The sequence below is a fragment of the Virgibacillus sp. LDC1 genome, assembly GCF_025792345.1.
GTDB lineage: Bacteria > Bacillota > Bacilli > Paenibacillales > Paenibacillaceae > Paenibacillus_AQ > Paenibacillus_AQ lautus.
In genome coordinates this window covers 2,479,871-2,537,541 of sequence record NZ_JAOXLZ010000001.1, presented here as the reverse complement: position 1 = coordinate 2,537,541, position 57,671 = coordinate 2,479,871, and the positions used below count along the sequence as shown (strand labels likewise).

The 57,671-nt window shown below is 48.0% G+C and carries 61 protein-coding genes, 1 pseudogene and 1 riboswitch (2 of these 63 running past the window's edge); of the genes and pseudogenes, 54 read left to right on the top strand and 8 right to left on the bottom strand.

The genetic code is table 11. The features are described from left to right. The 29 genes and pseudogenes from OHJ21_RS11305 to OHJ21_RS11165 all read left to right on the top strand — a co-directional run. Positions 1 to 843, top strand: the 3' portion of a protein-coding gene (locus OHJ21_RS11305; RefSeq protein WP_486020068.1) for a LytS/YhcK type 5TM receptor domain-containing protein. It extends 909 nt beyond the left edge of the window; only the last 843 of its 1,752 coding nucleotides appear in the window; its start codon lies beyond the left edge, outside the window; its stop codon occupies positions 841 to 843. A 19-nt stretch (positions 844 to 862) separates the two neighbouring features. Next, on the top strand, positions 863 to 1,600 hold the full coding sequence (locus tag OHJ21_RS11300; protein ID WP_100537727.1) for a LytR/AlgR family response regulator transcription factor: 738 nt from the start codon (positions 863 to 865) through the stop codon (positions 1,598 to 1,600). A gap of 182 nt (positions 1,601 to 1,782) precedes the next feature. After that, positions 1,783 to 3,234, top strand: coding sequence for a carbon starvation CstA family protein (locus OHJ21_RS11295; protein WP_100537726.1), 1,452 nt, complete (start codon positions 1,783 to 1,785; stop codon positions 3,232 to 3,234). A gap of 210 nt (positions 3,235 to 3,444) precedes the next feature. Then, on the top strand, positions 3,445 to 4,080 hold the full coding sequence (locus OHJ21_RS11290; protein WP_486021033.1) for a hypothetical protein: 636 nt from the start codon (positions 3,445 to 3,447) through the stop codon (positions 4,078 to 4,080). A gap of 22 nt (positions 4,081 to 4,102) precedes the next feature. Continuing rightward, positions 4,103 to 4,630, top strand: a complete 528-nt coding sequence (locus tag OHJ21_RS11285; RefSeq protein ID WP_100537724.1) for a MauE/DoxX family redox-associated membrane protein — start codon at positions 4,103 to 4,105, stop codon at positions 4,628 to 4,630. A gap of 10 nt (positions 4,631 to 4,640) precedes the next feature. After that, on the top strand, positions 4,641 to 5,180 hold the full coding sequence (locus OHJ21_RS11280) for a thioredoxin domain-containing protein (protein ID WP_326113235.1): 540 nt from the start codon (positions 4,641 to 4,643) through the stop codon (positions 5,178 to 5,180). 14 nt (positions 5,181 to 5,194) lie between these two features. Next, positions 5,195 to 5,665: a hypothetical protein gene (locus OHJ21_RS11275; RefSeq protein WP_100537722.1), complete on the top strand. Its 471-nt coding sequence runs from the start codon at positions 5,195 to 5,197 to the stop codon at positions 5,663 to 5,665. Positions 5,666 to 5,802: 137 nt separating this feature from the next. Continuing rightward, positions 5,803 to 6,207 carry a NusG domain II-containing protein gene (locus OHJ21_RS11270; RefSeq protein WP_486020067.1) on the top strand — a complete coding sequence of 135 codons (405 nt, stop codon included), beginning with the start codon at positions 5,803 to 5,805 and terminating at the stop codon, positions 6,205 to 6,207. 403 nt (positions 6,208 to 6,610) lie between these two features. Beyond that, entirely contained in the window at positions 6,611 to 7,240 is a 630-nt protein-coding gene (locus OHJ21_RS11265) for a hypothetical protein (protein WP_486020066.1), read from the top strand. Positions 7,241 to 7,257: 17 nt separating this feature from the next. After that, positions 7,258 to 7,599, top strand: a complete 342-nt coding sequence (locus tag OHJ21_RS11260; protein ID WP_486020065.1) for a DUF3139 domain-containing protein — start codon at positions 7,258 to 7,260, stop codon at positions 7,597 to 7,599. Positions 7,600 to 7,646: 47 nt separating this feature from the next. Beyond that, a complete protein-coding gene (locus OHJ21_RS11255; RefSeq protein ID WP_326113239.1) occupies positions 7,647 to 8,192 on the top strand; it encodes a GNAT family N-acetyltransferase in 546 nt (181 codons plus the stop codon). 128 nt (positions 8,193 to 8,320) lie between these two features. Continuing rightward, positions 8,321 to 8,965, top strand: a complete 645-nt coding sequence (locus OHJ21_RS11250) for a hypothetical protein (protein WP_486020064.1) — start codon at positions 8,321 to 8,323, stop codon at positions 8,963 to 8,965. 1 nt (position 8,966) lies between these two features. Beyond that, on the top strand, positions 8,967 to 9,503 hold the full coding sequence (locus OHJ21_RS11245) for a ribonuclease FAU-1 family protein (protein ID WP_486020062.1): 537 nt from the start codon (positions 8,967 to 8,969) through the stop codon (positions 9,501 to 9,503). 35 nt (positions 9,504 to 9,538) lie between these two features. Further along, a pseudogene (locus OHJ21_RS11240) lies at positions 9,539 to 10,096 on the top strand (GNAT family N-acetyltransferase). An 11-nt stretch (positions 10,097 to 10,107) separates the two neighbouring features. After that, the gene (locus OHJ21_RS11235; RefSeq protein ID WP_486020060.1) at positions 10,108 to 10,854 is read left to right on the top strand and encodes a GNAT family N-acetyltransferase; all 747 of its coding nucleotides are present in this window, start codon (positions 10,108 to 10,110) and stop codon (positions 10,852 to 10,854) included. Between the two features lie 302 nt (positions 10,855 to 11,156). Continuing rightward, complete coding sequence (locus tag OHJ21_RS11230) at positions 11,157 to 11,774, top strand: class I SAM-dependent DNA methyltransferase (protein ID WP_486021032.1); 618 nt, start codon at positions 11,157 to 11,159, stop codon at positions 11,772 to 11,774. 15 nt (positions 11,775 to 11,789) lie between these two features. Then, on the top strand, positions 11,790 to 12,269 hold the full coding sequence (locus tag OHJ21_RS11225; protein ID WP_394055168.1) for a GNAT family N-acetyltransferase: 480 nt from the start codon (positions 11,790 to 11,792) through the stop codon (positions 12,267 to 12,269). Between the two features lie 52 nt (positions 12,270 to 12,321). After that, positions 12,322 to 12,978, top strand: a complete 657-nt coding sequence (locus OHJ21_RS11220) for an HAD family hydrolase (protein WP_486020058.1) — start codon at positions 12,322 to 12,324, stop codon at positions 12,976 to 12,978. 23 nt (positions 12,979 to 13,001) lie between these two features. Beyond that, positions 13,002 to 13,586, top strand: coding sequence for a GNAT family N-acetyltransferase (locus tag OHJ21_RS11215; protein ID WP_486020057.1), 585 nt, complete (start codon positions 13,002 to 13,004; stop codon positions 13,584 to 13,586). 9 nt (positions 13,587 to 13,595) lie between these two features. Next, positions 13,596 to 13,829: a hypothetical protein gene (locus OHJ21_RS11210; RefSeq protein ID WP_486020056.1), complete on the top strand. Its 234-nt coding sequence runs from the start codon at positions 13,596 to 13,598 to the stop codon at positions 13,827 to 13,829. Between the two features lie 27 nt (positions 13,830 to 13,856). After that, positions 13,857 to 14,555: a YjjG family noncanonical pyrimidine nucleotidase gene (locus OHJ21_RS11205; RefSeq protein ID WP_486020055.1), complete on the top strand. Its 699-nt coding sequence runs from the start codon at positions 13,857 to 13,859 to the stop codon at positions 14,553 to 14,555. A gap of 191 nt (positions 14,556 to 14,746) precedes the next feature. Next, positions 14,747 to 15,067, top strand: a complete 321-nt coding sequence (locus OHJ21_RS11200; protein ID WP_486021031.1) for a zinc ribbon domain-containing protein — start codon at positions 14,747 to 14,749, stop codon at positions 15,065 to 15,067. Between the two features lie 30 nt (positions 15,068 to 15,097). After that, on the top strand, positions 15,098 to 15,745 hold the full coding sequence (locus tag OHJ21_RS11195; RefSeq protein ID WP_100537709.1) for an HAD family hydrolase: 648 nt from the start codon (positions 15,098 to 15,100) through the stop codon (positions 15,743 to 15,745). Between the two features lie 331 nt (positions 15,746 to 16,076). Further along, entirely contained in the window at positions 16,077 to 16,694 is a 618-nt protein-coding gene (locus OHJ21_RS11190; RefSeq protein WP_100537708.1) for a YqaA family protein, read from the top strand. Next, on the top strand, positions 16,695 to 17,231 hold the full coding sequence (locus OHJ21_RS11185) for a phosphatase PAP2 family protein (RefSeq protein ID WP_100537707.1): 537 nt from the start codon (positions 16,695 to 16,697) through the stop codon (positions 17,229 to 17,231). It begins immediately after the preceding gene. Positions 17,232 to 17,253: 22 nt separating this feature from the next. After that, positions 17,254 to 18,495, top strand: a complete 1,242-nt coding sequence (locus tag OHJ21_RS11180; RefSeq protein WP_100537706.1) for an MGDG synthase family glycosyltransferase — start codon at positions 17,254 to 17,256, stop codon at positions 18,493 to 18,495. 18 nt (positions 18,496 to 18,513) lie between these two features. Beyond that, positions 18,514 to 19,149, top strand: coding sequence for a DedA family protein (locus tag OHJ21_RS11175; protein ID WP_100537705.1), 636 nt, complete (start codon positions 18,514 to 18,516; stop codon positions 19,147 to 19,149). A 171-nt stretch (positions 19,150 to 19,320) separates the two neighbouring features. Then, positions 19,321 to 19,686, top strand: a complete 366-nt coding sequence (locus OHJ21_RS11170) for a glyoxalase superfamily protein (protein ID WP_326113250.1) — start codon at positions 19,321 to 19,323, stop codon at positions 19,684 to 19,686. Next, positions 19,683 to 20,591, top strand: coding sequence for a hypothetical protein (locus OHJ21_RS11165; protein WP_100537703.1), 909 nt, complete (start codon positions 19,683 to 19,685; stop codon positions 20,589 to 20,591). The genes OHJ21_RS11170 and OHJ21_RS11165 overlap by 4 nt, the downstream gene beginning before the upstream one ends. A gap of 111 nt (positions 20,592 to 20,702) precedes the next feature. Here OHJ21_RS11165 and pdxR read toward each other — a convergent pair whose 3' ends face one another. Then, complete coding sequence (gene pdxR, locus OHJ21_RS11160; protein ID WP_100537702.1) at positions 20,703 to 22,130, bottom strand: MocR-like pyridoxine biosynthesis transcription factor PdxR; 1,428 nt, start codon at positions 22,128 to 22,130, stop codon at positions 20,703 to 20,705. 114 nt (positions 22,131 to 22,244) lie between these two features. Here pdxR and OHJ21_RS11155 point away from each other — a divergent pair, with 114 nt between their 5' ends. The 9 genes from OHJ21_RS11155 to bshB2 all read left to right on the top strand — a co-directional run bounded on the left by OHJ21_RS11155 (position 22,245) and on the right by bshB2 (position 29,829). Continuing rightward, complete coding sequence (locus OHJ21_RS11155; protein WP_100537701.1) at positions 22,245 to 23,225, top strand: aldo/keto reductase; 981 nt, start codon at positions 22,245 to 22,247, stop codon at positions 23,223 to 23,225. Between the two features lie 59 nt (positions 23,226 to 23,284). Continuing rightward, positions 23,285 to 23,809 carry a YfiT family bacillithiol transferase gene (locus OHJ21_RS11150; RefSeq protein ID WP_100537700.1) on the top strand — a complete coding sequence of 175 codons (525 nt, stop codon included), beginning with the start codon at positions 23,285 to 23,287 and terminating at the stop codon, positions 23,807 to 23,809. 158 nt (positions 23,810 to 23,967) lie between these two features. Then, positions 23,968 to 24,969, top strand: coding sequence for a Gfo/Idh/MocA family protein (locus OHJ21_RS11145; protein ID WP_486020054.1), 1,002 nt, complete (start codon positions 23,968 to 23,970; stop codon positions 24,967 to 24,969). A 22-nt stretch (positions 24,970 to 24,991) separates the two neighbouring features. Next, positions 24,992 to 25,939: an AraC family transcriptional regulator gene (locus OHJ21_RS11140; RefSeq protein WP_486020053.1), complete on the top strand. Its 948-nt coding sequence runs from the start codon at positions 24,992 to 24,994 to the stop codon at positions 25,937 to 25,939. Between the two features lie 14 nt (positions 25,940 to 25,953). After that, positions 25,954 to 27,042, top strand: coding sequence for a Gfo/Idh/MocA family protein (locus OHJ21_RS11135; protein WP_326113254.1), 1,089 nt, complete (start codon positions 25,954 to 25,956; stop codon positions 27,040 to 27,042). Between the two features lie 189 nt (positions 27,043 to 27,231). Beyond that, positions 27,232 to 28,026, top strand: coding sequence for a helix-turn-helix transcriptional regulator (locus tag OHJ21_RS11130; protein WP_100539430.1), 795 nt, complete (start codon positions 27,232 to 27,234; stop codon positions 28,024 to 28,026). 186 nt (positions 28,027 to 28,212) lie between these two features. Further along, entirely contained in the window at positions 28,213 to 28,704 is a 492-nt protein-coding gene (locus OHJ21_RS11125; RefSeq protein WP_100539429.1) for a 2-thiouracil desulfurase family protein, read from the top strand. 101 nt (positions 28,705 to 28,805) lie between these two features. Beyond that, positions 28,806 to 29,150 carry a YojF family protein gene (locus OHJ21_RS11120; protein ID WP_100537696.1) on the top strand — a complete coding sequence of 115 codons (345 nt, stop codon included), beginning with the start codon at positions 28,806 to 28,808 and terminating at the stop codon, positions 29,148 to 29,150. Positions 29,151 to 29,172: 22 nt separating this feature from the next. Beyond that, positions 29,173 to 29,829: a bacillithiol biosynthesis deacetylase BshB2 gene (bshB2, locus tag OHJ21_RS11115; RefSeq protein ID WP_100537695.1), complete on the top strand. Its 657-nt coding sequence runs from the start codon at positions 29,173 to 29,175 to the stop codon at positions 29,827 to 29,829. A gap of 78 nt (positions 29,830 to 29,907) precedes the next feature. Here bshB2 and OHJ21_RS11110 read toward each other — a convergent pair whose 3' ends face one another. After that, positions 29,908 to 30,510, bottom strand: a complete 603-nt coding sequence (locus OHJ21_RS11110; RefSeq protein WP_486020052.1) for a dihydrofolate reductase family protein — start codon at positions 30,508 to 30,510, stop codon at positions 29,908 to 29,910. Between the two features lie 105 nt (positions 30,511 to 30,615). Next, positions 30,616 to 31,233: a sporulation-specific diadenylate cyclase CdaS gene (cdaS, locus tag OHJ21_RS11105; protein WP_127593551.1), complete on the bottom strand. Its 618-nt coding sequence runs from the start codon at positions 31,231 to 31,233 to the stop codon at positions 30,616 to 30,618. Between the two features lie 244 nt (positions 31,234 to 31,477). Between cdaS and OHJ21_RS11100 the strand changes: the two genes are divergently transcribed. Continuing rightward, entirely contained in the window at positions 31,478 to 33,316 is a 1,839-nt protein-coding gene (locus OHJ21_RS11100) for an assimilatory sulfite reductase (NADPH) flavoprotein subunit (protein ID WP_100537692.1), read from the top strand. 36 nt (positions 33,317 to 33,352) lie between these two features. Next, complete coding sequence (gene cysI / locus OHJ21_RS11095) at positions 33,353 to 35,077, top strand: assimilatory sulfite reductase (NADPH) hemoprotein subunit (protein WP_100537691.1); 1,725 nt, start codon at positions 33,353 to 33,355, stop codon at positions 35,075 to 35,077. Positions 35,078 to 35,253: 176 nt separating this feature from the next. Here cysI and OHJ21_RS11090 read toward each other — a convergent pair whose 3' ends face one another. Next, positions 35,254 to 36,462 (bottom strand): MFS transporter, encoded by a 1,209-nt coding sequence (locus OHJ21_RS11090; protein ID WP_100539428.1) that lies wholly within the window; start codon positions 36,460 to 36,462, stop codon positions 35,254 to 35,256. 169 nt (positions 36,463 to 36,631) lie between these two features. Between OHJ21_RS11090 and OHJ21_RS11085 the strand changes: the two genes are divergently transcribed. Next, positions 36,632 to 36,766, top strand: coding sequence for a zinc-binding dehydrogenase (locus tag OHJ21_RS11085; protein ID WP_279300446.1), 135 nt, complete (start codon positions 36,632 to 36,634; stop codon positions 36,764 to 36,766). A gap of 141 nt (positions 36,767 to 36,907) precedes the next feature. Then, on the top strand, positions 36,908 to 37,627 hold the full coding sequence (locus tag OHJ21_RS11080; RefSeq protein WP_100539426.1) for a YebC/PmpR family DNA-binding transcriptional regulator: 720 nt from the start codon (positions 36,908 to 36,910) through the stop codon (positions 37,625 to 37,627). A 118-nt stretch (positions 37,628 to 37,745) separates the two neighbouring features. Here OHJ21_RS11080 and OHJ21_RS11075 read toward each other — a convergent pair whose 3' ends face one another. Beyond that, positions 37,746 to 38,954, bottom strand: coding sequence for a peptidase (locus OHJ21_RS11075; RefSeq protein ID WP_486020051.1), 1,209 nt, complete (start codon positions 38,952 to 38,954; stop codon positions 37,746 to 37,748). 334 nt (positions 38,955 to 39,288) lie between these two features. Here OHJ21_RS11075 and OHJ21_RS11070 point away from each other — a divergent pair, with 334 nt between their 5' ends. The 5 genes from OHJ21_RS11070 to OHJ21_RS11050 all read left to right on the top strand — a co-directional run bounded on the left by OHJ21_RS11070 (position 39,289) and on the right by OHJ21_RS11050 (position 44,957). Beyond that, a complete protein-coding gene (locus OHJ21_RS11070) occupies positions 39,289 to 40,203 on the top strand; it encodes a LysR family transcriptional regulator (protein WP_100537689.1) in 915 nt (304 codons plus the stop codon). 129 nt (positions 40,204 to 40,332) lie between these two features. After that, positions 40,333 to 40,818 (top strand): DinB family protein, encoded by a 486-nt coding sequence (locus OHJ21_RS11065; protein WP_100537688.1) that lies wholly within the window; start codon positions 40,333 to 40,335, stop codon positions 40,816 to 40,818. A gap of 169 nt (positions 40,819 to 40,987) precedes the next feature. Then, complete coding sequence (locus tag OHJ21_RS11060) at positions 40,988 to 41,509, top strand: GNAT family N-acetyltransferase (RefSeq protein ID WP_100537687.1); 522 nt, start codon at positions 40,988 to 40,990, stop codon at positions 41,507 to 41,509. Positions 41,510 to 41,612: 103 nt separating this feature from the next. Beyond that, positions 41,613 to 44,159: a diguanylate cyclase domain-containing protein gene (locus tag OHJ21_RS11055; protein WP_100537686.1), complete on the top strand. Its 2,547-nt coding sequence runs from the start codon at positions 41,613 to 41,615 to the stop codon at positions 44,157 to 44,159. Positions 44,160 to 44,324: 165 nt separating this feature from the next. Continuing rightward, entirely contained in the window at positions 44,325 to 44,957 is a 633-nt protein-coding gene (locus OHJ21_RS11050) for a YdcF family protein (protein ID WP_486020050.1), read from the top strand. Positions 44,958 to 44,987: 30 nt separating this feature from the next. On the opposite strand, the gene OHJ21_RS11045 is transcribed toward OHJ21_RS11050, so the two are convergent. The 3 genes from OHJ21_RS11045 to dapA form a co-directional block, all read right to left on the bottom strand. Further along, complete coding sequence (locus OHJ21_RS11045) at positions 44,988 to 45,440, bottom strand: hypothetical protein (RefSeq protein ID WP_326113264.1); 453 nt, start codon at positions 45,438 to 45,440, stop codon at positions 44,988 to 44,990. Positions 45,441 to 45,467: 27 nt separating this feature from the next. Further along, complete coding sequence (locus OHJ21_RS11040) at positions 45,468 to 46,910, bottom strand: PAS domain-containing sensor histidine kinase (protein ID WP_100537683.1); 1,443 nt, start codon at positions 46,908 to 46,910, stop codon at positions 45,468 to 45,470. Between the two features lie 243 nt (positions 46,911 to 47,153). Next, entirely contained in the window at positions 47,154 to 48,053 is a 900-nt protein-coding gene (dapA, locus tag OHJ21_RS11035) for a 4-hydroxy-tetrahydrodipicolinate synthase (RefSeq protein WP_326113265.1), read from the bottom strand. Positions 48,054 to 48,164: 111 nt separating this feature from the next. Here dapA and OHJ21_RS11030 point away from each other — a divergent pair, with 111 nt between their 5' ends. The 7 genes from OHJ21_RS11030 to OHJ21_RS11000 all read left to right on the top strand — a co-directional run. Beyond that, positions 48,165 to 49,040, top strand: coding sequence for a LysR family transcriptional regulator (locus tag OHJ21_RS11030; RefSeq protein ID WP_326113266.1), 876 nt, complete (start codon positions 48,165 to 48,167; stop codon positions 49,038 to 49,040). A 62-nt stretch (positions 49,041 to 49,102) separates the two neighbouring features. Beyond that, a riboswitch (ZMP/ZTP riboswitch) is annotated at positions 49,103 to 49,183 on the top strand. A gap of 80 nt (positions 49,184 to 49,263) precedes the next feature. Then, a complete protein-coding gene (gene purT, locus OHJ21_RS11025) occupies positions 49,264 to 50,424 on the top strand; it encodes a phosphoribosylglycinamide formyltransferase 2 (RefSeq protein WP_486020049.1) in 1,161 nt (386 codons plus the stop codon). 321 nt (positions 50,425 to 50,745) lie between these two features. After that, positions 50,746 to 52,104: an MATE family efflux transporter gene (locus OHJ21_RS11020; protein ID WP_100537680.1), complete on the top strand. Its 1,359-nt coding sequence runs from the start codon at positions 50,746 to 50,748 to the stop codon at positions 52,102 to 52,104. 198 nt (positions 52,105 to 52,302) lie between these two features. Continuing rightward, complete coding sequence (locus tag OHJ21_RS11015) at positions 52,303 to 53,943, top strand: response regulator (protein ID WP_100537679.1); 1,641 nt, start codon at positions 52,303 to 52,305, stop codon at positions 53,941 to 53,943. 5 nt (positions 53,944 to 53,948) lie between these two features. Further along, positions 53,949 to 55,778 carry a cache domain-containing sensor histidine kinase gene (locus OHJ21_RS11010; RefSeq protein ID WP_100537678.1) on the top strand — a complete coding sequence of 610 codons (1,830 nt, stop codon included), beginning with the start codon at positions 53,949 to 53,951 and terminating at the stop codon, positions 55,776 to 55,778. Further along, positions 55,771 to 56,772, top strand: coding sequence for a substrate-binding domain-containing protein (locus OHJ21_RS11005; protein WP_100537677.1), 1,002 nt, complete (start codon positions 55,771 to 55,773; stop codon positions 56,770 to 56,772). The genes OHJ21_RS11010 and OHJ21_RS11005 overlap by 8 nt, the downstream gene beginning before the upstream one ends. A gap of 199 nt (positions 56,773 to 56,971) precedes the next feature. Then, positions 56,972 to 57,671 carry the 5' portion of a galactose ABC transporter substrate-binding protein gene (locus OHJ21_RS11000; protein ID WP_394057367.1) on the top strand. The gene runs 326 nt beyond the window's last position, so only the first 700 of its 1,026 coding nucleotides appear in the window; its start codon is at positions 56,972 to 56,974; its stop codon lies beyond the right edge, outside the window.

Here is a 57,671-nt window from a genome sequence, read left to right as displayed (position 1 = left end):
CAGTGCCAGAAGCCGGATTGTCCGCTGGGAGCGGCTGTCATCGGACCATTGAAACAGGGAGGAGTGACCGTGGGCACCCTAAAGTTCTATTTTCGAAGTCCGAAGGACATTACCCACGTTACGACAGAATTAATGTCAGGTCTTACGATGCTGTTAAGCTACCAGCTGGAGGCCGCTCAATTGGAGGAAACCAAGGAACTTGCCAGGGAAGCTGAGATCAAGACGCTTCAAGCACAAATTCATCCGCACTTTTTGTTTAATGCATTAAACACCATCCTCTCCTTAACACGGATTGATGCGGAGAAAGCAAGAAAGCTGCTGCGAAGTCTATCGGACTATATCCGCCAGAATTTGACCGCCGCAACCGCCGAGAAGGCCACGCTGCAGGATGAACTGCAGCATATAAGATCCTATATGAGCATTGAACAAACCAGATTCGAGGATAAGTTGCAAATCCAATATGAGGTAGAGGATTCTGCGCTGCAGGCGCTTGTCCCGCCGCTGACCTTGCAGCCATTAATAGAGAACAGCATACGCCACGGTTTCAGAAACAAAACAGACCATTGTGTCATACTTATCCGAATTCAGGGTGATCCGGCTGCTGGTGTAATCGTTACAATCAAGGACAACGGAACGGGGATTACGCCGGAACGGCTTCAGTTATTGGGTCGCCAAATGCTCGATTCTTCATCGGGAACAGGAATGGCTGTGTATAATGTGAACAGAAGATTGGCCTTGATGTATGGGCCCCATGCGTCATTAAACATCCAAAGTGATGAAGCGGTTGGGACAGAAATTCAATTTCAGATTCCCGCAGCCGTTAACCTAAAACTCCATTCTTGAAGGCAGGGATTTCTTACACATGATCGAACGCATTCGAACACTCATCGTGGATGATGAACGGTACAGCCGGGAAGAACTGATTTATTTATTGAAGCAGCATCCTACATTGGAGATCGTTGGGGAAGCGGATTCCGGGGAACAGGCGGTGTTAAAGACCATGCAGTTGAAGCCGGAAGCCGTATTTCTGGATATTGAAATGCCCTTAATGAACGGGCTTGAAACGGCTAAAGCCATGAACGAGCTGAAGCTTCCTCCGAAAATCGTATTTGCCACGGCATACCCTCAATTCGGTGTAGAGGCCTTCCGGTTTGAAGCGCTGGACTATCTGTTAAAGCCCATTGATGAAGATCGACTGGCGGAAACGGTGAGGCGCCTTGAGCAATCATTACGGAGGGAAGAGCTTGCAGAACGCGGGCATGTAAAATCTTCGGGCAAGCTGTCGCTGGATGTGGAGGGGGAAATCAAGTTCATAGACCCAAATGATATTATTTATATCTCACGCGAGGATGCATACTCCAAAATTGTCACAGTCGATAAGCAATATCATGTCAAAACACCGTTGAAGGAGCTGGAAACGAAGCTTCGGCAGTATCCGTTCTTCCGGATTCATAAAAGCTATGTGGTACATCTTAATTATGTCAAAAGCCTGGTTCCTTGGTTTAACGGCGCATTCCAGCTGGAGCTGAAAGGCTGCAGCGACAAACTAGCCGTAAGCCGTAATTATGCCAAGGCATTTCGAGAAGCTTTAGAGCTTTAGTAAACGTGGATACGATAAGGATGGGATGCTCATGATGCGGATGGAGCCCTTTGATATGCATAATAACCTTCAATTTGAACATCTTAATGCGTCTTGACGACATGTTAGTTCAAAATCGCCCTTGGACTGCGATAATTTCTTATAATCAATGTAAGCGATTTCAAGAAAAAGGGGGCGAAGGCATGTATACCTTCATCATATCGATCATTCTGCTGGTTATTGGATATTTCACTTATGGAAAATACATTGAAAAAATGTTCGGAGTTAAAGAAGAACGGGCCACACCTGCTTATGTCAATCAGGACGGCGTCGATTATCTGCCCATGAGCTCAAACAAAAACTCGCTGATTCAGCTCCTCAATATAGCCGGTGTGGGCCCCATCTTCGGACCCATTATGGGCGCGCTCTATGGACCGGTTGCTTTTATCTGGATTGTGCTGGGGTGTATTTTTGCCGGAGCTGTGCATGATTACCTGACGGGCATGATCTCCATCCGCAACCGTGGCGCGCATCTGCCGGAGCTTGCTGGCAAGTTTCTGGGTAAAGTGATGAAGCATGTTGTGAACGCTTTCGCGATTCTGCTGCTGGTCTTGGTAGGTACCGTCTTTGTGACCTCACCAGCCAGCCTGCTTCACAATCTGATGAACGGCAAAGTCAGTTTGTGGATCATCACCCTGTTTATTTTCGGCTATTATATTCTGGCAACGCTGCTGCCCATTGATAAAATCATTGGCCGCTTCTATCCGATATTCGGCGCGCTGTTACTCATAGCGTCTCTTGGTGTCGGCGGGATGCTGATTATACAGCAGGTACCGATACCTGAATTGACATTAGCCAATTTACATCCGGATCATATGCCGATTTTCCCGCTGCTGTTTCTGACGATTACGTGCGGCGCTTTATCCGGATTCCATGCTACCCAGACGCCGATTATTTCCCGGACAACACAAACCGAGAAGCAGGGACGTAAGATCTTTTATGGAATGATGATTGCCGAGGGGATCATTGCCATGGTATGGGCCGCGGCCGCGATGAGTTTGTTCCAGGGGCCCCATGGCTTGAACGAGCTTCTTGCTACCGGCGGAACAGGTCTTGTCGTAAGCGAGGTCGCGAAGGTAACATTAGGTGCTGTTGTAGGCACGCTGGCTGTACTGGGAGTGATCGTGCTGCCGATTACCTCGGGGGATACCGCATTTCGAAGCGCGCGCATGATCATTGCCGATTATATCAAGCTGCCACAATTCAGCATGAAGCGGCGCCTTATCATTGCCATTCCTTTGTTTGTCATCTCCATTGCCTTAACGCAGATTGACTTTAATATTCTCTGGAGATATTTCTCCTGGGCGAACCAGGCCACCGCGGTCATTGCTTTGTTTGTCAGTGCGATGTACCTGTTCATAGCCCGTAAAAATTACTGGGTAGCGCTGATTCCCGGTGCATTTATGCTTTACACAACAACGGTATACATTCTGAACGCGCAGATCGGATTCAGGCAGTCCATGAATGTATCTTACATCGTGGGTGCTGTCATCAGTGTCATATTGGTTTTCGTATTCTTTAAAGCGGCTCAAAAAGCGCGCGCTGCCGAAATGCCGCTTGAGGTGGATATCTCGGATTATCATAAGGTCGCATAACGAGATCCTTGAGCATGCATGCCTAAATCTAAACCGTCTATGGACATTGTCCATGGACGGTTTCTTTTTTGCTCTATAAGATAGCCATGCAGCAGGCATACAAAGCGCATAGGATATTTGTGTAAATAATCGACAGGCTGTCACTCATAAGATGAGGAAGTGAAGGGTTCATTTCTAGGAATGGTGCGGAGGTGGCATGACTTGTTATCGATGTTGCTTTTTATATTTGCCGTTGGTGCCGCGCTGGCCAGCGTGGACACCACCTGTGGGCTGAATGTGTTAGGCAGTCTGGAGAGCACGAAGGTCAGTAAATCCAAATATGCGCTGGTATATATCGTGTCCTGTACCTTGGGCGGCGCTATGACGGGACTGGTGATCGGGTTCATCAATTTTTTGCTGAAATTAACCCCGGTTGGTTTATATCAAAACTATATTATTGTCGTGCTGTTTGCCATACTCCTGGGATTGGAGTTCATTCATAAAACGGGGATTCTTCCATCCGGCAATTTCATCGTTCCCTCGGAATGGATCAAGCATGCAGGGTACCGCTCCGCAGTATTATGGGGCCAAATTCTGGGCCTGGGTTTCATCACATTGCAGGTTGGCGTCCTCTTTCACGCCTATATCCTGGTTTCCTTATTCGCCGCTCCTTGGTGGTTGAGTCTGCTGGCAGGGGTAACGTTTGGGTTTGTTCGCGGTACCTTGTTCAGCCTCCCGCTGATCCGATCCATCGTGTACCGCATGCTTGAAAAGAGGGTACGCAACCTCACGCTGCTTACAGCCGTGCGGCAAACGGTCTCCAAGCTGCTGATCATCGGTTCCATCATCTGGATCATCAGCTACTGAAGAGAAAGGAGCTTACGGACCCATGTATGACTTGCTTGCGATATCCGTTACTCTGCCGATGCTGTTGTCGGTGGTGAGTTTTGGCTGGAGCCGTGTATTCGGTGACCCGGATCGTTTCCCCGGAAGTGCCCGTCTGCATGTTCTGCTCACCCTGCTGCAAGTCCTGTCAGTAACCTTGGTATATTGTTTTCCATCGCGGATCAGCTTCTTGAGCATCTCATTACTCTATTTCGTTCAGGGCTTGGGCGTCGCTTATTTCATCCGGAAAAAAGGAAGGGTGGACTGCGGCTGCCTTGGGCCTCAGATCAGCTCCAAGCTTGGTTTTCCATTGATCGGGTTCAATCTGGCGATGGGTCTCATGGGGTTGGCTTACAGCCATCCTGTCTGGTTTCCCCACAGTCACTCTTTCGCTGTTACCGGCCTGCTTATGGAGGGGATGATGCTGCTGTTATCGCTCTTTATCATCATAGGGGTTCCGGATGCGCTGCATGCGATCCGAATATACCGCGAGATTGCCGCACCTTATGTTTCCAAAATAAAAAGGTTGTAAGGAGGCCGCGATGAACACGTTCTTCTGGATCTCATATACGATGCTGTGGATTCTGGTCGTACCGTTGGTCATTCTGAATCTGGTTCTGTTTCGGCAGTTGGGGATTATGGTGATGGGTACCGCGAGAGGCGTGAATCAGTCCGGCATTCCGGTCGGCAACAAAATACCCGGGGCCTCAACAACGACCCTGCAGGGAGCCGAGTGGTCCACGAGCGAGCTGATTGGCACGCCATCCCTCATGCTGTTTGGATCGCCGACGTGTAAGGAATGCGCCGATATTTTGCCGGATTTTAGGCGGATCGCCAGAATGAATAACGTGAAACCCATTCTTTTGCTATTCTCGTCCGTGGATTTAGCATCGGATTATGTCCGGAAAATAGCTTATGACGGTGAGGTGCTGATCGTAAGTTCGGAGTTTGCGAATCATCTGGATGTGCAGGTCACCCCCTACGCCTATGCGGTGGATATGAACGGCGTTATCCGGCATAAGGGTTTGGTCAACAGCCGGGAACAGCTTGAAGCGTACGCGAAAGCATCAAGGGCTTCTTAAGATGAGGTGAGAGTATGTGGCGGAAGCCGGAGAATAAGGACGAAGAGACGCAGGTGTTGATCAGCCGGGTTACCCGGAAGATGAATCGGAAGTCGCTACTGAATACATTTGCGCAAAAAACGGCCGAGACGCTCGCCAAAGTATTGGTCCGGCCCGATGATGACGATCTCGTCAAAATCTCGTTTGCTGCGGGGCCCTGCCGGCCTCCGCATGGACAATATTGCTCGGGCTGCGGCGCAGATGCTTCCTGTCCGTCCGATTATATCATTTGCACCCCCAAGACGGTGATTGACGATTGCAAAGGTTTATGTCCTTATCCATCCGGGTGGTGGTATACGAGTGATCCAGCGGGACAACGGGCCAAGTGTCAGGATTGCATCTCGCGCTATGTACATCCGTATGTCGGAAGGAATTGGTGTTATCAGGGAGCACGGGTCTATGGGCGGTATGTAATCTGTGCATGCAGGTCAACGGAGCTGTATTGATAGAAAGAAAAAAGGTATGGTTTATGCAATTCATGTGGGCATCAACATAGTTGGTGAATGTGACAAAATTCATTTCGATGGCTTTGAACATTGTTCATACTTGGGTCGAAAGACTGTTCATATAAGGAGGGAGCATGTTGTCCAGAATAAGACGCGGAGATAAGATCCTGTTTGCCTTGATCCTGATCCTTGGATCCTTCACGGGTCTGCAATGGTGGAAACATAGCCATGTAGTAGATTATCAGCAAGGACAACTGCAGGCCTTGATTACGGTGAATGGCAAAGAATACGAAACCGTCCCGCTGACCGGGGACGAACGTATCATTGATATTAAGACGAAGTTTGGACACAACACGCTGAAAGTATATGACTACGGGATCCAGATGATCTACTCGGATGCCCCGAAGAGAATTGCACTGGATATGGGATTTATCTCGGAACCCTATCAGCAGATCATCTGCGTACCGACCAGAGTCGTGGTCGAGGTGTTAGTTCCCGAGCATGAACAGCGTGAGACGGAGCTGGATGCCGTGGTTGGCTAAGTCCTGGTTAAGAAAGGGATGACTTTCATAGATTTTATAAAGAACCGGGGATTTATGCCGGTTCTTTTTGTTATTTAGGACAATTGGCGTGAATGTAAGGCTAGCGTAACTTTTTAGCTGAAAGGATAGTTATAATTAGAGAGGAAATGAAGTCAGGTAACAATCACAGATACGCTGCGGATACGAAAAAGCGCTAAAGGTAAGAGAGAATACATATAGAAGAGTTATGGTCGATTGAAGGTCTGCAGTCATAGCAGTAAAGGTGGGGAGAAGATGGATATGATCGCGCTGATATTGATTGTAGGCTTTTTATTCGTTGTGGTATATTTGAGGGCAATCTGGAACGTATTGCTGGACATTCGAAACGAGTTAAGAAACGATAGTGATAGAGGGGCATGATTAAATGATGAACGAGAAAAAAGACTACTCGCACGTATACTGGATTGGAGGCTCCCCCTGTTCAGGCAAATCCACGATTGCCGATATGATCGCGAAAGAGTACGGCTATACCTACTATCAATGTGATTTGTTTAACGAGCAGCATGTGAACGCATCCCATCCGTCTGAGCATCCAACCATGTTCCGATTGAAGGATATGACCTGGAATGCGTTGTGGTCTCGACCTGTAGAGCAGCAGGTCCATGAAGAGCTGGAGTTTTATCGCGAGGAATTCCGGATGATTGTGGATGATGTATCGGCCATGCCGGACACGAGCCCCATCATTGTGGAGGGCGCAGCTCTTTTGCCGGAAAAAGTAGCACAGCTGGTATCCAGCCCTCATCAGGCGATATGGATCGTGCCGGTACCGGATTTCCAGAAGGAGCATTATGCGAAACGGGAATGGATCCACGATATTCTGAATCAATGCGATGATCCCGATACCGCGTTTCAGAATTGGATGGGACGAGATATCGGTTTTGCGGCATATGTGGCCAAGGACGCCATGGAACGGGAATTCAAGGTCATATTCGTGGACGGAAGCAGAAGCATTCAGGAGAACTACGAAGAGGTTAAACGGCATTTTAATCTATGAAAATAGCAGGGAATATAGTGAAAAAAATCAAACTTGCCTTATTGGTTTTGTTCGTTCTTGTGCTTCTGTCTCCCTTTGTGTACGTGCAGGCGAACAAAATGATCTACGCTAAGAAGGTGAATGCCTACCTGCTGGAAGAAGAACGTTACAGCAAGGATGAGATACAGTCGGTACAAGGCGTCTGGGGGGTTAAGCTGCCTCCCTTTTATGATGTCGTGGTGTTTAAGGACGAGCCTGACGTCGAATATATTTATTTTGCCCATGACACGATTATGCAGTTCGAATACCGGTTGACTCCTGAGAGGAAAGCCCGTGGAATTACCCGATCAAAGCTAAAGCATTATATCCCAAGGGAATGATATGGTATTATCTGATTTTAATTTAAGTTGTTCAAGGGGGGCATAGCATGTCCATTATGCTACAAACATCACGTCTGCAGTTGAAGACCATGGATCGGGACCGGGCAGCGGATGTGGTGGATTTTATAATCAGGAACGATGAGCATTGGAAGGTATGGGAGCCCGCTAGAGAAGCTGAGTTCTATACCATGGATAAGCAGGCGGAGATTCTGGCTGCGGAGAGTCGAAGCATAGCTGACGGATCACTGTTCAAAGTGTGGCTGCATAAAGATGATGAAATCATCGGTTCGATTGCGATCAGCAATATCGTTCGAGGCGTTTTTCAATCGGCACATGTGGGGTACAAGCTGGCTCAGGCACATACGGGAAAAGGGTATATGACCGAAGCGCTACGGGCCGTGGTCACCTATTGTTTTGATACGCTGGAGCTGCACCGGTTGGAAGCTAACATCATGCCAAGGAACAAAGCTTCATTGAATGTAGTGAGACGACTAGGCTTCTACGAAGAAGGATTGGCCATCAAATACCTGAAGATTAACGGCGTCTGGGAAGACCACCTCCATATGGTTATCCGCAATGAACGCTTGGAGTAAACGCATCGAAAGGTACATACTTCAATAGTGTCCAAGACAAACCGATCATCAAGACTCATACCTGAGATGGGAGCATTTGGGGTGCTGGGTCTTTCTCACAATTACGATAATTTCAGGAGGTTATCGCTATGCCGTGGCCTATGGTCCATTTCGGGGTTGCCCAGAAGCTGGGCGGACCGGAGCCGTCCTCGCATTTGCTGATAGGGAGCATCGCTCCGGATGCCATTCATGTTAGAGGCAAGATCACGAGAGAACAGAAAGGGATTACGCATCTGGTACGTGACGGAAGGCTGCCTGATGCAAACCTCATCAAGGAGAACTATTTGCATTATCTAAATCTGAAGCCGGAGAAGGCATGGAAAGAATATATATACGGTTATTTTGCGCATATTTACACGGATTTGCGGTGGGTTCAGACGTTGTACGCTGCTTTTAAGAAAGAAAACATAGATGACAAAGAAAACGTAGGATATACATATAACCAAGAGGTCAGTCAGCTCGAATTCGAATTGAAACGATCACAGCCTTGGACAGACTCCATTTTGAATAAACTTAAGGATTCGGAAGGGCATGCCATACCTCTTTTTGTTGAGAAGTCGGAGGTAGAGCAGTATCGTACGATCAAATTAGAGTGGCTGTGGGATGAACGAAATGAGCCGAAGATTGAGCTGATTTATTTTACCTTAGATAAAGTGGAAATGTTCATACAGGATATAGCTGGCGAGTTGAACACATTATTCATCCCTTCGGGGATTCATGCACATGGAGGTTAAATTGAAAAGAAAATATGCTGACCGGATCGATTGGCGAAGAGTCGTAAGCAGAAATTTCAAGTGTATATTCATTGAGGAGCAGGATTTCAAGGGATATGTTACTTTACTTACCCTTCATCAAGTAGAGAAAAAGTTATTCGTTCAATATCAGGGCGAAGAATTGTGCATCGCAGCTGACGGGTACTTTTGGCTTCAGCAGTTTCCTGTGAATTCCAACTTCTGTGTGACCACGATGTTGAACCAAAGCCATGAAGTGCTGCAACGGTATATCGATATTTCTAGGTCGAATGGAGTTAGTGACGAAGGAATCCCCTATTGGGATGATCTTTATCTGGATGTTATTGTGCTTCCAGACGGAAACTTTTTCATCCAAGATGAGGATGAGCTTGAGGATGCCTTACGCCAAGGGCATATTAAGTTTCAAGATTATAAGCTGGCTAAAGAAAAGGCGGCAAAGATCATATTGGAAATCCGGTCTGGAGAAAACCACGTAATCAACAGTAGTATCAGGCACTTTCAACAATTGATCAACCTCTGAGTCTATTGTAATTGAAGATACAAGGAGGACTTTTCATGCTTCAAGTAGAAGTTAGGCGACCCAATCGCGGCGATATAGAGGCGATGGAGCATTTTTTCAGGCTCATGATTACCGACACTTTTGCCAAAGAAGGCTTGGCAGATTTACTGGAGGACATTGAGTTGGAGATTGAGAGCAAAAGAAGGTGCTTGAACGCAGATCTGGATACGAACGGAGAGCAGAGATACTTTCTCATCGGACTACTAGAGAACCACATTGTGAGCTGCATCGAGTTTGGACCATCCAATGCATTGATCCGGGAAGCTACTCATGGCGAATTGCGTGATGTGGTTGAAATCGGAACGGTATTTGTTCATCCGGATTGCCAACAGCAAGGGATCGGAAATCTAATGTTAAATGTCATGTATCTTACGCTTCACAATAAGGGACTGACGGAATTTTGTTTGGATAGCTGATACTCTCGTGCACAGAAGATTTGGAAGAAGAAGCTGGGTGAACCCGATTATATCCTTCAGGACCATTGGGGGAGTGGAGCTGACCATTTGATATGGAAAAGAAAGCTCTCGGATGTTCCTGTTATATTCAGATTGTAGGAGTGGTATACGTGCATAAGAGAATCGAAGAGCTTACCTTAAACGCTTGGCCGGCGCTCCAAACCTTGACACAGCATGGATGGCTGTTACGATTTGCAGACGGATATACAAAGAGATCCAACTCCATTCACGCTCTCTATACGGAGCCTTCCATAGACCTTTATGGCCAGATCGAACAATGTGAGCGTTTATATGTTAAAGCTGGGCTTGACGTGGTATTTAAAATCACACCATTCAATCCGCAGGAACTCGATCCTATTTTAGAATCCAGAGGATATACCATACTGGATCCTACCAGCCTCAGAGTGTTGGATCACCTGGATGATATTGAGCCTCCATCTCATGAGGAAGTTAAGATCGAAGAAAAGCTGACCGATGAATGGCTGGATGTGCTTGCGGACATAACCGGAATTTCCGACAGGAACAAGGCTGTGAAAAGAAAACTGTTTAACTATTCCGTGATACAGTATGGATTCTTCATCCTATATGATCAAGCTGAACCTGTAGCATGCGGGATCGGAGCTCTGGAGCAGGGCTTTGTAGGAATATATGATTTGGCTACCGCTCCGGCATATCGAAATCGCGGGTTCGGCAAACAGTTACTATTACATATTCTGCATTGGGCTAAGAAGAATGGAGCCACGCGCAGCTATTTGCAGGTGGTACAGCATAATCTTGCTGCAAGCCGGTTGTATGATCGTCTTCAGTACAAAGAGATTTATTCCTATTGGTACAGACATAAGCGTATCGAAGGGTAAGGACATATAACCCCATCCATGGATGTTGTAGATCTGCCGCTTGCATGACAAGGGGTTACTCAATCTGATGAACAGTTGTATAATCATGGAAGAAGCCTGGCATGGATGACCTGACTTAAGAAGGTGCTATCTAAGTGGGTTCTTTTTAGTCAACGAACGATGATTTGGCTTCAGATACGACGTGAAGGTTGCTTACGTTGCGGAAGGTTGGTGAACCCATGTTTGATTTATCGTCGAAATATTATGACGTGATCTACAGCTTCAAGGATTATGAGTAGGAGGCTCAGCAGGTCCGGGAATATATTGAAAAACAGGGTAGGGATTTCCGGACCCTGCTTGACGTTGCCTGTGGAACCGCGGAACATGCTTTTTTCTTAAAGCAGTACTATTCGATCGACGGTATCGATCTAAATCCCGAATTCGTCTCGATAGCGAAGTCAAAAAATCCTGAGGGTGATTATTCGGTTGCCGACATGACCCGATTTCGCTTGGAACGGAAATATGATGTCATCCTGTGTCTGTTCAGCTCCATCGGGTATGTGAAAACGCTGGATCTGTTGGTGCAAACCCTTAAGCAGTTTAAGGAGCATCTGAACGAGGAGGGTGTCATTCTGGTTGAGCCGTGGTTTACACCGGATGTCTGGACATCCGGAAGAGTGGACACGATGATGACCGAGCATCGTGGGATCCATATGAGCAGGATGTCTCATTCGGACCGCGAAGGCCCTATTTCGATCATGAAATTCGAGTATTTGTTTGGAAGCGAGCATGGAATCGAGCATTATACGGAGGAGCATCGTATGGGACTCTTTACCGTGGACGAGATGATCAAGGCTTTCCAGGAAGCGGGACTGGACGTAGAGCACGATCCCCAAGGCTTGATTGGAAGAGGCATGTATATTGCACGAAAAACGAAGTAAGGAGGAGCTTGTGATATGTACATCCATAGGCCGCTGGCGAACGAGGATTTGTCAGCGATATGCAGCTTTCCTCAAACGCCGGAAGAACTGTTTTACATGAGTCCCAAATCGGAGTTTCCTTTGACACCTGAGCAAATCCTGGGATTGCTGGAAAACCGATATGATCCCACGGTTATTGTTGAAGAATCTTCAGGGCAGGTTGTCGCTTACGCCAATTTTTATGAGGATATGGATCAATCTCTGTGGCTTGGCAATGTTATCGTTTCTCCGTCGCATAGGGGAATGGGAGCTGCGCAGAAGCTGTTACAGACCATGATGGATATAGCCAAAGAGAAATATGGAATGACTTGCTTTTATCTTAGCTGCCATAATACCAATTCCAGAGGTCTTGTGTTTTATCATAAGCTTGGATTTGAGCCCTTCGATGTCCGTATTACGACGTTAGATGATGATCGGAAAATGATTACCATTCAGATGAGGATGAATTTAGTCTGAGTGGGATGGTGTATAGTCGTTCTTGAAGCAAAGGATGAAAGGGGAGCGAGGTATGTCCACCATTCAGGCAGTGCTGTTTGATTTTGATGGTACATTAGCAGATACGTTGCCGCTTTCGTTTAAAGCGTTCCGGGCGGTTTTCTTGAAATATGAAGGCAAAACGTTGACGGATGCGGAAATCGTGGAGACCTTTGGTCCAACGGAGGAAGAGATTATAACTAAATATCTCTCGAATCCAGCCCATGTTGACGAAGCCGTAGAATATTATTACGAAGTGTTTGAGAAGGATTTTCAGAAGCATGTACAGGTGTCGGAATCGATCCAGAATCTAATCTCGAAGTTGTGGGATTTACAAATACCCATGGTCATTATTACGGGCAAGAGCAGAAGGTGCCTGGATATCTGTCTTAGAAATCTGGAGCTGGACGTTTTTTTTGCTGCTACCATCACGGGTGATGAGGTTGAACGTTCCAAGCCGGACCCGGAAGGGATATTCAAAGCCGTTCAATTGTTGAGCCTGAGCACATCGGACGTGGTTTTTGTCGGCGACAGCGATGCCGATATAGCGGCAGGTAAATCAGCCCAGGTGTTCACCATTGGAGCGCATTGGTTTGATACCGTGCAGAACGCACAATTTGGCGTTGAGCCCGATGATATTTATACACGGCCCGATCAGCTGATAGCCCTCGTTATTGGCAAGGGGAATTGAGCAATGAATGCAGGAGGACTATATTGAACAATAAGACAAATATCGATTCTCAAGGAATGCCCTTCACCATTGAATGTGAGGACATCCTGCTCAGGGAGTATAAGATGGAAGACCTTGATGCGATCTTTAAGATCACGCACGAACCGGAGATCAGACAGTTCCTCCCCGGTTGGGATGTATCGAGGGAACAACGACTTGAATGGTTAACTCACTATGAGATTGTGGAGAATCGGCAGTTCTTGCAGGCCGTTCATGACGGCGGGGATGTGGGGCAGCTGCGTCTGCGGCTAGCCATAGTCTTGAAAGAAACAGGCGAATGTATCGGCTGGTGCAATACAGGTCCTAAGGAAGAACTGCCCCCGCCTAATAGAGAGATCATGTACGGAATTTCCAATCGGTATTACAATAACGGATACACAACGCAAGCTGTACGGGCATTAATTCAGTTCTTGTTCCGTAACACAAATGAGCTCGAGCTAAGTGCTGTAGCCGTCGTTCATAATCATGCCTCCAATAAAGTGATCCAAAAATGCGGGTTTACATATATGGGCGAAATCGAGCTTGAGCAGGAGCGGCATCATCTCTATAAACTCCGCAGAGAGAGTTAAGGAGGCATTATGAAACAACTTGTCCTTGGAGCGGGAATCTTCATTTTGATTGAATTGCTTCTAACCATGCTCTTTGCAGTAAATGAATGGATCATGATGATATTAGCAGCAGGGGCAATCATTACGTTGTTGTTGTTCATACTCGTTCGTCTAACGGAGCTGGTAAAGAGTAACAGGGATCATCTAGAGAACCAAAGAAGGCAAAAGATTAGGGAATTGAATCAACAATCCAGTTTGCAATGAGTTAAGCAGCATGTAAGGAGGGCAGCCGTGCGTTACAACGTTATTTTATTTGATGCAGATGAAACATTATACGACTACGCCAAGTCGGAGGCTTTTGCGTTATCCGGTGTTTTTGGCGAGATTGATCAGGAGTGCACGGATGCCATCGTAGACAGCTACAGACGCATTAATCAGCAGTTGTGGAGTGATTTCGAGCAGGGGAAGGTTACACAGCGTGAATTGCGTACGGCCAGGTTTGACCGGCTGTTGGCAGAACACGGCATTAAGTGCGCCTTGGACGCCGATGCCTTTAGCGATGTTTACATAAAATATTTAGGGCAAGGCTCCTTTCTGATGGAAGGGGCAGAAGAGCTGTGCAGTCAACTGGCCGAACGCGGCCAACGAATGGCTATCATCACGAACGGAATTAAGGAAGTGCAGTTTAACCGAATCAGCCGGTCGCCGTTATGCAACACCTTTGAATGCATCATTGTTTCGGAGGATGCCGGGTCCCAAAAGCCTCACAAAGGGATATTCGATTATACCTTCGATAAGTTGAATCACCCCGACAAGAAGGAGGTTCTCATTGTCGGCGATTCGTTAACTTCCGATATACAAGGAGGCATTCATTACGGGATTGATACCTGCTGGTATAATCCGCTGCGCAAGGCAAACCCGACATCCATTCAACCTAAGTATGAGATTCATTCGCTTATGGAACTGTACGATATTATTTCATTTGAGTGATCGCTTTGTATCGGTGGATGAAGTATGAAGGCAGGGAGACATGATCCATTTTTGACTTCGATTATTATGCTAAGGTATTTCCCGTGGGTTCCACTTAAACAGAGAGGAAGGTGCTGGGGTTGGTTCAATGTCCATGGTGCGCACACGAGGTAACGATAATTGATAATATGTGTCCGGAATGCAAGCATGAGGTGTTGCCTGAGCATCTGATCTCAGAGACCAATGAGCAAACGACCGAACATTTTGATTCAACAGCGGAAATGGACTACCTAAGTATTGAGGAATTAATGGTTAGCAAATTCAATTGCCGCCGCTGTGGAAATCTTGAATGCATCTCGCAGGAAGTCAGCATGAGCGGCACAGGTGTGAGCAAAATTTTCGATATCGATTATCATCATTATCTTTTCGTATCCTGCACCCGATGCGGCTTCGTCGAAGTATTCAATCCCGATGTGCTCAGAGGCCATAAATCCGGAGTGCTGGGAACGGTACTCGATATAATCTGGCGTTAACAAAAAACATTTCAACAAAGGAGTATGAACATGATACAGGCATTTATCTTTGACATGGATGGAGTCATTATTGACAGCGAACCGCTTCACTTTGAAGTCGATATTCAGGTGATGAACGACTACGGATCGGCGATAACTCATGAACAGCTGGAGAAGTATGTAGGCATGACCAATCCGGAGATGTGGGCAGCCATTAAAGATGAACATCAGCTTACCCAATCCGTTTCGGAAATCATTGAATACCAATTGTCCAATAAAATTGAAATACTCACCTCACGGGAAATGGAGCCTATTGATGGGATACGAGAGCTCCTTGCGGAGCTTAAAGCACGTAACATACCGGCGGCTATTGCATCATCATCGCCACCTGTATTCATTTCGGCCGTCTTGCGTAAGTTCGATCTCTTGGAACATTTTGAATGCGTAGTGAGCGGTGAAGAAGTGGAGAAGGGAAAACCGGCGCCGGATGTATATCTTAAGGCGGCTGAATTGCTCGGTGTAGATCCAGAGCATTGCATGGTGCTTGAGGATGCCCGGCATGGCGTGGCCGCAGCGAAGGCGGCTGGCATGACATGTATCGGCTTCGTGAACCCGAATTCGGGGAATCAGGACTTATCGCAGGCCGATCATGTGGTGAACTCGATCCGAGAGGTCGCGCAAATTTGTGAATTTGAATAGTTCATGGTCTTATAGCTTGGCAGCTTGGCCGCACATTGCGGCTAAGCTGTTTTTTTGTTTTTGATCCAAATGGTTATAAACTCAACTAATTGATCATAAAACTCGTTTATACTATATCTACTATATTATATCTACTATTAGTATCTAGACCTAAGTCTAGGTTAATTATCGTCTGAAGACGGAAGGCATCCTTCTCCGATCATGATATTCTTGCATTAACATGATGTGGGAGAGGAATGTGAACGGATGATTTCGAAATTGGATTTGACCAACGATATCGCACAATATACGAGCTGCCAAGTGTGTAGCCTAGCAGAGGAGACAAGGCCTGATGGATTTTTTACGTAATTTGGGCGATATCGGATTATTTATTCATGCTATGATCGATGCGATTATTTTTCCGATTCCGGCGCTTTTCTCGCAATTGTCTTTAAGTGCATTGAGTCCGGACCGTGCGATTTGGCTCGCCACGATCGGATTTGTCGGCTGCCTGATCGGGACGCCGATCGGTTATGGAATCGGCAAGGTTTCCGGAAATTTGGTCTTAACCAAGATCATGAAGAAAAAATGGTACGATTCCGCCACGGCGTTGTTTACCAAGCATGGCGAAGCCGCTATCCTTGTCGGTGCGTTTACGCCGATACCCTTCAAAATTTTCACCATTCTATCCGGCTGCATGAGTTATCCCTTATGGAAACTTCTCAGCTACGCAGCGATCGGACGCGCTGTGAAGTTCTATACCGTAGGTGTGCTGTTCTACGTATATGGGCGTGCTGCAGAGAATATGGTGGACAGCGTGCTTACAATTATTTTGTTGTCCGTAGGTGCCCTGATTGGAGGAGTCTGGCTGACGGTTCGCTTTATCAAGAACCGCAGGAAGAAACGTTCGGAGGTCCCTGTCGTGCAGGGTTCAAAAGATTCAATTGATGTTACGGCAGGTGAAGAATGAATGATAGAGCGATTACGAAGATTTGATCACCGGGTATTCGTCTGGTGCAACCAGACGATCAGCAACAGAGCCTTTGATCGCTTGTTCGCCGGAATCACCCATCTCGGTGGAGCCACCTTTACGATTCTGAGCGCACTGCTCATCGCCTGGGCTGCATTTGAAGCATGGGATATCACGGCATATCAGAGTGCCATTGCATTAACCGTTAGCCATCTGATTGTTGTCCTCATTAAGAAGATCGTCAGAAGAGATCGTCCGTTCCGGGTTCTGGAGCAGGTGAAGATCGGAAATTTCCCATTGAAGGACTACTCCTTCCCGTCAGGACATACCACGGCGATCTTTGCCGTCATTACACCGCTGTTGTTTCTCGTATCTCCGCTGCCGACGATACTGCTGCTTATCCTGGCTGTGCTGGTCGGTTTATCCCGTATATATTGGGGATATCATTACCCAACCGATTGCCTGGCAGGCAGTCTGATTGGATTCGGTTCCGGATGGCTGGTCGTATACCTGATGCATGTCATTGGAATCACATAACGTTAGATAAGGAGTCCTATTCATGAGATCCATATATGAGCAAAAAATCATCATATTAACCGGAAGTCTGGGAGAGGGTCACAACCAGGCATCAAAGGCCATTGTGGAATCAGCTAAAAGAAACTACCCTCATCTGCGCGTTAAAGTCGTCGATTACATGGAGTTAACCCATCCACGGCTGCATGTGGCCGGTCAGTTTTTCTTTGTGCAATGGATGAAGCATTTTCCATCCGTTTACGGCTATTTATTCCAAAAAACGCGCGAGGAAAACACGCTCATCCAGATGCTGAAACGCTTCAGCACCTTCAGTCTTCACAAGCTCAGCACGATGCTGGAAACGGAAAATCCGGCTATCGTGGTCAGTACGTTTCCGCCGGCAGCAGCGGGCATGTCTCTGCTGAAAGCGATGGGCTACACAAATGTGCCGACGGCAACCGTCATGACGGACCACACGGATCACAGTTACTGGATACACTCTCATACGGATTATTACATGGTTGGTTCCGATGTGGTACAGGTTGCTTTGGAGCGTAAAGGCGTGCCAAGCGAAAAGATCTCCGTCACCGGCATACCCGTCAATCCAATGTATAGTCAACCGGTCGATTCGGAACGGCTCCGAGATTATTATGGCTTGCGTCCATCCGAACAGGTCGTGCTGATCATGGGCGGTGGAGAAGGGATGATCGATAAAGAAATTATCGAGCTCTTAAAATCAAGGGCATATCCGCAGGGTGTTCGGTTTATGGTCGTGTGCGGCCGTAACGTGAAGTTATATCAAGTGCTGCTCGAAGAATTTTTAGATCATCCGCAGATCACTGTCATGGGTTATGTGGATCGTATGCATGAATTGATGGCGATAGCGGACCTAATGGTAACAAAGCCGGGAGGACTCACGATTTCCGAGGCATTAACGATGGAGCGCCCGATGCTGCTAGTGAAACCCCTGCCAGGCCAAGAGCAGGATAATGCGGACTACCTGGTTGGAATAGGCGTGGCACGTCAAGCCATGGCCGGTGAATTGAAACACCAGCTGCTGACATTAATTACGAGCCCGTCCTTGCTGCAAGAGATGAAACGGCGGGCGGCCATAAACACGCATAAAGATTCGGCTTTGCTGGTCCTGACAAGATTGATGGATATTCAACAGAATCAGCGCCTTTCTCGTGAATGGTCTGAAGATATGAATCTGGTGCCCTACGAAGTGCTGAACAGAGAAGTTTATGTAAATGATGCTCTACAACACTACTATGACAGTTATCGGTAAGATGAAGGAGTTTTCCCCATGAATTTGTTTGAATTGGTTGAGCAGTTGTTTGAACAATACGGTTACCTGGTGTTATTGATTGGGCTCCCCCTTGATTTTATTGCTCTTCCAATTCCTCCTGGAAACAGTACCTTAACCTATACCGGGTTCTTAACCTATAAAGGAATCATCGATATGGTTCCGGCAGTTGGATCTGCTTTTATGGGAGCGGCCATGGGGTTGACCATTACCTATATCCTGGGATACAAGCTGGGTATGCCGCTTATAGAGCGCTATGGAAAATGGCTGTTTATCAAGCCGTCCCTTGTAGAGAAGACGCAGGCTTATTACAACAAGTATGGAAATAAGCTGCTCATTATTTGTTTTTTCATCCCCGGGGTCAGGCAATTTATCGGGTATTTTATCGGCATGATTCGGGTTCCCTATCGAACGGTGTGGCTGTATGGATACACAGGCGTGGCTTCATGGGTGCTGGTCTTTTTCAGCATAGGTTTCATATTCGGAGAACAATGGCAGTACATTCTGAATGTGGTTGAACATTATTTGAAGGTGATTTTTATTTGTCTGGCTAGCTCTTTTCTCGTTTTGCTGGTGTGGAGTCGTGTTAAACGCGAGAAAGCCAAGAAGCTGTCCAAAGTGACCCGGAATGAATAGTTATAAATGAAATGAATATTTGTCAAAGAGGGCCCGGCAGCGTGTTTATGGTATCTGTGCTGGGTTTTTATGATTTGGACAATCCTTGCAGAATTTATGATATATTCTTAATAAGTCAGCAGCACATACATAATGAGTTTGAAAAATACAGGATGTAGTAGGGGGCAGATGATGAGCAAAATCATACCATTATTCAGGGTATTCGATGAAACGAAGGCAAGGGAGTTCTATATTCAATATCTTGGTTTTACCTTGGATTGGGAACATCGGTTTGACGATTCGGCACCACTCTACATGCAAATAACAAAGGATTCGTTAACGATTCATTTGACTGAGCATTACGGTGACTGTTCCCCAGGAGCAGCCATTCGCGTGGAGATGGAAGGGATTGAAGATTTTCACAAACAGCTGTTAAGCCAGAACTATCCGTATTCCAGGCCTGGAATCGAGATCGCCCCCTGGAACAGCAAAGAGGTATGTGTTACGGATCCATTCGGCAACCGAATCACTTTCTACGAGGAGTTGGAATCCAAGTGAAGAAGCTAAACCAGATGCGATTTGAACAAGCCAGGCAATATATGCTGCACCAGGCCAGGGACCTTGAACGGGCATTGTTCCGGTACGAATTCGAGGACGGGGTATTTACGGACGTGTTAACTGAGCTTGCCAGCTATCAGAACGAGGACGGTGGATTTGGACATGGACTTGAGCCCGATCTTCGCTGCAAAGAGTCATCTGCTCTGGCAACAACCAGAGCGCTTGAGATTCTTCGGTTGAATCCAGATCACCCGGAGCGGAACGAACAGGTTATATCCGCGTTAAAGTATCTTGAGCATTCTTATATGCCAGAACGGTCAGGGTGGGACATTATCCCTAAGGAAGCGGAGCAGTCTCCGAGGGCGATATGGTGGCAGTACGGTGCCTTCAAGGATCATTGGGGAAATCCCAATGCGGATATCATGGCCTATTTTATCGACGAGCGGGAGTTATACCCTTGGGAATCGTTGGAATCAAGGATTGATTATGCTGTGAACTACCTGAAACAAACCAGCGATCTTAACGAAATGCATGAATTGTTTTGTTATTTGCGCCTGAACGAAAGATTGCCGAAAGAGCAGGCGTCCGAGATCGGAGAAACACTTGAGGCCTTCATGGATAACTGTATAAGCAGGGATCCTGGCAGCCGCGAGGGATACGGAGCAACGCCTCTCAGTATTATAGATTCTCCGAATTCACCTTATTTTGCTAAATACCAGGAGTTTCTGCCGCTGGAACTGGATTTGCTCATAGAGGATCAAGGGGAAGATGGTGCCTGGGAGCCCAATTGGAGCTGGTACCAGTACGAAGAGGTATGGCCGTTGGCCAAAGAGGAATGGAAGGGCGTTCTGACATTGAATGCACTTCGGACGCTGCGTAATTTTGAAAGGATTGCGGGAGATTGACAGCGGATTTCCTGGATCAAACAGAAATGGCTCGGTTCGCATACAGCGGACGAGCCATTTTTAATTAGTAGATGGAAGAATGAATCTGTCTAACATCCATAATGTGTCCATTCACGTAGAGGTCCTGCAAGAGGAAGCAAATAAGTAAAGCCGGCGTAATCCTTCCTCGATCTCTTCTAAAGACAGGTTTCCATATCCTAACACGATACCCGTTGAACGGAGGGGGCTAGAGGATGAGATCCTGTAATTCGATACAGGCTCAACACGGAACCCGTAAGAAGCCGTGTCATTCCATGGAAGAAGGGCGTAGGGTTCCGGATGGAAAATAATCTGAAGATGCATTCCCGCATCATCGCCGAGAATGGAAATATCCTGTCCGAATAAGTGCTGAAGCCGCTCCGTCAATGCATTACGTCGTTTTTTATACATTTTCTTCATCGTATGGATATGTCGTTCCAGATGCCCGTCCAACATATATTGGCTTAATGCTTTTTGAATGATGTATGGGGTTTGTAAATTCAGTTTATCTTTCATTTCGGCAATGGTATCGGTTAGACTCGGCGGAACAATCATGAATCCGATCCGAAGGCTGGGCGACAGCATTTTGCTGAACGTTCCCACATAGATCACTCTGGAAGGGGACAGCGTCTGTAGAGGAGGCACAGGGATTCCTCGAAGCCGGAACTCGCTGTCATAATCATCTTCAATAGCAAAAGAGTCGGCTTCCTCCAGCATCCGAATGACCTGATGTCTGCGCTGAATGGATAATACGCTGCCGGTTGGAAACTGATGTGACGGGGTTAATAAAACCAGATGACCTGGTGTGATACTTGCCAAGGTATCGACGCGCATTCCGCTGTGATCAACCTCAACCGGAATAAGATTATAGTTCATCGTCTGAAAAATATCCCGGGTAATATCGATTGTCGGGTCTTCGATATAAATGGAATGAAATCTGGAAGATAACGATCTGGCAAGAAGAGTGAAGCCTTCAGTGGCACCGGACACAATCACCATTTGTTCGGGTGAGCATTGAATGCCTTTAGCCCGGAATACATAGTCGCAAATCGCAGAGCGCAGAGCCGAATCACCTTTGATGTGACCGTAATCAGGGTCTGCATATTCGGAAGATTCAGCTGCTTCTTTCAAATACTTGGCCCAGATGTGTCTTGGAAACATGTTCTGATCGGGAACGCCCGTCGCAAAATCAATAACGTGTTCAAGTCCAGTTGTGATCTGCCTCTGGATCGGCTGCGTGCTCGAAGGTGGAGCGGTACGCGGATTGGGAGAGGGGAGGATACCTTCCGCTACATAGGTGCCTGATCCTATCCGTCCTTCCAGATATCCTTCAGCCGTCAGCTGCTCGTATACCTCAATGACGACATTACGCGCAATCCCCCATTCTTTTGCCAGAACGCGTGTAGGCAGCAGACGTGTTCCGGCAGTCAGCTGTCCCGCTTCGATGATCCTTCGCAGCTGCTGACAGATCTGACGGGTTACGGGCAGTTTAGATTCACGGTTGATATAAATGCCGTACATCGTATCCCTCCTCTAACATTGGTTCCTCCAAAACAGGAATCATTGGATCTCATCACGAGCCATTTTCCTTATTATAATGGTGGACGAAGCGATAAGAAAAGGGAGGAAATAACAATGAACAGAATGTTAGGCAGATCGCAAATATCGGTAAGTCCGCTCGGTCTGGGCTGCTGGGCCATCGGCGGGAAATTTACATTGGACGGCTTGGCGGATGGATGGGGAGAGGTGGACGAACGCGAATCTATGGCGGGAATTCATGCCGCATTGGAAAGAGGCGTTAACTTTTTTGATACGGCAGATGTGTACGGAACGGGGCATAGTGAACGGGTCCTGGGCCAAGCGCTAAAGGGAAGACGGCAGGAAGCGGTGATAGCCACCAAATTCGGTTATACGTATGATGAGTCAACAAAGGAAGTTTTCACTCGTCACAATGTATCAGCGGATTATGTTCGCAGCGCGTGCGAGCGATCACTTCAACGCCTGGATACCGATTATATTGACGTCTATCAAATTCATGTAGGCGGATTAAGTCTTGGCGAGGTAGAATCAGTGATTGATACCTTGAATGGTCTTCGTCAAGAAGGACTGATCCGTACGTATGGTTGGAGTACATGGGATGTGGCCAATGCAAAAATTTTCGCTCAAAAATCAGAAGCAGCGGCAATCCAACACGTGCTGAATGTTCTCAGTGATGACAAGGAAATGCTTGCCCTTTGCGAGCGTTATGGTTTAGCAAGCATCAATAATACCCCTTTGGCTATGGGACTGTTGAGCGGGAAGTTTAATCACGACTCCAGATTCAGTGATCAAGATGTCAGGGGGAGCGGTCACGATTGGGTTTCCTACTTCAAGGACGGTAAACCCGTACCGTCGTTCCTGACTAAACTTGAGGCGGTCCGGGAGATTTTAACCAGTGAAGATCGGACTTTGGTTCAAGGGGCGCTGGCATGGATTTGGGGAAGAAGCCACGCGTCGATCCCGATTCCAGGTTTTAAAACGAGGAAGCAAGTAGAGGAGTTAACTGGAGCCGCTCTTTTCGGACCGTTATCGAACGGACAAATGAACGAAATTGAAGAATTATTGGGCTCGTTGTAAAATGCTAGTATCATTACATACGAGTTATGCAAAAAATGATGGTCAAGGAGTGAGGGAACATGGATTTGAGATACCCGATAGGACAATTTGAATGGGAAGGGCAATCGACGCCTGAACACAGGGAGCTCTGGATTCAAGAGATTAAGAGCCTGCCGGAGAAACTGAAGGCGGCAGTCCAGGGACTGAGCCAGGAGCAGCTGAATTTATCTTATCGAGATGGAGGCTGGAGCATCCGACAGGTCGTTCACCATCTGGCAGACAGTCATATGAACAGCTATATCCGGTTCAAACTTGCTTTAACGGAAGACAATCCGACGATTAAACCGTATGACGAGCAGAAGTGGGCAGCCCTCCAGGATTCATTGACTTTGGATGTTGACGCATCGCTTGTATTGATTGATGGCATACACGCCAGATGGGCCGCTTTATTAGACATCATGAGTAACGAAGACTATCTCAGAACGTTCTATCATCCCGAGAACCAGCAAAAAACCAGCCTGGAATACGCCACGGGCATGTACGCCTGGCATGGGAAGCACCATACTGCACATATCACATCGGCAAGAGAACGATTGAAATTGTAGTTGCTACACATCCTACTCCGTCACCAGGCGGAGTTTTTTCATGTGTCACCATGTCGTGATATCTAACTTGATTGTCGCAATTTTACACTGTGAATTGGGCGGTTCGTGTGATAGATTAATGGCATGATGTCTTAATATTAGATACTGAGGTGACGAGAATGATTAGAATCGGAAAAATTAGTTATTGGCATGTGCACGCTTGGGATTATACGAAACAAGCACAGGAGCATCCGGATGCTCAAATCGTAGCGGTATGGGATGAGAACCCGGAGCGCGGAAGAGAAGCTGCGGAGAAGCAAGGCGTATCTTTTTATGAGTCCCTGGATGACATGCTGCAAAGTGACGAGATCGATGCCGTGATCGTGGATGCTCCGACATCCATGCATAGAGAAGTAATGTTGAAAGCAGCGGCAGCAGGCAAACACATTTTCACGGAAAAAGTAATTGCCGCCACCCTTCAAGAGGTCAACGATATCATCAAAGCCGTGAATGAGAACCAAGTCAAATTCACGGTATCGCTACCGCGACTGAATGACGGCTACACCTTGGCGATCCGTGAGGTATTGCAGCAGGAGCTGCTCGGCACCGTAACACTCGTTCGCGTTCGCTTATCTCATAATGGCGCGACTGCCGGTTGGCTGCCTGAGCATTTCTACAGCCTGGAGGAGTGCCGCGGAGGCGCCCTGATCGATCTGGGCTGCCATCCGATGTATTTGACACGCTTGTTCCTCGGTGAAGAAGCGGTTGATGTCCATGCGAATTTCGGATACATCACGGGTAAAGAGGTGGAAGACAACGCCGTTGCTACCCTCTCTACGGCTACGGGGGCTGTCGGTGTCGTAGAAGCCGGATTTGTTAACAGCTTCTCACCATTTACGATTGAAATTCATGGTACGGATGGTACGATCCTGTACGGTACGCCGGATAGCAAACTTCTGATTCGTTCAACGAAAAAAGAAGAGTACAAGGATGCTTGGGTTGAGCTGCCGGTACCGGCGAATCGTGCAAGTGCATTTGAACAATGGATTTCCCACATTCAAGAAGATACCATTGCAGAGGAAAATATCGCATATGCGGTTGAACTAACCAAACTGATGGAAGCATCCAACCGTTCGGCCAAAGAGCATCGAGCCATTCGTTTGGATGAACTGCAATCATAAGATACAGGGATGATGCATCAGGATGAATAACCATTTTCCATACGAATTGATGAAAGATCGGCAGGATGCCTTGGAGCGGCTTGATCTGAGAGTTTATTGGGGACGTTATGAGATCCGGGTTCTTCGGTTCCATCTCACCACCTTTCCGCCAGGAAAGATTGTCTCCTTCCACAAGCATGCGGAGTATGAGTTTCATTTCATACCCCGCGGCAAGGGGACCGTTATTATGGAAGAGGAGCCTTATCCGCTGCGGGAAGGCATGTTTTATTTAACGGGTCCGAATGTGCTTCATTATCAGGAGGCGGATACAGCAGAGCCAATGGACGAATTATGTCTGCACGTGGACATTATTTCACGCGATGAGGTATCCGATCATGAGAGCCCGGCCCTGCCTGTTTCGGATCCATGGGAAATGGCGGAAGCCGATGACTGTATGGAGAAGCTGAGGGGATTACCGCTGAAGCCAACGATGGATATCCATCGTGCGATGCCTTATTTCCTTGAGGCTTATCAGGCTTCTCAGGAGAAGTATTCGGGTCTGTATACAACGATTAAGCAGTGCATTATTCAAATATTGCTGCGCGCTGTACGTGCATATGAATCCGAGCCATCGGAAGCGGAGCTGCCTTCACGGGATATGAAGGCTTACCGCTATCAATTGGCGCTGGAGTATATACATGCGAACTCTTCGGGAGAGGTTGTACTGGATGACGTGGCGGAGAAGCTGCATATCAGTTCGAGGCAGCTGCAGCGAATATTCAAGGAGCAGGCGGAAGGGCAGTCCTTCAGCGAAATACTGGAACACGTCCGCCTTGAAGCCGTATGCAGGAAGCTAATTGATACCAATTGGTCGATTGATAAAATCGCCATCCACGAAGGCTTCTCAACCGGAAGTTATTTGCATACCGTGTTTCGAAAGAGATATGGATATACGCCATCAACATATCGAGCAATGAATGTGAAATTGTAGGGGGAGTATCAGCCATGGGCAAAACCATTCGAATTGGAATTATTGGAAGCGGCGGCATTGCGGGGGAGCATGCAAAATATTATAAACGAATCGACGATGTACAGATTGTCGCCGTAGCTGATATTTTACCCGGCAGAGCCGATCAATTTATTGAGCGCTGGGGACTGCAGGGGGCAATCGGATTTGATGATCACCGCAGATTGTTAGATCTCGACCTGGATGGCGTAAGCATTTGTACGCCCAACGTCGCTCATTACAGCACCACGGTCGATGCGCTGTCAGCGGGCAAACACGTAATGCTCGAAAAACCGATGTCGGTCACTTTGGATGAAGCTATCGAGATGGTCCAGATCTCGAAGAAAACCGGGAACATGCTCAATGTGGGTTTCCAGCCGCGTTATGATCCGAACATGGGCATCATTAAGAATCTGATTCAAAACGGCGAGCTTGGAAAAGTGTATTATGTGGAAACCGGGGGCGGTCGCCGCCGTGGAATGCCGGGCGGCACGTTTGTCCGGCAGGAGATTTCAGGGGCAGGCGCCATGGCGGACATTGGCTGTTATTCCTTGGACATGGCCCTGAACGCGCTGGGTTATCCCAAGCCGTTGACGGTCACCGCGTATACATCGAATTATTTTGGAACGAACCCCAAATACCACTCCGAATCCGGAGCGTTCAATGTTGAGGATTTCGGCGTAGCGATGATTCGATTCGAAGGAGATCTTGTGCTTAACTTTAAGACTTCGTGGGCTATGCATATGGATACCCTGGGGGCGACCATGTTCCTTGGAACGGATGCGGGCATGAAGATTACACCTGCAGGCTCAGGCCCTTGGAGCGGTGTGTGGGACGGGAAGGTAGGATCGATCTCCTTGTTCCACGATATCCAAGGTCATCATACCGAAAGCGCCATACCGCTGATCAGCCATGAGCTTAACGTATTTGAGGAGAAAATCAAGGATTTCGTAAGCGCTGTGCGCGAAGGCAAGCCGGCGCCGATCCCGGGCGAGCAGGTGCTTCGGAATCAAGCGATTCTGGACGGCATTTTGCGGTCTTCCCAAAGCAAAAAAGAGGTTGAGATTCATATTCCGGACTTGGATTAATGGTAAAAAAGCCGCGCTTGCAGCGCGGCTTTTTTATGTGCTTTATGATACTTGCATGGTGATATTTTTAACATATAAAAGCTTCCATTTTTTAGATGGATATGATAGTATGAATGCGAACAATTGTTCCTCGGGAGAGTTGGATCGGACCCATACATAATATCCGGAATGAAGGATGGTGCAGACCTGATGACTGATCGATATGCTGAAATCGATGAGGTAATCGCGTATATTCACAAAAATATTTATGAGCCTCTTCCGTTATCGACACTGGCGGATTACATAGGATACAGCCCATATCATTTTTCGCGTATATTTAAAGATCGAATCGGACTGCCACCATTATATTACGTGTCCTCGCTTCGTTTGGAGAAGGCGAAGGACTTGCTATTACATACCCATCTGAGTATCCGGGATATCGCCATGGAGATCGGTCAGCAGAGTCTGGGCACATTTACGACACGCTTCACGGAAAGAGTAGGAGTGACCCCTTCCCAGTTTCGGAATTCGAAGGATGAGGCGGACGAGCATCTGTCCTCCCTGCAGAAACTGAACAGCTGGCGTGACTCCATACCGGTAGAGAATCCCAATCTGACAGTTGAGGGCACGGTAGAGGCAATGGCTCCCTTTCAGGGCGTCATCTTGATCGGGCTGTTCGCCAAGCCGATTCCCGAAGGGCTTCCATTATACGGAACTTTGTTATCTTCCGTCGGCTCGTTCCGGTTCGGAGACGTCAGACCCGGAACATATTATCTGATGGCTACCTCGGTCCCATGGGGTATGCAGGCAGTTGATTTCTTGCTTCCTAAGTCGACCACGCTGCGTACTCGTTCGAAGGAACCCATTATCGTTACCCCAAATGCTAAGACCCCGCATCTTCATGTAACCCTGCATGTTCCCCGGCTGGATGATCCGCCGATTCTGATTTCTCTGCCATTATTAATGAATCACTTCCTCAAGAGGGTTGCTCCCATGCTGCGTTGAGCCATGGAGAGGATCGGTTCGTATATTGATACATTTTTGGCATTGAAGGGGACCGCACACCTTGCAACTCTTCATTGCATTTCGTTGACATTTGGGTTCCGATTCCTGATACTTGAATGAGGGCGAACGGCTTAGTGTAGTAGTATGCAGTATGTAAGTAAGAACGAGAGATTTGAGGTGGCCCCTGTGATTGTTGTAAGCTCATGTTTAGCCGGTTTGAAGGTTCGTTATAACGCTACGGACAGCTTGGATGCGAATATTCAGCAGCTGGTTGAAGCCAAGAAAGCTGTGACCGTATGTCCCGAACTGCTTGGCGGATTCTCAACTCCACGGGAGCCTGCGGAGATCGTTGGAGGAAACGGCGATGACGTACTGGCAGGGAATGCTAGAGTTGTTGAGTTATCCGGGAAAGACGTGACCGAGATGTATTTAAAAGGTGCCCACCAAGCGCTTCGAGTGGCACAAGAGCTCGGAGCATTGCTGATCGTACTGAAAGAGAGCAGTCCTTCCTGCGGCAGTGCCATGATTTATAACGGAGAATTTGCCAATGAGAAGATAGCCGGTTATGGCGTGACTACGGCTCTGCTGCGCAGGGAAGGTTATACGGTTATTTCGGAGCACGACCTTAGAACCTATGCAGCACAGCCGGAATACGCCTCTCTTTTTGCTGTGAGTTAATATGCTCATCGGGTTCGTGTAATTTCGTCCTGCTCTATAATTATGATAGAATTATCATATCGACTGCTTACATGTTGTGATTCTTTATATTGGAGGGAATTATGGAACTCATAAATCAAACTGAAGTGCAACAAATGATTGATAAATTGAAGGATCAGGATTTATATATTCATCTTGAGATGACGACAGGCGCTTACGCTGCCCATTATGACAGCTCGAAGCACCCAGCGGCTAACTTTATTACAAATGCAACGATTCGTTACAGCCACGGTTCGATATCCGGCAATGGACCCTATCGGGTTGGATTGAAAATGAGCCAAGGCTGGGTGTATACGGAAGGACTCACCCATTTCGAACAGACGGATACCGATCGGCTGATCATGGCGGGTCATGACAGTCAGGGTAAACTTGTTGTCGCTTTGCAGCTGAGCCGGGAGCCTTTTTAATAGAGAGAGGAGACGAGGATTGATGGAGCAAAACATACTGGTCGTATTGCCGCACCCGGATGATGAAGCATTTGGTTTATCCGGAACGTTGGCTAAATATATTATGGAAGGCGCTCATGTTACCTATGCCTGCTTAACGCTTGGGGAGATGGGCCGCAATATGGGCATTCCTCCGTTTGCGAACCGTATCACATTACCGACCATTCGCAAAGCAGAGCTGGAGGAATCCTGCAAAGCGATAGGCATACAGGATTTGAGATTGCTTGGTTTCCATGATAAAACGATTGAATTCGAGGATCAAAATAAGCTGGATAGCGCGATCGCCTCTCTGCTTCAGGAGATAAAGCCATCGCTGGTGTTCACGTTCTACCCTGGATATAGCGTTCACCCTGACCATGACGCAACGGGTGCAGCCGTAATCCGGACGATTCAGCGGATGCCGGCCGGTGATAGACCTGTTGTTCAATGTCTGGCATTCTCCAACAATTGTGAGCAAGAATTGGGTAAACCGGATGTTTATCAAGATGTATCCATGTTTATGGTACAGAAGCTGAACTCCATTCAAGCCCATCGCTCTCAATTCCAGGCAGCAGAGCTGCTGGGCAAGAAACAGATGAAAGCCAAGGAAGTGGAGCAGCGCTTCGGAACGGAACGTTTCTGGACCTATACATTTGAATAATTTCCCCGTCATGGGATGAATCCATGAAGAAGAGCCACAGGATCTGTGGCTCTTTTTTGCATGGTTTGGTCTAATTCGTTAAGTCGGTTTCGGTTGATATCGAAGGAGGACAACCCCCGAACCAAAGGCTCGAGATTCAACAAGCCGAAGATGAATCCGGTTACGGAGAGAATGGAACATCGGCGTGCCGCCTCCCAGAACAATCGGATGGATATAAAGACGGTATTCATCAATTAAGTCTTGCTCCATGAAGGATGCAGCGATTCCGGCTCCCCCGAGATCCATGTGCAGGCCAGGCTGGAGCTTCAGCTCCTCCATGAACTCTTTAATATTACCCCTGACTAAAGTAGAATTCCAATCCACATGATCAAGCGTCGTGGAAAAAACAATTTTCTTTTGATTCTTCCATTTCCGAGCATATTCAATTTCGTAGTCGGGTGCCTCCGCATTAAGATCTGCGGTTGGCCAATACGATGCCATATTGGTGTAGAGTCGCCGGCCGTATAAATGAATATCGATTTCGTTCTCCGCCTCATTAAAGTATCGGTGCAGCTCCTCATCGGGCGTGGACCAATCGATAAGATGATCCTCGGTTTCGATGAAACCGTCAAGCGATACCATCATGGAATAGATTACTTTTCTTGGGGATGACGCTTCGGTCCCTTCTTTAAATGAATTCATCGATAATCACCTTCCTTGTCTTTATAGGACAACGATAGCATAAGCCTTCTGGGAAGGTTTCTCATCATTTGCTATCTAGGAGGCTGTACGAATCAACAGCAAATACTAGGGGCTGCTTATAGATAAAGGATAAAGAGTGCCCTTCATGCAGAAGGAGGTTTTACCCGTCTCCTCCGATACAACGAGTACCAGGGCATCGCTGATTTCCGACAGGCCAATGGCTGCACGATGACGGGTTCCGAGCTTGCGATCCCCGTAGGTCTTGGCTGTTAAAGGCAGCACGTTCGCAGCGGAAATAATCATCTCTTTGCGTACGAGCACAGCTCCGTCGTGAAGCGGGCTGCCTGGAACGAATATGGATTCAAGCAGGGGGCTTGTGATTTCTGCGGACAAGGGAATGCCGGGCGTTATTAACGAATCCAGGCCGTCTTCCCGTTGAATCACAATTAATGCACCCAGATTTTTTTGACTGAGATGATATATGGATTTAGCGATTTCTTGATATTTGCTGGTGAAGGGGAAGAGAAAACAATTGAGATAATACGTTGATGAAATCGATTCAGCTTCCAAAAATTTAGTTCTGACAAGATCCAGCTCGCCCAGCAGACATGAACTGTCCTGGTCCAAATTGACGATGATATGCTGCAATTGTCTCGTGATATCCGTGAGCTGTTCCTTCAATTTGTTTTTCAGCGGCGTAAAATTGCAATCCTGATTTTGCATCCGACACCTTCCTCCTTATCATTGGTATCATTACCATTCTGTATTATCGATATTCTCTAAAGCAGGCTGGGTTTCTCCTATAGTTAAACCCGGAAAATCGATTTATTAGTAAAACTGATAAATGCTATAAGAACATTGTAATTGACCGGTCTAGGTAAGCTGTGATAGGTTCAGAGGAGTAATAAAATTAATTGTATCGTAATAGTAGGAATTAATAATGTGCGCTTTTGAGAGGTGGATATTGTTGGAACTTCAAGTAATGAACAGTCCTTTTAATCAGGAACAGGTGGAACTGCTGAATCGCCTTCTGCCCACTTTGACGGAATCCCAGCGGACCTGGCTCAGCGGATATATCGCTGCATTACAGGGAACGGCAGCCGCAGCAGCAGTTGCGGCAGCACCACAAGCAAACACGTCAGCCGCTGTATCGGCACCGGTGGCGACGGCTGCTAAAGAAGTCACAGTCCTGTACGGATCCCAGACAGGCAATGGTCATGGATTATCGAAAAAGTTATCGAAGAAGCTGGAAGAGGTTGGCCTTCAGGTCACGATGTCTTCTATGAGCGATTTTAAACCGAACAACCTGAAGAAGTTACAGAATCTCCTTATTATCGTCAGTACGCATGGAGAGGGCGAACCGCCGGATAACGCCATACCATTCTATGAATTTCTGCACAGCAAGCGGGCACCTCAGGTAGACCATCTTCAATATTCCGTACTGGCGCTGGGGGATACCTCGTATGAATTTTTCTGCCAAACGGGTAAAGATTTCGACAAGCGGCTTGAGGAATTGGGCGGTAAGCGGCTGACGCCAAGAGTTGACTGCGATGTAGACTTTGATGAGTCGGCTGCTGAATGGATGAACCAGGTTCTTCTATCGTTGAATGAGGCTGGAACGGGATCACTCGTTGTTGAAAATGGGAGTGCGGTAGCCCTGAGCGATAGTACGGAATCGGAATTTTCAAGAAGCAATCCATTTCAAGCGGAAATCCTCGAGAATTTGAATTTGAACGGAAGAGGATCCGACCGTGAAACACGTCATATCGAAATTTCTCTTGAAGGATCGAATTTGCAGTATGAGCCGGGCGATAGCTTAGGAATCTATCCGGAAAATCATCCGCAGCTTGTGGATGATCTTATCGCTGCTATGGGATGGAATGCTGATGAAGTGGTCGTCATTAATAAACATGGTGAAGCGCGAGCGCTTCGGGATGCCTTGCTCCGTCACTACGAAATTACGGTTCTCACGAAACCTCTGATCGAGCAAGTGGTTAAGGTCTCAGGGAATGAAGGACTTCGAACATTGCTGGAGCCAGGTCATGAGCAGGAATTGCGTACCTATATCGAAGAAAGGGATTTGCTCGACCTGGTACAGGATTATGGTCTGCAGCAAGTGCCGGCAAGCGAATTTGTATCCATACTGCGCAAAATTCCTGCCAGGCTGTACTCGATTGCCAGCAGCTCCAAAGCCTTCCCCGATGAAGTCCATGTTACCGTTCGGACGGTCCGTTATGAAGCACATGGCCGCCACCGCTATGGCGTCTGCTCCGTACAATTGGCAGAGCGTCTGGAAGCTGGCGATTCACTGCCGGTATACGTTCAGCACAACCCGAACTTTAAGCTGCCCGAGAATCCGGATACCCCGATCATTATGATCGGACCTGGTACAGGCGTGGCACCTTTCAGAGCCTTTCTGGGAGAACGGGAAGAGACGGGGGCAGAAGGGAAATCATGGTTGTTCTACGGAGATCAGCATTTCTCGACGGACTTCCTCTACCAGATTGAATGGCAGCGTTGGTTGAAGGATGGAGTACTGACGCGCATGGATGTTGCTTTCTCTCGGGATACGGACAAAAAAGTGTACGTACAGCACCGCATGCTGGAGAAGAGCAAGGATCTATACCAGTGGCTCCAAGAAGGGGCTTGCGTATATGTCTGCGGCGATGAGAAGAGGATGGCTCATGACGTGCATTCCGCACTCGGGTCCATTCTCGAGCAAGAGGGCGGCATGAGTCCGGAAGAAGCTGCGGAATATCTGACGCTCATGCAGCAACAGAAACGTTATCAGCGGGATGTGTATTAAGATCATCCCTGTGGTTTTCGAGAGGAGAAAAGAAACATGTCTGATAATAACCTTGTATCACCAAACAGTGCGCCGCATAGCGATGTCGAGGACATCAAGCGTCGAAGCAATTATCTGCGGGGCAGTCTTGTAGAGACGTTAGAGGATCGCATTACGGCATCGATTCCCGAAGACGATAACCGGCTGATGAAATTCCACGGCAGTTATATGCAGGATGACCGGGATTTGCGTAACGAACGACACAAGCAAAAGCTGGAGCCTGCTTACCAGTTCATGCTTCGTGTTCGGGCCGCGGGCGGGGTCGTGACGCCGGAGCAATGGCTGATGATGGACCGCGTAGCCCAGAAGTATGCAAACGGGACGATTCGATTGACAACGCGTCAGTCTTTCCAGCTTCACGGTGTATTGAAGTGGAATATGAAGAGCACCATTCAGGAAGTCAATGAAGCCATGCTTAGCACATTGGCTGCTTGCGGCGACGTGAATCGTAACGTGATGTGCAATCCGAACCCTTATCAATCGGAAATTCATTCGGAGGTATACGAATGGGCACGCATGCTTAGCAGTCATCTCGATCCGCGGACGCGTGCGTATCATGAGATTTGGCTGGACGGCGAGAAGATCGTAGACAGCCTGCAGGATGCGGAGGAACAGGAGCCGATCTACGGTCCGGTGTACCTGCCGCGGAAATTCAAGATTGGGATGGCCGTGCCGCCTTCCAATGATATTGATGTATTTTCCCAAGATCTTGGCTTCATTGCGATCATTGAGGGCGGCGAGTTGAAAGGTTTTAACGTCTCTGTAGGCGGTGGCATGGGGATGACGCACGGTGATACGTTGACCTATCCACAAGTGGCGAAAGTCATTGGTTTCTGCAAACCCGAACAGATCGTTGATTTGGCCGAGAAGACGGTGATGATTCAACGTGATTACGGAGACCGTGCGGTGCGCAAGCATGCTCGTTTCAAATATACGATTGATGACCGTGGGATTGACTGGTTTGTCAACGAGCTCTCCAGCCGTCTGGGATGGAAGCTGGAGGAGGCAAAGCCGTTCCATTTCGACCATAACGGCGATCGGTACGGCTGGGTAAAAGGGAGCAACGGCAAATGGCATTTTACACTGTTCATCCAGAACGGGCGTGTGAAAGACGAAGCCGATTACCTGCTGATGACAGGCCTGCGCGAAATCGCTCAAGTCCATAATGGAGATTTCCGTCTGACGGGCAATCAGAATCTGATCGTTGCCAATGTCAGCAGCCACAAGAAGAAAAAGATTGAAGAACTCATCAAGCGTTACGGGCTTACGGACGGTAATCATTATTCTGCCCTGAGAAGAAATTCCATGGCATGTGTAGCCCTACCGACCTGTGGATTGGCGATGGCAGAATCCGAGCGATATCTGCCGACGTTATTGGATAAAATCGATGTCATTCTGGAAGAGAACGGACTTCGCGAAGAGGATATCGTCATTCGAATGACCGGATGCCCGAATGGATGTGCCAGACCGATGCTGGCCGAAATCGCATTTATCGGAAAGGCGCCTGGCAAATATAATATGTACCTGGGTGGAGGCTTCTCCGGTCACCGGCTAAACAAGCTTTATAAGGAAAACATCGGTGAGGCCGAGATTTTGGATTCCCTTCGTCCGATCATGAAGCAATACGCACAAGAACGCGAGCAAGGCGAGCATTTCGGTGACTTTGTCATTCGCGCCGGCTACGTGAAGGAAGTATTGGACGGACAACAATTTCACGCATAATGGTACTACTCAGTACTAAACAAACCGGAGTTTCTCTTGAGGAGAGCTCCGGTTTGTTTTGTTTATGTACATTAGATTGAGATCAATTAAAACCGTTTGGGGTGTTCGTCCGTCTTAACCCATATTTCAAACAAAAAGAGCCGCCTCTTGAAATGGGAGGCGGCTTTTATGGTTGTTCATTGCTCCAATACGGCGGCGGTGCTCGGTTTCTTTTTAAACAATGGGATCAGTATCGCCGAACCTGTCAGGAACAAGAGGGAGCTGACCGCATAAACGGCGAACAGGGACAGCTGGTCTTTGAGCAATCCTCCCAAAGACATGCCCAGCACCATCATTCCCATAAAGATCGGGGTTAGGGTACCGCCCACCCGACCAATGTACGGCCCCTCCGTATGGTTTAGGATCAGGGTGTTGATTCCAATGTGGATGGTGGGATAAAAGAATCCGTTAAGCACTAGAAGCAGCAGCGTAAACATGATGCTGGTCGACCAGCCGATACCGAGGTTCCCGATAGCACTAACGGTCAGACCGAGAGCTAGCAAGGTTTGTGGGGGGATTTTCTTGGCAAATGCCATGACGAAGCCTCCTCCGATGAGCATCGCCGCACCATTGACCGTTAACAGCCATTGCAAGAATGACTTATCCTGACCAAGGTTCTCAATCGTCACAAATATCGCGAGCGGCTGAATAAGTCCCGCTGCCAAGCCAGCTGCGGCGAAAGTCGCGCCAAGGGTTCGGAGCGCTTGATTATTCCATACATAGCGAAGGCCTTCGGTAAGCTCTTGTTTCAGATTCTGCTGCTTGGCTTGTGTCTCTTTCTGCAAATCACGGGGCAGCAAAGTCAGAATCAATCCAGAACCCAGGAATAACACGCCTGTTGCGATCAGCGATGTTTCAATGCCGAACTTTTGATATACAAACGCACCTGCGATCGGGCCGATGACCGTAAAGAAGGCAACCATAGACTGAAACATGGCCATCACGGATTGCAGCTGATCAGCGGGTACATGCTGTTTGAACAGCTTCATCGCTGAGGGCTGAGAGAATTGTGACATAACAGCTGAGAAAAATGTGAGTACCAGCAATGCCTGCCACGACCCGTTATGAACGGCGATCAATACGAGAAATACCGATACCCCAGACAATGCATCAGAACTAATCATCGTACGCTTAGGTCGCCAGCGGTCCGCGAAAGTACCGCCGATGAAGGCAAACAAGAAAATGGGTGCAAATTCGACTACGGATATGAGGGACACATACACAGGGTTGTTGCCTGTCATGTCGGTAACGTATAGCAGAATGGCAAAGTTACGAACCCAAATGCCAAGATTCAAGAGAACGCGTGACAAGACAATCGTTCGAACATAGGGATTGTTAAGCAAAATAAGGTGTCTCCTTTCGGGATCTGTACGTAACAGATCAGATATGGTACAAAACAAGCGAATGCGCATTTCGTTGTTATATACATAGACATAATATTATTTTGTCTATAAATAGTCAAATGTTTCTTTATTTCGTCTAGTTTATTCTCGCGAAAAAGAAGGAGCTGGTGGGTTGTATATGAAGGGTTACATTCGAATTCATATTCGAGAGGTATATCCGCTGCACGAGGCGCCGGAAGCGCATCGCTTTATTGAAACAGGTCATGGCAGGGGAAAGGTGATCTTACTAGTGGGTGATCAGCCCTGATTTATTATTAAGGAAGGGCATGTGTCTATTTTCCGGATCTACGCTCTTAACCTTGTTCAAGGGACTTAATAGAGATATAATGGACAGGGGTATTTATTGAATACCGGCTACAGATTCAATGATGAAAGAGAGCGGAAACGTATGGGCCGTAAATGGAATAATATTAAGGAAAAGAAAGCATCCAAGGATGCTAATACAAGTCGCGTATACGCGAAATTCGGTGTGGAAATCTATGTTGCTGCCAAAAAAGGCGAGCCGGATCCCGAGTCCAACCGTGCGCTGAAGGTTGTTCTTGAGCGTGCCAAAACATACAACGTGCCGAAAGCCATTATTGACCGCGCCTTGGATAAAGCCAAAGGCAGCGGGGATGAAAATTATGAAGAGCTGCGCTATGAAGGTTTTGGTCCGAATGGTTCGATGATCATTGTTGACGCTTTAACTAACAACGTCAATCGTACGGCGCCTGCTGTACGTTCTGCCTTTAATAAGAACGGCGGCAATATGGGTGTCAGCGGTTCGGTATCTTATATGTTTGATCCTACCGCAGTAATCGGCGTCGAAGGCAAGTCGGCTGAGGAAGTCATGGATCTGCTGCTTGAAGCCGACCTGGATGTACGTGACATCCTGGAAGAGGAAGAAGCTGTGATCGTCTATGCTGAACCCGATCAGTTCCATGCGGTTCAGGAAGCATTCAAGGCTGCTGGAATTACGGAGTTTACCGTTGCCGAGCTTACCATGCTGGCACAGAATTTTGTCTCCTTACCGGAAGACGGACAGGTACAGTTCGAGAAGCTGATCGATGCACTGGAAGACCTCGAGGATGTTCAGCAGGTATATCACAACGTGGAATTTGAGGAATAGTCCGTAACGATTGATATCTTAATTCATTAAAAAACCATCGTATTCAGGAATCCTGAGTACGATGGTTTTTGTTTTTAGCCATTTATTTTAGCTCAAGCAAACGACCAGGAAAAGCAGCTTATTTGTCGGCATGAACCATAATCACTTCGGCAGAAGTGAATGCTGGTATGGACATGGTCATGATCGGGGAGTGGAAGACCACGATTTTCATGCCGGGTTCCAGCTTCTCGTCGGGATTCAGTCCAATCACTTGTGTATCCTTGGAGATGTTGATGATGATGTCGTTGTCCGTGGATTGATCTGACCCTACATTGATATACAGTTGATCCTTGGACGTGCGCTCGGATGCAGTTATCGTACCTTCGACTTTGGGCGCTAAGGTGTCGGAGACCACAATCTTATCTGCATGCGGCAGGGCAGGGTAAATCACGGACACGTATTCAGCTTCGATTCGCAGGCCTGATTTCAAGGCTTCGGCTGTTAATGATTTGCCTCCAGCATCTACAATCTTTGTGTCGCCATCAACAGCGAGCTCGACGTATTCGAGGTCACCTGCTTTAGCTGGTTTACCGGAAATCGTAATTCTTCCATCCTTCATTTCTGTAAGGATGCCGTCAATGCCGGATACCTGCTCCTGATCGTTATTCTCGGTATTCGTGTTGACCCGTATATAATTCGTTGAGGATTGAGGCGGCATGCTCAACGCCACATAAGGTCCATAGAAAGCACGAATGCTTATGCCGGCTTCCAGGTCACTTGCTTTCAGCGTGCTGCCGTTTTGATCGATGATTTTCGCTTTTGGATCCAGATGAAGCAGAATGGTCTCTTCACTGCCGTTGTACAGATTGGTTCCCTCCACCAGAATGCCTTGTTTGGTTACCTCAGCGATGGTTCCATCCATACCGGCAAGGTCGTTATCCTGAACGATGATCGTAAGCGCCGAACCTTGAGCGGGTAGGCTCTTCGTTATGTTTGGGCTGTAGAAAGCCTTTATCGCTTTGTGTTTATCTACGATCGTTTGCAGCTGGACTTGGTTCCCTTTGGCATCGATAATTTTAGTATCTTTGGATATGGAGAGCTTGATTTCTTGTTGATCGGTTGCCGCTAAACCACGGCCGGTTACGGTAATCCATTTGCCTGTTTTGTCATTTACGAAGTCCGTTATGTAACCCATGGTCCCAGGTACGCTCTTCTTCACCTGGTTCATGATGTTGTTCTGTCCCTTATGGGCTGAAGCAGGAGGGACGTCCTGTGCATTCGCTGCTATCGGCAGTGCCGCCATCGCGAGAACCGTAGCGGTTGCTAGTACTTTGTAGATTTTTTTCATGGTAGGTATCCTCCAATTTAAATTATCCTAGAACGCCAGGATACAGCCAAGCCGTATGATGAATTGGTAAAATGTACTTGCTGCACCACTATAGACGGGAGATAGGATAAAAGGTTGCAGCACCATGAAAAATCATGAAGACGGATCCGTGAAGAAGAAACGCTGCTTCAGCTATTGGACGAATTGAATCAACGATAAACATTTCATCATTACATTAATGTGTAATAAATTAGATTCTGCGGTTTACAAATGAGCTTCATTTAGGATATAAACGATCTAAATGATGTCAACAACTTCATCCAGCGTGAATAGTTCAAGAATTGAGGGATGACCTATGAATCTTCATGCACTACGCATTTTTAATGATGTGTCCAAGACAGGGAGCATTACGAGATCCGCGGGCAATCTGCTGTTAAGTCAACCAGCCGTTACGGCCCAAATCCGCAATCTGGAGCGGGAGCTCGGCATGAAATTGATTGAGGCTAACGGACGCAATATTCAATTGACGGAAGCTGGTATAGCGTTGGCCAGGCATTCCCAGCGGTTATTTGCAATGGAAGCCGAGATGGAAGAGATGATGGAGGCCATCAAATCCGGTCAGCAGGGAAGTTTGCGCATATGTGCGACGGAGCTGCCGGAGAGCACTTTGCTGCCTGGGTGGCTGGTTGGATATAAGCAGCGGCATCCAAGGATGGATGTGCAGTTGTTTAAAGGAAATTCCCGAACCGCACTGCAGCGGTTACAGGACAATTCGGTGCATATCTCCATCGTATGCGGCAGCTGGCCGATCGAAGCGGAAGATATTGAGTCCTTTACGATTATGGAAGATGAATTAATTTTTGCCGTACCTGCCCTACATCGACTAGCCAACAGAGAAGTGACTTTTCTCGAGCTTATGGAGGAGCCCTTTGTACTGAGGGAAGAAGGAAGTTATACGCGGAAACAGTTATCGTCGCTAATTGAGGCCTCGGATGCACGCGAGCCTCGCTGTTCCATAACGATAGAGGGGTTGAAGGAATCCATTGAAGCGGTTAAAGCGGGATACGGGGCTGCACTAGTTCCTGCGCTTTCTATTAAGAAAGAACTGGCTTCGGGCGATCTTGGCAAGGTGGAAGTGACAGGCGTAACTTTCCCGCACCCTATTCGGATATGCACCAAAAGACAAGAAGCGGGACTCGCGCAAGTCCATACTTTTATTTCCTATATTCAAGCGGATATCCGCGAAAAAAACCAGTATATCCATGGATGATGAAGGCTTGCCTTTGATTCATCCATTTTTTTTATGAAACGGAGTGAAAACCGTATTATTTATTTATCAGCATTTGGAGTACACTCGGTTCAAGCGGACGCTGAATAAAGTTGAGAAGGAGTGGACTACATGAGAGCATACCTGTTTGAACATTTGGAATTTGTGCGTACACAAACCTTGAATCTTGTAAGGGATGTCCCGGATGATATAGCGGAGATGATTCCTCGTGGAATGAATAACCACGTAAAGTGGAATATGGGACATGTCTTATTCACAATGGAACGGTTTGCGTTCGGCGTGAATGGAGAAGCCATGAACCTTCCCGGTCATTATACCGAGCTGTTCCGATCGGGTTCAAAGCCAAGGGAGATTAGCGCAGCATGGCCATCCATGCACGAGCTTCTCGGACTGCTTGAGGGTCAGGTCCATCGAATCGAACACAGGTACAGGGCGCATCTGCACGATACGGTCTTGTCTCCCTATACAACTTCCAAAGGTTTAAAGCTAACCCGGGTTGAAGAATTCTTAAGCTTTTGCTTATATCATGAAGGCATGCATTTTGATAAAATGAAATCGATTCTCAGCCAAAATATCCAGAAATTTGACATATTATGAAGGACTCTCATACATTATGGCGAATATACGGAGTAGGCTGTAAAGTGAAAGAGGGTGACCCGGCGTTATCAAGTTAGATCTGTATATACGGCGAATCGCATTTGCCTCTGTATTGAAGTGTGCGGCGTGAAGAGAACACTTGAATACAACTTGAAGAGGAGTCAGGCAAATGGATATCGTTACGGAAAGATTAATGATTCGTGAGTTTCAACCAGGTGATTGGCATGATGTTCTTCAATATACATCCGATCCTAAGGTGATGCATTACATGCCCGAACCTGTGTATACGGAAGAAACCTTAAAACAATTTCTTGCGCAGAACAAGGGGGATGCAGCCCATCACTTTGCGGTTATGCTGCAGGCAGAACAGCATGTAATTGGTCACATGGTGTTTCATCCATGGTTCGGCGAACATACGTATGAAATCGGCTGGGTGTTTAATTCGACGTATCACCGTAGGGGGTACGCCACGGAAGCCGCCAGAGCTTTGCTTCAGCACGGATTCGAGGTATTAGGGTTGCATCGGATCATTGCGACTTGCCAGCCTGAGAATGCACCTTCGTACCGGGTGATGGAGAAGCTGGGCATGAGGAGAGAAGGCTATTTCCAACAGTGTATCCCTCGTGGAGATATTTGGTGGGATGAGTATTTCTATGCTATGCTGAAGTCTGAATGGCGTACAATTTCATAGTTTTGTTGTTATAATATGCTGTGCCCAATGTATCTCTTATAACAATGAGATGCATTGGGTTTTATTTTTTCTGAAATCTGTGAATAAGGGAAGTTGATAAGCAATGACTGAACAGGATCCACTGAATCGAGAGCTGCTGACGGAGGGCGATTACATAACGGATGAACCGATCGACCTGACGAATTGCGAGAAAGAACCTATTCACATTCCAGGATATATTCAGCCCCATGGCGTACTGCTTGCCATTAATCCAATCGATGACTACAGGATCGCACAATGCAGCCGGAATACCGATCAGCTCCTAGGCATTAGCGCAGAAGCCCTTCTGGGACAGCGTTTGGAAGCGCTTATTGGAAATCTCCAGTTTGAGCAGATGATTCATCGTGATCTCCAGGCGATCGTCACGCCCGATTTACAGTATATTAATTTAACGATTCCGGTCGCGGATAAGCCTAATGAGTTTTTCGGAATTGTCCACGAAAGTGAAGGATTAATACTGCTTGAATTGGAGCTGGTATCGGAAGATATAGTACCCTTCACGGATGATTTTGAAAGGATACAGACGTTCTTCAGTCGTATGAAACGGACCGAGAATCGTACGGAAGCAAGTCAAGTCGCTTGCGAGCTCGTGAAGGACATTCTGGGCTATGACCGAGTCATGCTCTATGAATTCGATGATCACTGGAACGGAAAAGTGGTTGCCGAAGCTAAAGAACAGGAGCTGGAGCCCTTTTTTGGGCACCATTATCCGGCATCGGATATTCCTAGGCAAGCCCGGGAACTGTATCTTCGAAATTGGCTGCGGACGATTGTTGATGTGAGTTATACGCCGGTTGAGATTATCCCTACGGTACAGCCTTTGACCGGCAAACCATTGAATCTCAGTTTATCTGTGCTGCGGAGTGTATCTCCGCTTCATATTGAGTACCTTCATAATATGGGGGTTGGCGCGACAACCACGATCTCTCTGATCCATGACAACCAATTATGGGGGTTAATTACTTGTCATCACACTAGCAGAAAATACGTATCCCACCGGACCCGCAACCTGTGCAATTTTTTGGGATCCTTTTTCTCGAACGAGCTTTATCAACGACAGCAGCTCGACGATTATCAAACCGAGTTAAGGCTCAGAACTTTATCCGCCCGCTTTACCGAAATCTTCATGCGCCATACCGATTTATATCATGTTATTGAACAGCTGGACAACGAGGAGCAGATTTTACTCGATTTAATGAGCGCTACCGGTGCTGTCGTTTATTATCAAGACAATTTGATGCTGTACGGTACGACGCCTACCTCGAAGCAAGTCATGGAGCTTGCCGGATGGTTATCGGCCCAGGCCGAAGATTATACGTATCATAGTTCTAAACTCAGTGCCGAGTTTGAACCCGCAAAAGCTTATAAGGATGTGGCTTCAGGAGTTCTATATCTCGCGCTGTCACCAGGCCAACAAAATTATGTTATGTGGTTTCGGCCCGAGGTTGTGCAAATTGTGGATTGGGCTGGCGATCCGGCCAAAGCCGTTATACAAGAGGATGATAAGGTCCGTTTATCGCCCCGTAAATCGTTCGAAAAGTGGAGACAGGTGGTTGAGGGAACCTCATATTCTTGGAAGTCACAAGAGTTAAGCGTTCTCCCTCAATTGAAATCGATTGTCCGCAAGCAGACGGATGATCAATTAAGGCAAGCAAAAGAACAGGCCATACAGAATGCGAGGATATTCAGGGAGAACGAAGAACGGTATCTGCAGCTCATGGGCCTGTCGCCCGTCGCCTTCTTGTCACTGACAACCGCAGGTGCCATTATGTACTGCAATCCACAGGCCGAATCGCTGTTCGGTGCAAAGAAGCCCGAGGAGCTGCTTCAGCTTGAGATATACAAATTGGCTAGAGAAGATTCGCGGGTTGATCTGAGAGAGCAAATCAAACGGATGGAGCAGAATCAAACCCAATTAGTATCCGGTAGCGGCAGGTTTGTTACGCTGGAGGGCAACGAGATCGAGCTTGAATTTATGCTGGCGGCTATTCATCAAGGGCGCAAATCCTCCATTATGGTGATTCTGAGAGAAGGCACCGCGGATCATGAACCGGATCGGGTATACTCCGATGTGCTGGATCAGCTTCAGAATTACGTGACAACAGACCCGCTAACAGAGCTGCCCAATCCGCTGACATTTGAAAAAGAACTGTCGGTGGACTGGGAGGAGTGTATTCAGAACCAGCTTCCCTTGGCCTTGATGATGGTCGATATTGACGATTTCCGAGTATATAATACCCTTCACGGATTATATGGCGGTGATTTATGCTTGCAATGGATAGCCGATGCACTGAAAATTATTGGTGAGCACTATGGAGCGTCCATATCACGTTATGGTGGCGGGACCTTCATCCTGAAGCTGAGAAATGAAACTCCCGAACGTACCTATGAATTGGCCGAGAAGATCCGCCAGGGCGTGCTTGCACTCAGCATTCCCAAGGATCGCTCGGCAGAGGATGGGTTTATGACGGTAAGCGTGGGAGCGGCCTGCCTTACACCAGCATCCATGTTAAAGCTTACGGATTTGATCGCTGAGACGGAGAAAGCGATGCATATTGCCAAGAGCAAAGGGAAGAACAGAGTCACGCTGTATGGATATGATGCGGATTAAACGGTGGATTCGAATTTACGCTGCCATCGGAAGCACCAGAATGAATAACGGTGGTTGACAGCAAAGAAAGCCTGACGCTCAATAAGGGAGCAGCAGGCTTTCTTTGCTGAAAATGATAGAATGGATGCGCAAAGCAGATTTAAGATTGGGCTGTGGAGGTGCAACATGACGCGAAATATGCCGGCAAGGGAAGCTGAAGGCAGAAAAATGCGTACCGTGAATCAAGTTTGGCTGGGGCTAATTGGCATCCTGCTGATTTATACGATTTATGTGGGCAGCGCCATTTGGAACTACGCGCAAAGAACAGTAAATATCCCGTCTGATGCAGCCATAGTGCTGGGGGCTGCTGTATGGGAGGGGGAGCCTTCGCCTGTTTTTCAGGGACGCATCGATCATGCACTATGGCTGTATGACCGTCAGTACGTAGATAAGCTGATATTTACAGGGGGACGTAGTTCGGGGGATGATCTCGCCGAATCGGAAGTTGCCAGGCAGTATGCCATCGAGCACGGTGTTCCAGAGAGCGATATTCTTGTCGAGACGGCTTCGACGATCACCGAGCAGAATCTGTATTATGCCAATGAAATAGGAGGTACAGCAGGGCTGTCCTCCTATCTCATCGTAAGTGACCCGCTGCATATGAAGCGGGCCATGATGATGGCAGAAGATATGGGGCTTGAAGCCAATCCTTCTCCCGCATCTCGGAGCGCGTACCAGAGCCTAAGAAGCAAAGTCCCTTTTTTAATCAGAGAAGTCTTTTATTACATCGGTTATCAATTGGTTGCGCCATTCCGCTAAAGGGTCTGCCCAGAGGAAGGCCGTGTCCGATTACAGATTCTTGAGGTCGTTCGCAAGCATCTGATGGCTATCCTGGTCGATTACCTTATCGAGATACCTTGTCGCGTTTTTTTTGGATGCCATAGCTTGCTCCTTGTTTCCTAGGACCAAATAGGCTCGGGCTTCCGCTTCATACCCGTAACCTATATAGAATGGCTCGAGGCTTGCCGATGATCCGACAATGATGCAGCGCTGGGCATAACGCAGCGCTTGATCGCCTTGCCCTACTACCGCATACACTCTGGAGAGCTGCCAATATCCAATGGAAAGGTTGCGCTGTGTATGATCTTCAACTCGTGTCCAGTGCCAAAACGAGCTGTGACATATGTGAATCATGTTTTCCTCGTCTTCCGGCGTACGCTGTGCGTTCTCCAAGATATCCCATACTTGATTGAAGCATTCCATCGCAAATTGTTTATGTGTTTTGGGTTCCTGATTGTCCATGCCTTTTCCTCCGATAATATGTATGCGTTATAAAGCCGGTAAATGGATCGTAAAGGTTGTCCCATGATCAGGTATGCTCTCTACGTTCATCGTTCCGCCATGATTATGAATAATGTTCTTGGTAATCATCAGTCCGAGTCCCGTCCCGGTGTCTTTGGTCGTAACAAAAGGCTGTCCCAGGGATTGGATTTGCTCCTGCGTCATTCCAACCCCTTCATCCTGCACGATAATTTGGACCTCTTGAGCGTTGTGCAGGATGTCCAGGGTAATGGTGCCGCCTTGATTCATCGCTTCCATGGCATTTTTCAGCAGATTGATGAATACTTGCTTGAGCTGGTTGACTTCACCCTGGACGAAGACCGGTACCCTCGGATAATGAGGGATGATCTCGATATTTTTGAGGGCTGCTTGAACCTTCATAAGCGTAATGATCTGTTCCATAATGGCATACACGTCGATGGGTCCGCTCACGTGAACGCCCTGCGGTTTCGAAAGTACCAGGAGTTCATTGACAATGAGCTCGATGCGTTTGAGCTCCGATTCAATGATTTCAAAATAGAGCTCGTTGCTGCGTTCCGCTGATCGCAGCAACTTCACGAATCCATTAATCGAAGTTAATGGATTCCGAATTTCATGGGCAATGCCGGCGGCCAACTGACCGGCGGTGGTCAGCTTCTCGGATTGCATCACGCGATCCTCTTCTATCTGCTGTTCTGTGATATCTCTGAAGATCCCGACCGCAGCTTTCTCGCCATCATAATTGATGATGAACGTGAACCCGTTGACCATTTTCTCTTGCCCGTCCAGACAGCGTATCAAATAATCGACGCTTCCGATCTCTCCGCTCTCCGCATATTTTGCCCTGCGTTTCATCAATGCGTTATGGTACGATGCGTCAACGATCACGTCGGTTGAAATTCCAAGGACGTCACGGGGATGCGTAGCGTTAACAAGTCTGAGCCCGGCAGGATTAACATAGTGGACAATGCCCTTTTTTGTGATGAGTACGGAGAGGGGCAGTCCTTCAAGCAGCTGCAGAAAAGAATGTTCCTTCTCGTTGAGCTTCTGTTCCTTCTGCTCCAGCTGGTTCATGAGCTGTCTCAGCAGCGTTCGATCCTCGAATTGTACCAAATATCCCTTGGGACCCTGCTCCGGATCCTGCTCAATGCTGCAACGTGCATGAAGGTATAACTCGCGATCGGACGGATGGCGATAAGCATATTCAAACGGGGTTACGGATTGCTGAAGGCCATGCGCAGCTCTTGCGTTCTGAACCACTCGATTCAGTAACTCGCGGAAGCTGTTTTCTTCTTGCGGCGCCCCGGCAGTTAACTCCTGCTGTGTGTATCCCAATAGATCACATAGTGCCGAATTGACCTTGAGAATCGTTCCATCAAGCGATACCATTGCCATTCCGATTACAGATTGTTCAAAGGCAAAATCATGATTAGGGCTGGAATAGGGCAGCACTGCAAGTCTCCTTTCAAAATTCTGGGAGGATTGAATGTACCCATATTATAAGTGGGTCGAAATCATTCATCAATCCTTTAAAGCGATAGATCTAAGCAGGAATTTCATACTTTCGCATAAAAATCTGCATCATCCATCACATTTGTCCTGAATTGAAAGTGTGCATGCCCCATAACATGAATCTTTCAGCTTAAGAATGGCAAGGCAGCGAGTACGCCTAGCCGTTCTCGAGGAGAAAGCAGGTTACACCGAGAAGTCGGTGTTTGTCAGTTGTTGAATTGCGTGATCTAAAGATAGCTTAAGCTTTTCCGTAATGGGCCCCATAGGCAGACGAAGGATATCCGATGAGATCAGGCCTTGCTGGGCAAGCAGCCATTTTAGCGGAGCGGGATTGGATTCTTCGAACAGCTTATGAATGTAGGGGAGCAGGACTTCAAACTCCATTTCGGATCGAGAATAATCTCCCCGGGCAGCTAATTGAAACACCCGAATGAAAGCCTCGGTATTCACATTAGCCGATGCCAGAATTCCGCCAGAAGCTCCATGACACAGCATCTCATGAAAGAGGACATCGTTGCCGCATAGAACGGGCTTTGTATCGTATTGGGATAAACTTCTCGTAAGCTCCGTACTCTCGGTGCTGTCTTTCACCCCGATCACCCCGGGGATCTCCATGATTCTTCTTACGGCATCAACCGGTAACCGGATTCCTGTACGCGAAGGAACCTCGTACAGAATGACCGGGATCCCGACCTCGGCCACCTTTCGGAAATGCTGCAGGATACCATCGATCGAAGGGCGACTGTAATACGGCGTGACCACCAATACCGCATCAGCACCGATATGACCTGCCAGTTCCGTTCGTTTCATACTGGACACCGTATCATTTGTACCGGTACCTATGATAAGGGGCAATAGCCGTCCGTCCAGACTCTCACGCGTTTCCTCCACAACCTGCACGACTTCCTCCCAAGCTACGGTCGGCGCTTCACCGGTCGTTCCGTTGATGACCAATCCCTGAATATCATAGGATAACAAATTCTTTAAATAACGATGATAAGACGGACGATCCAGTTCGTACTCCTGTGAAAAGGGAGTGATCACAGGAACATAAATGCCATGCAGTTCTTGCTGAGTCAGCATAATCTTTCCTCCAATTCATGGATGATGGCTATACTTTATCATGGGAATTAAGATCGGCGTTATCTATAATAATAGATAGTTATTATCAATATTATTGATAAGGAGAGAGTGATGGAACTTATCTACCTGCAAACCTTCAGGGAGGTTGCGATTCGCCAGAGCTTTACAAAAGCCGCGGATGAGTTGGGTTATGCCCAATCCAGCGTAACCACCCAAATTCAGAAGCTGGAGAAGGAATACGGCGTCAAGCTGTTTGAGCGGTATGGCAGAGGCTTGCGCCTGACGAAGTCGGGTGAGGAGCTGTTCAAGTATGCCGTTCAAATGCTGGATCTGTTTCAGCAGTCGAAGGAAAAGCTGACCAAGCAAGGTGGAGGCACCTTATCGATCGGAACGATAGACTCGTTGGCCGCTTATTTTCTTCCGTCCGTCATTCACCAACTGAAACTAAGGCATGAGGATCTTGTCATCCGTTTACAACCGGATCGTGAAGATAACATCATCAGTAAGGTGAGAGAAGGCGAGTACGATCTCGGTCTTATTTTGGATGAAAAACCGGAGGATTCCTCCTTGAATTGGATCCCCGTTCGGGAAGAGCCCCTCCTGCTGATTGCCCATCCGGATCATCCGCTTCATGTTGAACCGGTCATAGAGCTAGAACATCTGGCTGATGCCGAATGGATTATGCCCGAGGGTAGTTGTAATTACCGCATGATGTTGGAAAAGGTGCTGCGTGCCAGCGGAGTTCCAATGCGAATAGGGCTGGAATTGGGCAATCCCGAGGCAATCAAGAGATATGTGATGTCCGGTACGGGTATCTCATTATTGCCGAGGATGGTAGCAGAGGAGGAAATCAAGCGTGGTGAGCTTGCGATTCTTCCCTTTGCGCATTCTGACATTCGTTTGGATATTCAGCTGGTCATTCACCCCAAGAAGTGGCTTTCACAATCGCTGAAGGATGCAATCGATATGCTGAAGTCTAAATCCTAATGTCGCCTCGGGTGATATTGCAATTAGCGGGAAGATTCAGTATGATTTAAATAACAATGTATAGGTTTATGTGTGACTGGCGTAGCATGGGGGACCATGAGGGAGCACATAGATGACGACGGCCGTACGCCTGGGCAGAGGTAAGGGAGTTTATTTCCCTTACCTCTTTATTATCTTCTGCTTTTATAAGTCTCTGAAACTACGAAAAGGGGATAAAACCACGATGTTAAAAACGAAGAAAATACTGCTGCTAGGTTCGGGAGAACTGGGGAAAGAAGTCATCATTGAGGCCCAGAGATTGGGGGTTGAAACCGTAGCCGTCGATCGTTATGCCGACGCTCCTGCCATGCATGTTGCCGATCATAGCTATGTCATCGATATGCTGGATGGGGAGAGATTGCGCGCAATTATCGAGCAGGAGAAACCGGACTTGATCGTGCCCGAAATCGAGGCACTGGCTACCTCGGAGCTGGTTAAGCTGGAGGTAGAGGGGTATCGGGTTATACCTACTGCCAGAGCTGCGAAGCTTACGATGGACCGTGAAGGGATTCGCCGGTTAGCTTCAGAGGCGTTGGGACTTCCTACTGCAGACTACCGATTTGCCGATACGTATGAGGAATTTAAACAGGCTGTCCTGGACATGGGGTTCCCGTGCGTGATTAAACCTCTGATGAGTTCCTCTGGCAAAGGCCAGAGTGTATGTCGCTCCGAAGGGGATATTGAGCCCTGCTGGAACATCGCCATGGAAGGCGGTCGTGTACAGAACGGAAGAGTGATCATTGAAGAATTCATTACGTTCCAATCGGAGATCACGCTTCTGACCGTCCGCTCCGTCAATGGAACAAACTTCTGTGCTCCAATCGGGCATATTCAGGAGAGCGGGGACTATATCGAATCCTGGCAGCCGCACGACATGTCCGAAGAGCAGATCGAGGAAGCTAAATATATTGCAAGGACGATTACCGACGAGCTTGGCGGTTATGGATTGTTTGGTGTTGAATTGTTCCTGGCCGAGGATAAAGTGTATTTTAGCGAGGTATCTCCGCGACCGCATGATACCGGATTGGTTACGCTGGTCACGCAAAATTTATCAGAATTCGCGCTTCACGTCCGCGCCATTCTAGGGTTTCCGATCCCGGAGATCGAATGGATAACGCCGGGAGCCAGCCGTCCGCTGAAAGCGGCGCGAGAGCTGGAGAGTTACACAATTACCGGCGCCGAGCAAGCACTGGCTGTTCCGAATACGCAGCTGCGCATTTTTGGGAAACCGGTGACCAAGGTCGGAAGACGGGTCGCAGTAGCGTTGTCAACCGCCGGCGCAGTGGAAGAAGCGCGTTCGCGTGCGAAGCAGGCTTTGGATAAGCTTGCTGTTGAAGAAGCATAATCGTTCTTGATTCTTAGGATGGTGCTTCCATGATCATATAAAAAAAGATCAACCGATTAACCGGTTGATCTTTTTTCATTGACGTTATTTCGTGGATTAGAACGGGTATGAACCGTCCTGATCATCATGTCTTGTTTTCGTTTAGGTTTTGATGATAAATATGCAGAAATTTATGTTCTTTCGTGATAAGATACACAAGAATACAAACGACCCTCACCCATTATAATGTTTTCAATGCGATGCTTTATAGGCACGGTTTAAAGCATGATCATACCCAATAAATATATAGAGGAACGTTTATGACGGCATAGGAGAATCTACATGAGAGACATGACGCAAGGAAGTCCGATCAGGCTGATCATTATGTTTACGATCCCGCTTTTGATCGGAAATATTTTTCAACAATTTTATAATATGGCTGATACCCTGATCGTGGGACGGACCATTGGTGTGAACGCTCTTGCGGCCGTTGGCTCGACAGGCAGTATTTTGTTTTTTGTCATTGGCTTTGCCCAAGGCTTGACGGCAGGTTTGTCCATCATAACGGCGCAGCGCTTTGGCGCCAAGGATATCGCGGGCGTTCGCAAAAGCGTGGGAACGAGTATATGGATTAGTCTTGTATTCACGGTTTTCCTCACAATTGTGAGTGTCATATTTACGAAGCCCGTCCTCGTCATGATGAATACGCCGGCAGAAATTTTGGATGATGCTTATTCGTATTTAATCGTCATTAACTGGGGCGTTGGCGCAGCCGTTCTGTTCAACTTGCTGGCTAACCTGCTCAGAGCGCTCGGGGATAGTCGGACGCCGCTTCTCTTCTTGGTGGTCGCAAGCATTCTGAACATCGTTCTCGATCTGTTGTTTATTCTTGTATTCAAGATGGGCGTAGCCGGGGCAGGGCTGGCCACGGTGGTCTCGCAGCTGTTCTCCTGCCTTCTCTGCTTATTATACATTCATAAAAAGGTTCCGCTTCTGCAGTTCAAGAATGCCGATTGGTCCATCGATTGGAAATTTATACGCCAGCATATGTGGGTCGGTTTCCCGATGGGCTTCCAAGCCTCCATTATTGCGATCGGAGCCATCATCTTACAGATTACGCTTAACGGTCTCGGGGCAACAGCCGTAGCCGCATATACTGCGGCTCAGAAGATTGACATGCTCGCTACGCAGCCCATGAGTTCCTTTGGCATTACGATGGCGACTTTTGCCGCCCAGAACTTCGGAGCGAATCGCATAGACCGAATTAAGCTCGGAGTTAAACAATGCATTTGGGTCTCGGGATCTTTCAGCATCGCCGTGGGCTTGCTGGTTATATTCGCGGGTCCTGCAGCCGTCAGCCTCTTCGTCGGTCAAGGACAAGAAGAATTGCTGTCCCTTAGCAAGCTGTATTTCTTATCGAACGGCAGCACCTATTTGCTTCTGTCGCTGTTGTTCATCTACCGCTTCACGCTGCAGGGGCTGGGACAGAGCTTTATCCCAACCGTAGCCGGCATCATGGAACTGATCATGCGGGTATTGGCTGCCATCTTCCTGACCGCGCAGATCGGGTTCCTCGGCGCAAGCCTGGCGAATCCCTTGGCTTGGCTCGGAGCCGTCATTCCGCTCGGTATTGCCTACTCCCTGAGCATTAAAAGATTAAGCACGCCTGCTAAACCCGTCTCCATACCGGTTCAGGCGTAAGGACTTTACACAATCGAATACAGAACGAATCATGACTTAAAGAACAGAAATCACTCTGTTGCTCAAGAGCCGTGCATTCGTTCTTTTTTTTGCTTTTAAAAAGCGTGAAAATGATGCATTCCAAATTTGGATGCGCCGCGGTAAGATCACATTAGATTCTTTTAACTAATTTGACAGAATAGAACAGGAGGGGTTGCCTTGTATAAAGTGCTGTTAGTGGACGACGAAGCCGACGTAAGGGAGGGACTCGTGCAGGAAATCCAGTGGGGAGCCTGTGGATTCAAGATCGAGGGAACGGCGGAGAACGGGAGAGAGGCCGTGGAGCTTGCGGAGCGATTGGAGCCGGATGTTGTCATTACCGATATCAGTATGCCGTTTCAGGATGGGCTCCAGCTGGCCTCTTGGCTTAGAGAGTTTCAGCCGCTGTGCAAAATCGTGATCTTAACCGGATACGATGAATTTGATTATGCCCGTCAAGCGATTACGCTTAGCGTGGACGAGTATTTGCTTAAGCCATTCTCTGCCGAAAGCTTCATGGAGCTATTGGGGAAGATCAAGGACAAGATTGATATGGAGGTTGCGGAGCGAGAGGATGTACGCCAGTTGAAGGAGCATTACCGCACGAGTCTGCCTTTGCTTCGGGAATCCTTTCTTGCATCCCTGCTAACCCGGAAATTGCCCCGCTCGATCATTGAGGAGAAGACTCGAAATTACGGTTTGTCTTTGAATGGGGGGAGTTATCTGGCTGCTGTTATGGCATTATATCCCGCTTCTGTAGATAAGGATAAGGAGCATACGTCTTCAACTTCCCTCCGCCATTCGGGAGACTTGGATTTAATGCTGCATGCCATGCTGAACATTGCGAAGGAGCTTCTGGACCCCATTTTATTTGTAAGCGCATTCATGTATCAGGACAGCATTGTGCTGTTAATTACGAATGACGAGAGCGAGGATGAAGCGTGGTTTAACGAGCTGCAGATGACACTTGAGCGCTTGTTAAAAAGCATTCTTCATTATTTGAAGTTGCCGGTTACGATTGGCGTGGGCTCCATGGTGCGGAATCTGTCCGACCTTAAGCTTTCCTATCAGGGTGCGCTGCTGGCGCTCGACTACCGATTGATTCTTGGTGCCGAGAAAGTCATCTTCATTGATGATGTCGAGCGTCCGAGACCGGAAGGGGTTCGTCTGGATGAACTAAAGGAGCAGGCGCTGATCCGCAGTCTAAAGCTCGGAACCGAAGAGGAAGTGACTGAAGCAATCTCGCACATATTTGATGAACTCATCGGTGCCTCCTGTACCATTCAGGACGTTCAGGTATACCTTCTGGAGGTTGTAACGGCTGTATTGCGATCGGCCAAAGAATCCGGGATTGAGATAGAGGCTTTGTTCGGCGCAGGATTTCAGCTGCATGCGGAGATCTTCAAGTTTTCCGGATTGCAGGAGGCTAAAGCTTGGCTTCTGGACATTAGTTTGACTATACGCAAGCATATCGCCAGCTCCAGGCAGCATGCGTACAAAGACATCGTGGAGAAGGCACTCCAATATACCCGGGAGCATTACGGAGATTCGGAGCTATCGCTGCAGAAGCTGTGTATGCAGCTTCATATCAGTACAGGTTATTTTAGCGCTGTGTTCAAAAGAGAAGTTAAAATGACTTACGTGCAGTATTTGATGCAGCTTCGGATGGAAACGGCCAAAGAGCTTCTTCGATCATCGGATCTTAAAGCTTTCGAAATCGCGGAGCGTGTCGGATTTGCTGATCCGAATTATTTCAGCTTCTGCTTCAAGAAGCAGGTAGGCATCTCACCCAAGGAATACCGGACACAAGCAAGGGGGTAGAACGGTTGAAAATCACGTATGCCAAGCGGGACTCGATCAAACCAACCATTCAGCGATGGGTTAGGCGAGTACGCGCACACAGCATTCAATCGATCATCATGTGGTCCTTCTCGGCATTTATTCTGCTTATCGTGATCGTGGTAGCTGTTCTGTTGTTCAATAAATTCTCGCGATCGGCTGAGCAGAGCGTATTTCTGAATGCCCAGCAAATTGTAGATCAGGTAAGCTATAATCTCGAGGATTATGTGGACGGCATGGCACAGCTGTATCGGGCCATTGAGGAAAACATGCTCGCGGACGGGCAATGGGACGATGATCAGGTCACTCAACAGCTGAACACCATCATGCGAAGTCGGGATGACATCGTCTCCATCGCTTTATTTAATGAACAAGGCGATATGCTGAGGAACCACCCGGCCATTCCGGTTAAACCCAGCGCCCGGGTGACGGAGCAGAGCTGGTTTCACTCGGCCATGAGAGTCTCCAACCATCTGAGCTTCTCGCTGCCGCATGTGCAGAATTTGTACGACCATACATTTGAATGGGTGGTTACGATGAGCAAAGGAATTACGGTTGTTCATAACGGGGAGCCGACCTATGTCATTTTGCTGGTGGATATCAACTTCAAGAAAATCGATGAGCTAAGCAGCCGTATTAGCCTGGGTAAGCGGGGGTATGCGTACATCATCGATGAAGGAGCGGGAAACATCGTATACCATCCCCAGCAGCAGTTAATTTACATGGGACTACGGAATGAGAGCGTAGAGCGGGCGCTCACTTCCTCGGACAGCTACATTGATGAATCGGATGGAGTCAAGCGGCTGAATACGGTGAAATCGGTCGTCAACATAGGATGGAAAATCGTTGGGGTTTCTTATTTGGATGAAATCATGACGACAAGAGAAGAGGTCAATCGTTATCTGATTCAGGTCGTGGCGATTGTACTGGTGCTTGCCATCGTGGTTTCCCTGATTCTCTCGGCCATGCTCACCCGCCCCATCCGCCGGATGGGCAGAACGATGAAGGCGGTGGAACGTGGCGATTTTAATGTGAAGCTCCCGATGCGGGGGCCACTGGAAGTAGTACAGCTGTCCAGCCGGTTCAATCTGATGCTGGATAAGATCAGGCAGCTCATGAAACAGATTGTGAAAGAGCAGGAATCGAAGCGTAGATACGAGCTGGAAGCTTTGCAGGCTCAGATCAACCCGCATTTTTTATATAACACGTTGAATTCGGTTGTCCGTATGGTGGGCATGAGCAAGAAGGAGGAGGTCATTACGATGATTACTTCCTTGTCCAAGCTGTTTCGTTTGAGCTTGAGCAAAGGGAAGACATCCATAAGCGTCCGTGAAGAGCTGGAACATGCAAGGCATTATTTGACCATCCAACAGATGAGGTATAAACAGAAATTCGATTTTATGATCGAAGCGGATGAAGCGGCGCAGTCTTGTTACACGCTAAAGCTGGTGCTGCAGCCCTTAATCGAGAATGCCATCGTACATGGCATTGAGTATATGGTGGATCAGGGACATATTCACATAACGGCTGCTATCAATGGCGACTTATTGGAGATGACGGTGACGGACAATGGCGTCGGGATGTCTCCCGCGATGGTTGAGCGGATATTAGAGGTTGAAGCGCTGCGTCAACATCCGGCTCCATTTATCAATACGGCAGGCTCCGGCGTGGCCGTTCGAAATGTTCATGACCGCATTCAATTGTATTATGGGCATCGTTTCGGTCTGGAGTTTGAGAGTGAGCTTGAAGTGGGCACGACCGTTCGCATACGGATTCCGGTCATTCACCACATAGAGGAGGGGCTGGAGAATGATTAAAATTCATCGTGTGGTACGGATACCGGCTGTACCCAAGGGCTATCTCGTTGTACTTATCCTATCCTTGATCCTCTTAACCTCGTGTTCTTCGGGCGCAACCAAGGATGAGAATGAGCCCGACCTTCGGCATATTTCCCTCGTAGCGCCCATACACGCCGAAGAGCAGGGTGATGCCATCCGATTAGGCGCCGAGGCAGCTGCCAAGGAATACGGATTGGCGCTTGATTATATCTCCCTGGAGCCAAGTGACGATGAAGCGGAGCAGCTGCAAGCAGCATTGAAGGTGCTGGAGAAAGGCTCCTCCGCGATTTTGATCGATCCGGCATCCGAAGCTGTACTGCAGAAATTAGGTGATCAAGCATCAGCAGCTGAGGTGCCCGTCATTGCTTTGAATGATCAGCGAATGACGACAGGCGTCCTCTCCGCCATTGCCATCAATAATGAGGTGGCCGGACGCAAGGCGGGGGAGCAGCTGGCCGAGTTGCTTGAAGGTCGGGGTGTTGTCGCCATACTTCGATCCGACAGGGAGGATCCCGACCTAATGGCCCGCGAAGAGGGCGCCAAAAGCGTATTGTCGGAAATGAGCGGGATACAAATAGCGGACGGAGCTGCGTGCGGCAAACGCGAAGATGCATGCTGGCAGGCGGCCAAGCAGCTGCTGGACCGGGGATCCGTCGACGGGATTCTGGCACTCGATATTCAGGCCTCCTTGGGAGCGGCCAAAGAAGTCGCGAGAAGGAAAGTTCAGGGGAAGATCAAGATTGTCACCTTTGGTAGCGATCTGGAGCAGCTTCAGCTTCTGCAGGATGGCATCCTTCACAAGCTCGTTGTGCAGAACGGGTTCAGCACGGGTTATCTGGGAGTAGAACAGGCCGTGAAGGTCTTGGATGGTTCGAAATATGACAAGCCGATTGTGCTTGAGACCAAGGTGATTGATGCTGACAATATGTTCTGGATGGATAATCAGAAGGTGCTGTTTCCATTTGTGAAGTAACGAAGTCCCGATCCTTAGAGGCAAAGTGATGAGAATTTTGCTAGAAAGCATGAGGATTTTGAATTCGAATGTCAGAAGCATTGCGGCATAATGGCGGTAGACAGTGAGATATGGCATATAAATTGCCGAACCCGTCACTGAAAATTCGAATGAAACAGGGAGGTCAACCCAGGTGAAGAAAAAATGGCTGTTAATCCTTATGGCCGGCATGATGCTGACCACGGCGGCATGCAATAACGGCGGGAGCAGTTCAACCGGCAGCGAAAGCAAAGAAGGTGAAGCGGCGAGCGGCAGCACACCTCAAGTCGGGGTGGCGATTTACAAGTTCGACGATACGTTCATGACGGGCGTTCGGAACGCGATGTCCGATGCAGCGAATGGCGTAGCCAAACTGGATATCGTGGATAGTCAAAATGCACAGCCCACCCAAAATGAGAAAATCGATCTGTTTATTTCGAAGAAATACAGCTCCATGATCATCAACCCGGTGGATCGGACGGCCGCCGGCGTCATTATCGATAAGGCTAAAACTTCGAATACGCCGGTGGTCTTCTTGAACCGGGAGCCGATCGCGGAAGACATGAACAAATGGGATAAGGTGTATTACGTAGGGGCGAAAGCCGAGGAATCCGGAACGATTTCGGGCCAGCTTATCGTTGATTATTGGAAGGCCAATCCGAAGGCGGATAAGAACGGGGATGGCAAGCTGCAGTATGTATTGCTGCAGGGCGAGCCGGGGCATCAGGATGCCGAGCTGCGGACCAAATTCTCCGTGCAGGCGATTCAAGATGCCGGGATCGAGGTCGAAGCGCTTGCGGTGGATACCGCCATGTGGGATCGCGTGAAGGGACAGGAGAAGATGCAGGCCTTCCTTGCATCCCATGGCGACAAGATTGAAG

What these genes read in the sequence shown, in the direction of transcription:
- OHJ21_RS11300 (WP_100537727.1), top strand. Translation starts at nt 863, where the DNA reads ATGATCGAACGCATTCGAACACTCATCGTGGATGATGAACGGTACAGC.
- OHJ21_RS11295 (WP_100537726.1), top strand. Translation starts at nt 1,783, where the DNA reads ATGTATACCTTCATCATATCGATCATTCTGCTGGTTATTGGATATTTC.
- OHJ21_RS11290 (WP_486021033.1), top strand. Translation starts at nt 3,445, where the DNA reads ATGTTGCTTTTTATATTTGCCGTTGGTGCCGCGCTGGCCAGCGTGGAC.
- OHJ21_RS11285 (WP_100537724.1), top strand. Translation starts at nt 4,103, where the DNA reads ATGTATGACTTGCTTGCGATATCCGTTACTCTGCCGATGCTGTTGTCG.
- OHJ21_RS11280 (WP_326113235.1), top strand. Translation starts at nt 4,641, where the DNA reads ATGAACACGTTCTTCTGGATCTCATATACGATGCTGTGGATTCTGGTC.
- OHJ21_RS11275 (WP_100537722.1), top strand. Translation starts at nt 5,195, where the DNA reads ATGTGGCGGAAGCCGGAGAATAAGGACGAAGAGACGCAGGTGTTGATC.
- OHJ21_RS11265 (WP_486020066.1), top strand. Translation starts at nt 6,611, where the DNA reads ATGATGAACGAGAAAAAAGACTACTCGCACGTATACTGGATTGGAGGC.
- OHJ21_RS11255 (WP_326113239.1), top strand. Translation starts at nt 7,647, where the DNA reads ATGTCCATTATGCTACAAACATCACGTCTGCAGTTGAAGACCATGGAT.
- OHJ21_RS11250 (WP_486020064.1), top strand. Translation starts at nt 8,321, where the DNA reads ATGCCGTGGCCTATGGTCCATTTCGGGGTTGCCCAGAAGCTGGGCGGA.
- OHJ21_RS11225 (WP_394055168.1), top strand. Translation starts at nt 11,790, where the DNA reads ATGTACATCCATAGGCCGCTGGCGAACGAGGATTTGTCAGCGATATGC.
- OHJ21_RS11220 (WP_486020058.1), top strand. Translation starts at nt 12,322, where the DNA reads ATGTCCACCATTCAGGCAGTGCTGTTTGATTTTGATGGTACATTAGCA.
- OHJ21_RS11210 (WP_486020056.1), top strand. Translation starts at nt 13,596, where the DNA reads ATGAAACAACTTGTCCTTGGAGCGGGAATCTTCATTTTGATTGAATTG.
- OHJ21_RS11195 (WP_100537709.1), top strand. Translation starts at nt 15,098, where the DNA reads ATGATACAGGCATTTATCTTTGACATGGATGGAGTCATTATTGACAGC.
- OHJ21_RS11190 (WP_100537708.1), top strand. Translation starts at nt 16,077, where the DNA reads ATGGATTTTTTACGTAATTTGGGCGATATCGGATTATTTATTCATGCT.
- OHJ21_RS11185 (WP_100537707.1), top strand. Translation starts at nt 16,695, where the DNA reads ATGATAGAGCGATTACGAAGATTTGATCACCGGGTATTCGTCTGGTGC.
- OHJ21_RS11180 (WP_100537706.1), top strand. Translation starts at nt 17,254, where the DNA reads ATGAGATCCATATATGAGCAAAAAATCATCATATTAACCGGAAGTCTG.
- OHJ21_RS11175 (WP_100537705.1), top strand. Translation starts at nt 18,514, where the DNA reads ATGAATTTGTTTGAATTGGTTGAGCAGTTGTTTGAACAATACGGTTAC.
- OHJ21_RS11170 (WP_326113250.1), top strand. Translation starts at nt 19,321, where the DNA reads ATGAGCAAAATCATACCATTATTCAGGGTATTCGATGAAACGAAGGCA.
- pdxR (WP_100537702.1), bottom strand. Translation starts at nt 22,130, where the DNA reads ATGTACGGCATTTATATCAACCGTGAATCTAAACTGCCCGTAACCCGT.
- OHJ21_RS11155 (WP_100537701.1), top strand. Translation starts at nt 22,245, where the DNA reads ATGAACAGAATGTTAGGCAGATCGCAAATATCGGTAAGTCCGCTCGGT.
- OHJ21_RS11150 (WP_100537700.1), top strand. Translation starts at nt 23,285, where the DNA reads ATGGATTTGAGATACCCGATAGGACAATTTGAATGGGAAGGGCAATCG.
- OHJ21_RS11145 (WP_486020054.1), top strand. Translation starts at nt 23,968, where the DNA reads ATGATTAGAATCGGAAAAATTAGTTATTGGCATGTGCACGCTTGGGAT.
- OHJ21_RS11140 (WP_486020053.1), top strand. Translation starts at nt 24,992, where the DNA reads ATGAATAACCATTTTCCATACGAATTGATGAAAGATCGGCAGGATGCC.
- OHJ21_RS11135 (WP_326113254.1), top strand. Translation starts at nt 25,954, where the DNA reads ATGGGCAAAACCATTCGAATTGGAATTATTGGAAGCGGCGGCATTGCG.
- OHJ21_RS11130 (WP_100539430.1), top strand. Translation starts at nt 27,232, where the DNA reads ATGACTGATCGATATGCTGAAATCGATGAGGTAATCGCGTATATTCAC.
- OHJ21_RS11120 (WP_100537696.1), top strand. Translation starts at nt 28,806, where the DNA reads ATGGAACTCATAAATCAAACTGAAGTGCAACAAATGATTGATAAATTG.
- bshB2 (WP_100537695.1), top strand. Translation starts at nt 29,173, where the DNA reads ATGGAGCAAAACATACTGGTCGTATTGCCGCACCCGGATGATGAAGCA.
- OHJ21_RS11110 (WP_486020052.1), bottom strand. Translation starts at nt 30,510, where the DNA reads ATGAATTCATTTAAAGAAGGGACCGAAGCGTCATCCCCAAGAAAAGTA.
- cdaS (WP_127593551.1), bottom strand. Translation starts at nt 31,233, where the DNA reads ATGCAAAATCAGGATTGCAATTTTACGCCGCTGAAAAACAAATTGAAG.
- cysI (WP_100537691.1), top strand. Translation starts at nt 33,353, where the DNA reads ATGTCTGATAATAACCTTGTATCACCAAACAGTGCGCCGCATAGCGAT.
- OHJ21_RS11080 (WP_100539426.1), top strand. Translation starts at nt 36,908, where the DNA reads ATGGGCCGTAAATGGAATAATATTAAGGAAAAGAAAGCATCCAAGGAT.
- OHJ21_RS11075 (WP_486020051.1), bottom strand. Translation starts at nt 38,954, where the DNA reads ATGAAAAAAATCTACAAAGTACTAGCAACCGCTACGGTTCTCGCGATG.
- OHJ21_RS11070 (WP_100537689.1), top strand. Translation starts at nt 39,289, where the DNA reads ATGAATCTTCATGCACTACGCATTTTTAATGATGTGTCCAAGACAGGG.
- OHJ21_RS11065 (WP_100537688.1), top strand. Translation starts at nt 40,333, where the DNA reads ATGAGAGCATACCTGTTTGAACATTTGGAATTTGTGCGTACACAAACC.
- OHJ21_RS11060 (WP_100537687.1), top strand. Translation starts at nt 40,988, where the DNA reads ATGGATATCGTTACGGAAAGATTAATGATTCGTGAGTTTCAACCAGGT.
- OHJ21_RS11055 (WP_100537686.1), top strand. Translation starts at nt 41,613, where the DNA reads ATGACTGAACAGGATCCACTGAATCGAGAGCTGCTGACGGAGGGCGAT.
- OHJ21_RS11050 (WP_486020050.1), top strand. Translation starts at nt 44,325, where the DNA reads ATGACGCGAAATATGCCGGCAAGGGAAGCTGAAGGCAGAAAAATGCGT.
- OHJ21_RS11045 (WP_326113264.1), bottom strand. Translation starts at nt 45,440, where the DNA reads ATGGACAATCAGGAACCCAAAACACATAAACAATTTGCGATGGAATGC.
- dapA (WP_326113265.1), bottom strand. Translation starts at nt 48,053, where the DNA reads ATGCTGACTCAGCAAGAACTGCATGGCATTTATGTTCCTGTGATCACT.
- OHJ21_RS11030 (WP_326113266.1), top strand. Translation starts at nt 48,165, where the DNA reads ATGGAACTTATCTACCTGCAAACCTTCAGGGAGGTTGCGATTCGCCAG.
- purT (WP_486020049.1), top strand. Translation starts at nt 49,264, where the DNA reads ATGTTAAAAACGAAGAAAATACTGCTGCTAGGTTCGGGAGAACTGGGG.
- OHJ21_RS11020 (WP_100537680.1), top strand. Translation starts at nt 50,746, where the DNA reads ATGAGAGACATGACGCAAGGAAGTCCGATCAGGCTGATCATTATGTTT.
- OHJ21_RS11005 (WP_100537677.1), top strand. Translation starts at nt 55,771, where the DNA reads ATGATTAAAATTCATCGTGTGGTACGGATACCGGCTGTACCCAAGGGC.